50 protein-coding genes, 1 tRNA gene and 2 pseudogenes (2 of these 53 cut by a window edge) are annotated in these 57,671 nt (G+C 59.1%); 31 read left to right on the forward strand and 22 right to left on the reverse strand.

Translation table 11 applies throughout. From position 1 onward, the window contains the following. The 13 genes from AC07UI_RS00255 to AC07UI_RS00315 all read left to right on the forward strand — a co-directional run. On the forward strand, positions 1-1,606 hold the end of the coding sequence (locus AC07UI_RS00255; protein WP_494990572.1) for an EAL domain-containing protein. The gene continues 2,138 nt to the left of window position 1, outside the view; the window shows 1,606 of its 3,744 coding nt (coding positions 2,139-3,744); its start codon lies off the left edge, out of view; the stop codon is at positions 1,604-1,606. A 14-nt stretch (positions 1,607-1,620) separates the two neighbouring features. After that, positions 1,621-1,697, forward strand: a tRNA-Ile gene (locus AC07UI_RS00260). A 281-nt stretch (positions 1,698-1,978) separates the two neighbouring features. Then, complete coding sequence (locus AC07UI_RS00265; protein WP_494990573.1) at positions 1,979-2,890, forward strand: sugar ABC transporter substrate-binding protein; 912 nt, start codon at positions 1,979-1,981, stop codon at positions 2,888-2,890. A gap of 78 nt (positions 2,891-2,968) precedes the next feature. Next, entirely contained in the window at positions 2,969-3,430 is a 462-nt protein-coding gene (locus tag AC07UI_RS00270) for an Lrp/AsnC family transcriptional regulator (protein WP_008067391.1), read from the forward strand. Between the two features lie 208 nt (positions 3,431-3,638). Further along, on the forward strand, positions 3,639-5,321 hold the full coding sequence (locus AC07UI_RS00275; protein WP_494990574.1) for a flavin monoamine oxidase family protein: 1,683 nt from the start codon (positions 3,639-3,641) through the stop codon (positions 5,319-5,321). A 12-nt stretch (positions 5,322-5,333) separates the two neighbouring features. After that, positions 5,334-6,128, forward strand: a complete 795-nt coding sequence (locus tag AC07UI_RS00280) for a carbon-nitrogen hydrolase family protein (RefSeq protein ID WP_494990575.1) — start codon at positions 5,334-5,336, stop codon at positions 6,126-6,128. Positions 6,129-6,176: 48 nt separating this feature from the next. Beyond that, complete coding sequence (gene pqqF, locus AC07UI_RS00285) at positions 6,177-8,651, forward strand: pyrroloquinoline quinone biosynthesis protein PqqF (RefSeq protein ID WP_494990576.1); 2,475 nt, start codon at positions 6,177-6,179, stop codon at positions 8,649-8,651. A gap of 154 nt (positions 8,652-8,805) precedes the next feature. Next, positions 8,806-8,880 carry a pyrroloquinoline quinone precursor peptide PqqA gene (gene pqqA / locus AC07UI_RS00290; protein ID WP_020295432.1) on the forward strand — a complete coding sequence of 25 codons (75 nt, stop codon included), beginning with the start codon at positions 8,806-8,808 and terminating at the stop codon, positions 8,878-8,880. A gap of 71 nt (positions 8,881-8,951) precedes the next feature. Further along, positions 8,952-9,863, forward strand: a complete 912-nt coding sequence (gene pqqB / locus AC07UI_RS00295) for a pyrroloquinoline quinone biosynthesis protein PqqB (protein WP_494990577.1) — start codon at positions 8,952-8,954, stop codon at positions 9,861-9,863. 137 nt (positions 9,864-10,000) lie between these two features. Beyond that, positions 10,001-10,753, forward strand: coding sequence for a pyrroloquinoline-quinone synthase PqqC (pqqC, locus tag AC07UI_RS00300; protein ID WP_494990578.1), 753 nt, complete (start codon positions 10,001-10,003; stop codon positions 10,751-10,753). Then, on the forward strand, positions 10,750-11,025 hold the full coding sequence (gene pqqD, locus AC07UI_RS00305; RefSeq protein WP_494990579.1) for a pyrroloquinoline quinone biosynthesis peptide chaperone PqqD: 276 nt from the start codon (positions 10,750-10,752) through the stop codon (positions 11,023-11,025). The genes pqqC and pqqD overlap by 4 nt, the downstream gene beginning before the upstream one ends. Beyond that, positions 10,997-12,169: a pyrroloquinoline quinone biosynthesis protein PqqE gene (gene pqqE, locus AC07UI_RS00310; protein ID WP_494990580.1), complete on the forward strand. Its 1,173-nt coding sequence runs from the start codon at positions 10,997-10,999 to the stop codon at positions 12,167-12,169. The genes pqqD and pqqE overlap by 29 nt, the downstream gene beginning before the upstream one ends. Further along, complete coding sequence (locus tag AC07UI_RS00315; protein WP_494990581.1) at positions 12,135-13,970, forward strand: S9 family peptidase; 1,836 nt, start codon at positions 12,135-12,137, stop codon at positions 13,968-13,970. The genes pqqE and AC07UI_RS00315 overlap by 35 nt, the downstream gene beginning before the upstream one ends. Positions 13,971-14,020: 50 nt before the next feature. On the opposite strand, the gene AC07UI_RS00320 is transcribed toward AC07UI_RS00315, so the two are convergent. From AC07UI_RS00320 to AC07UI_RS00335, 4 genes and pseudogenes are all read right to left on the reverse strand, one after another. Continuing rightward, positions 14,021-14,341: a helix-turn-helix domain-containing protein gene (locus AC07UI_RS00320; RefSeq protein ID WP_494990582.1), complete on the reverse strand. Its 321-nt coding sequence runs from the start codon at positions 14,339-14,341 to the stop codon at positions 14,021-14,023. Beyond that, positions 14,334-14,710, reverse strand: a pseudogene (locus AC07UI_RS00325) (type II toxin-antitoxin system RelE/ParE family toxin). The gene AC07UI_RS00320 and the pseudogene AC07UI_RS00325 overlap by 8 nt, the downstream one beginning before the upstream one ends. A gap of 220 nt (positions 14,711-14,930) precedes the next feature. Then, a pseudogene (locus AC07UI_RS00330) lies at positions 14,931-15,251 on the reverse strand (aspartate aminotransferase family protein); the annotation flags it as partial. Further along, a complete protein-coding gene (locus AC07UI_RS00335; protein ID WP_494990583.1) occupies positions 15,248-15,946 on the reverse strand; it encodes an MOSC domain-containing protein in 699 nt (232 codons plus the stop codon). The gene AC07UI_RS00335 and the pseudogene AC07UI_RS00330, both read right to left, overlap by 4 nt. Before the next feature lie 101 nt (positions 15,947-16,047). Between AC07UI_RS00335 and AC07UI_RS00340 the strand changes: the two genes are divergently transcribed. Next, positions 16,048-16,977, forward strand: a complete 930-nt coding sequence (locus AC07UI_RS00340) for a LysR family transcriptional regulator (protein ID WP_494990584.1) — start codon at positions 16,048-16,050, stop codon at positions 16,975-16,977. 249 nt (positions 16,978-17,226) lie between these two features. Here the strand turns inward: AC07UI_RS00340 and AC07UI_RS00345 are convergent, their stop codons facing one another. From AC07UI_RS00345 to AC07UI_RS00355, 3 genes are all read right to left on the reverse strand, one after another. Then, the gene (locus AC07UI_RS00345; protein WP_494990585.1) at positions 17,227-19,005 is read right to left on the reverse strand and encodes an acyl-CoA dehydrogenase C-terminal domain-containing protein; all 1,779 of its coding nucleotides are present in this window, start codon (positions 19,003-19,005) and stop codon (positions 17,227-17,229) included. A gap of 193 nt (positions 19,006-19,198) precedes the next feature. Then, positions 19,199-20,488, reverse strand: coding sequence for a GGDEF domain-containing protein (locus AC07UI_RS00350; protein WP_494990586.1), 1,290 nt, complete (start codon positions 20,486-20,488; stop codon positions 19,199-19,201). 386 nt (positions 20,489-20,874) lie between these two features. Further along, positions 20,875-23,019 carry a cytochrome-c peroxidase gene (locus tag AC07UI_RS00355; protein ID WP_494990587.1) on the reverse strand — a complete coding sequence of 715 codons (2,145 nt, stop codon included), beginning with the start codon at positions 23,017-23,019 and terminating at the stop codon, positions 20,875-20,877. Positions 23,020-24,409: 1,390 nt separating this feature from the next. On the opposite strand from AC07UI_RS00355, the gene AC07UI_RS00360 reads away from it, so the two are divergent. Then, entirely contained in the window at positions 24,410-26,161 is a 1,752-nt protein-coding gene (locus AC07UI_RS00360; protein ID WP_494990588.1) for a hypothetical protein, read from the forward strand. Between the two features lie 123 nt (positions 26,162-26,284). On the opposite strand, the gene AC07UI_RS00365 is transcribed toward AC07UI_RS00360, so the two are convergent. From AC07UI_RS00365 to bioB, 7 genes are all read right to left on the reverse strand, one after another. Then, on the reverse strand, positions 26,285-28,090 hold the full coding sequence (locus tag AC07UI_RS00365; protein WP_494990589.1) for a phenylacyl-CoA dehydrogenase: 1,806 nt from the start codon (positions 28,088-28,090) through the stop codon (positions 26,285-26,287). Between the two features lie 275 nt (positions 28,091-28,365). After that, positions 28,366-28,662: a pyrroloquinoline quinone biosynthesis protein PqqE gene (locus AC07UI_RS00370; protein ID WP_494990590.1), complete on the reverse strand. Its 297-nt coding sequence runs from the start codon at positions 28,660-28,662 to the stop codon at positions 28,366-28,368. 107 nt (positions 28,663-28,769) lie between these two features. Further along, on the reverse strand, positions 28,770-29,450 hold the full coding sequence (gene bioD / locus AC07UI_RS00375) for a dethiobiotin synthase (RefSeq protein ID WP_494990591.1): 681 nt from the start codon (positions 29,448-29,450) through the stop codon (positions 28,770-28,772). Continuing rightward, the gene (bioC, locus tag AC07UI_RS00380; protein WP_494990592.1) at positions 29,447-30,259 is read right to left on the reverse strand and encodes a malonyl-ACP O-methyltransferase BioC; all 813 of its coding nucleotides are present in this window, start codon (positions 30,257-30,259) and stop codon (positions 29,447-29,449) included. The genes bioD and bioC overlap by 4 nt, the downstream gene beginning before the upstream one ends. Beyond that, entirely contained in the window at positions 30,252-30,983 is a 732-nt protein-coding gene (locus AC07UI_RS00385; protein WP_494990593.1) for an alpha/beta fold hydrolase, read from the reverse strand. Before AC07UI_RS00385 ends, bioC begins: the two co-directional genes overlap by 8 nt. Next, the gene (bioF, locus tag AC07UI_RS00390) at positions 30,976-32,154 is read right to left on the reverse strand and encodes an 8-amino-7-oxononanoate synthase (protein WP_494990594.1); all 1,179 of its coding nucleotides are present in this window, start codon (positions 32,152-32,154) and stop codon (positions 30,976-30,978) included. Before bioF ends, AC07UI_RS00385 begins: the two co-directional genes overlap by 8 nt. 151 nt (positions 32,155-32,305) lie before the next feature. Further along, positions 32,306-33,361 (reverse strand): biotin synthase BioB, encoded by a 1,056-nt coding sequence (gene bioB / locus AC07UI_RS00395; protein ID WP_494990595.1) that lies wholly within the window; start codon positions 33,359-33,361, stop codon positions 32,306-32,308. A 90-nt stretch (positions 33,362-33,451) separates the two neighbouring features. Here bioB and AC07UI_RS00400 point away from each other — a divergent pair, with 90 nt between their 5' ends. The 5 genes from AC07UI_RS00400 (at position 33,452) to rarD (ending at position 39,433) form a co-directional block, all read left to right on the forward strand. After that, positions 33,452-34,192, forward strand: coding sequence for a ComFC family protein (locus AC07UI_RS00400; protein ID WP_494990596.1), 741 nt, complete (start codon positions 33,452-33,454; stop codon positions 34,190-34,192). 64 nt (positions 34,193-34,256) lie between these two features. Continuing rightward, positions 34,257-35,021: a TOBE domain-containing protein gene (locus tag AC07UI_RS00405; RefSeq protein WP_494990597.1), complete on the forward strand. Its 765-nt coding sequence runs from the start codon at positions 34,257-34,259 to the stop codon at positions 35,019-35,021. A 280-nt stretch (positions 35,022-35,301) separates the two neighbouring features. Next, entirely contained in the window at positions 35,302-37,203 is a 1,902-nt protein-coding gene (locus AC07UI_RS00410) for a PhoX family protein (protein WP_494990598.1), read from the forward strand. Between the two features lie 184 nt (positions 37,204-37,387). Beyond that, positions 37,388-38,362: a serine/threonine protein kinase gene (locus tag AC07UI_RS00415; RefSeq protein ID WP_494990599.1), complete on the forward strand. Its 975-nt coding sequence runs from the start codon at positions 37,388-37,390 to the stop codon at positions 38,360-38,362. 183 nt (positions 38,363-38,545) lie between these two features. Then, positions 38,546-39,433, forward strand: a complete 888-nt coding sequence (gene rarD, locus AC07UI_RS00420) for an EamA family transporter RarD (RefSeq protein ID WP_494990600.1) — start codon at positions 38,546-38,548, stop codon at positions 39,431-39,433. Positions 39,434-39,657: 224 nt separating this feature from the next. On the opposite strand, the gene AC07UI_RS00425 is transcribed toward rarD, so the two are convergent. Next, on the reverse strand, positions 39,658-40,176 hold the full coding sequence (locus AC07UI_RS00425) for a glycine cleavage system transcriptional repressor (protein WP_494990601.1): 519 nt from the start codon (positions 40,174-40,176) through the stop codon (positions 39,658-39,660). A gap of 491 nt (positions 40,177-40,667) precedes the next feature. Here AC07UI_RS00425 and AC07UI_RS00430 point away from each other — a divergent pair, with 491 nt between their 5' ends. Continuing rightward, positions 40,668-42,845, forward strand: a complete 2,178-nt coding sequence (locus AC07UI_RS00430) for a malate synthase G (protein ID WP_494990602.1) — start codon at positions 40,668-40,670, stop codon at positions 42,843-42,845. Between the two features lie 190 nt (positions 42,846-43,035). On the opposite strand, the gene AC07UI_RS00435 is transcribed toward AC07UI_RS00430, so the two are convergent. After that, a complete protein-coding gene (locus AC07UI_RS00435; RefSeq protein WP_494990603.1) occupies positions 43,036-43,482 on the reverse strand; it encodes a response regulator in 447 nt (148 codons plus the stop codon). A 245-nt stretch (positions 43,483-43,727) separates the two neighbouring features. Here AC07UI_RS00435 and AC07UI_RS00440 point away from each other — a divergent pair, with 245 nt between their 5' ends. The 3 genes from AC07UI_RS00440 to AC07UI_RS00450 all read left to right on the forward strand — a co-directional run bounded on the left by AC07UI_RS00440 (position 43,728) and on the right by AC07UI_RS00450 (position 47,172). After that, positions 43,728-45,668, forward strand: coding sequence for a putative nucleotidyltransferase substrate binding domain-containing protein (locus AC07UI_RS00440; protein ID WP_494990604.1), 1,941 nt, complete (start codon positions 43,728-43,730; stop codon positions 45,666-45,668). Continuing rightward, positions 45,665-46,372, forward strand: a complete 708-nt coding sequence (locus AC07UI_RS00445) for a 3'-5' exonuclease (RefSeq protein ID WP_494990605.1) — start codon at positions 45,665-45,667, stop codon at positions 46,370-46,372. Before AC07UI_RS00440 ends, AC07UI_RS00445 begins: the two co-directional genes overlap by 4 nt. 170 nt (positions 46,373-46,542) lie before the next feature. After that, positions 46,543-47,172 (forward strand): glutathione S-transferase, encoded by a 630-nt coding sequence (locus AC07UI_RS00450; protein WP_494990606.1) that lies wholly within the window; start codon positions 46,543-46,545, stop codon positions 47,170-47,172. Positions 47,173-47,253: 81 nt separating this feature from the next. Here the strand turns inward: AC07UI_RS00450 and rloA2 are convergent, their stop codons facing one another. Next, entirely contained in the window at positions 47,254-47,751 is a 498-nt protein-coding gene (rloA2, locus tag AC07UI_RS00455; protein ID WP_494990607.1) for a retropepsin-like aspartic peptidase RloA2, read from the reverse strand. Positions 47,752-48,063: 312 nt separating this feature from the next. Between rloA2 and yihG the strand changes: the two genes are divergently transcribed. Continuing rightward, entirely contained in the window at positions 48,064-48,951 is an 888-nt protein-coding gene (gene yihG / locus AC07UI_RS00460) for a 1-acylglycerol-3-phosphate O-acyltransferase, YihG family (RefSeq protein WP_494990608.1), read from the forward strand. 1 nt (position 48,952) lies between these two features. Here the strand turns inward: yihG and AC07UI_RS00465 are convergent, their stop codons facing one another. Then, complete coding sequence (locus AC07UI_RS00465) at positions 48,953-49,519, reverse strand: DUF2780 domain-containing protein (RefSeq protein WP_494990609.1); 567 nt, start codon at positions 49,517-49,519, stop codon at positions 48,953-48,955. Between the two features lie 235 nt (positions 49,520-49,754). On the opposite strand from AC07UI_RS00465, the gene AC07UI_RS00470 reads away from it, so the two are divergent. The 6 genes from AC07UI_RS00470 (at position 49,755) to AC07UI_RS00495 (ending at position 54,062) form a co-directional block, all read left to right on the forward strand. Further along, positions 49,755-50,348, forward strand: coding sequence for a fasciclin domain-containing protein (locus AC07UI_RS00470; protein WP_494990610.1), 594 nt, complete (start codon positions 49,755-49,757; stop codon positions 50,346-50,348). A gap of 55 nt (positions 50,349-50,403) precedes the next feature. Further along, positions 50,404-51,048 (forward strand): sigma-70 family RNA polymerase sigma factor, encoded by a 645-nt coding sequence (locus AC07UI_RS00475; RefSeq protein ID WP_494990611.1) that lies wholly within the window; start codon positions 50,404-50,406, stop codon positions 51,046-51,048. Further along, the gene (locus AC07UI_RS00480; RefSeq protein WP_494990612.1) at positions 51,045-51,719 is read left to right on the forward strand and encodes an anti-sigma factor; all 675 of its coding nucleotides are present in this window, start codon (positions 51,045-51,047) and stop codon (positions 51,717-51,719) included. The genes AC07UI_RS00475 and AC07UI_RS00480 overlap by 4 nt, the downstream gene beginning before the upstream one ends. A gap of 465 nt (positions 51,720-52,184) precedes the next feature. Continuing rightward, on the forward strand, positions 52,185-52,457 hold the full coding sequence (locus AC07UI_RS00485; protein ID WP_494990613.1) for a hypothetical protein: 273 nt from the start codon (positions 52,185-52,187) through the stop codon (positions 52,455-52,457). A gap of 298 nt (positions 52,458-52,755) precedes the next feature. Beyond that, complete coding sequence (locus AC07UI_RS00490) at positions 52,756-52,935, forward strand: hypothetical protein (protein ID WP_494990614.1); 180 nt, start codon at positions 52,756-52,758, stop codon at positions 52,933-52,935. Between the two features lie 164 nt (positions 52,936-53,099). After that, positions 53,100-54,062 (forward strand): RHS repeat-associated core domain-containing protein, encoded by a 963-nt coding sequence (locus tag AC07UI_RS00495; protein ID WP_494990615.1) that lies wholly within the window; start codon positions 53,100-53,102, stop codon positions 54,060-54,062. 96 nt (positions 54,063-54,158) lie between these two features. Here the strand turns inward: AC07UI_RS00495 and fdhA are convergent, their stop codons facing one another. The 4 genes from fdhA to AC07UI_RS00515 form a co-directional block, all read right to left on the reverse strand. Further along, positions 54,159-55,358 carry a formaldehyde dehydrogenase, glutathione-independent gene (fdhA, locus tag AC07UI_RS00500; RefSeq protein WP_123581242.1) on the reverse strand — a complete coding sequence of 400 codons (1,200 nt, stop codon included), beginning with the start codon at positions 55,356-55,358 and terminating at the stop codon, positions 54,159-54,161. 199 nt (positions 55,359-55,557) lie between these two features. Next, complete coding sequence (gene purU, locus AC07UI_RS00505; protein ID WP_494990616.1) at positions 55,558-56,415, reverse strand: formyltetrahydrofolate deformylase; 858 nt, start codon at positions 56,413-56,415, stop codon at positions 55,558-55,560. 139 nt (positions 56,416-56,554) lie between these two features. Then, positions 56,555-57,187 (reverse strand): sarcosine oxidase subunit gamma, encoded by a 633-nt coding sequence (locus AC07UI_RS00510; RefSeq protein ID WP_494990617.1) that lies wholly within the window; start codon positions 57,185-57,187, stop codon positions 56,555-56,557. 139 nt (positions 57,188-57,326) lie between these two features. Beyond that, a protein-coding gene (locus AC07UI_RS00515; RefSeq protein WP_494990618.1) for a sarcosine oxidase subunit alpha crosses the window boundary here: on the reverse strand, positions 57,327-57,671 show its end. Its footprint extends 2,673 nt past the window's final position; the window shows 345 of its 3,018 coding nt (coding positions 2,674-3,018); the start codon falls outside the window, past its right edge; the stop codon is at positions 57,327-57,329.

The following is a 57,671-nucleotide window of genomic DNA, read 5'->3' on the forward strand; positions in this document are numbered from 1 at the left end:
AATCACCGGCTACAGCGAAACCGAAGCCCTGGGCCATACCCCCAGGCTACTTGCCTCAGGCTTGCACGACAGCGCCTTCTACGCGGCCATGTGGCATCAACTGACCGCTGAAGGTCATTGGCAGGGGGAGATTTCCAACCGACGCAAAAATGGTGAGCTGTATCCAAGCTGGCTGACCATCAGCGCCGTGCGCAACCGGGACAGACTCATCACCCATTTCGTTGCGGTGTTCGCGGACATATCCAGTTTGAAGCACGCCCAGGCGCGTCTCGACTACCAGGCCCACCATGACCCGCTGACCGGTCTACCCAACCGCACCTTGTTCGAAAGTCGCTTGCTGACGGCGCTGAACGGCCAGCAAGAGCACGGCGGCCAGGGCGCCGTGCTGTTCCTCGACCTGGACCGTTTCAAGCATATCAATGACAGCCTTGGTCACCCGGTCGGCGACCTGCTGCTCAAAGGCATTGCCGTGCGCTTGAAAGAGCAATTGCGCGACATTGACACCGTGGCCCGACTAGGGGGCGATGAATTCATCATCCTGCTTCCCGGCCTGCAGCAAGCCAGTGACGCTGAACACATCGCCACCAAGCTGCTCAATTGCTTTGCTGCGCCCTTCCAGGCCGGCGAGCACGAGTTTTTCATCAGTGCCAGCATTGGTACCAGCCTCTACCCCAAGGACGGCTGTGACGTCGCCACACTGGTCAAGAATGCCGACGCAGCCATGTACCGATCCAAAGCCAAGGGCCGCAACCGGGTTGAAAGCTACACTCGTGACCTCACCGCCCAGGCCAGTGAACGCATAGCGCTGGAACATGAACTGCGCCGCGCCATCGAGCGCAATGAGCTATGTCTCTATTACCAGCCAAAAATCAGCCTGAAGGACCGGCGTGTAGTGGGTGCCGAAGCCTTGATTCGCTGGCGTCACCCAAACTTCGGCGACGTACCGCCCGAGCACTTCATCCCTTTGGCCGAAGAAAACGGCATGATCCTGCAAATTGGCGATTGGGTACTGGAGCAGGCCTGTCAGCAGATGTTCGCGTGGAATAGGGACTACGACGGCTTCGGCCCGCTATCGGTCAACCTGGCCGGCGCTCAACTGCGTCAACCGAACCTGCTCAGCCGGATCGAACAGCTGCTTAAAGATAACCGCCTTAAACCCGGTTTCCTGCAGCTGGAAATCACCGAAAGCTTCATCATGAGCCAGGCCGAAGAAGCGCTTGAAGTCCTGCATCAACTCAAACGACTGGGCGTGCAACTGGCTATCGACGACTTTGGAACTGGCTACTCCTCCCTGAGCTACCTCAAGCGCCTGCCGCTGGACTTCCTGAAAATTGACCAATCCTTCGTCCGCGGCCTGCCTGACGACCCCCATGATGCGGCCATCGTCCGCGCCATCATCGCGTTGGGTCGCAGCATGCAATTCACCATCATCGCCGAGGGTGTCGAGTCTCTGGCGCAGCAGGAATTCCTCGCCGCCGAGGGCTGCGAACAGATCCAGGGCTACATCGTCAGCGTTCCCCTCCCTGCCGACGAATTCGCCACAAGCTTTCTTCATATAAACGTTTCGGATTTTTCGGATAGCACAGCCGAGAAACCATCGCTATAATCCGCGGCCTACCAGGGCCTATAGCTCAGTTGGTTAGAGCAGGGGACTCATAATCCCTTGGTCGCAGGTTCGAGTCCTGCTGGGCCCACCAAACAAAAAAGCCGCGCACTGCGCGGCTTTTGCGTTTCTGCGATTCAGCGTTTACTCAGGCAACGCATAAGCAATCACATCATGCCGACCGGGACTTGCCGCAGTCCAATTGCTGCAAGAAATCTCATGGACGGTTCCGAGATCAGCCGCAGGCACGCGCCTCACTAAAAACATAAAATTCCAGCCCGTATTGATCTGGAATATTTATTTCAATAGTGTGAGACCCATAACTCCTGAGCGCAGCTTTTCTGCACCACCCGACAATAAAAAGGATCAAACGACATGATGCGTTTTCTCGGCTGTGTATGCGCACTGCTGCTGTCCGTTTCTGCCCAGGCCGAGTTACGCATCGGAGTCACTGTGGGTCAGTACGACAATTACATTTCCTATCTGGTGCAGGCCATGCAGGACCGCGCCAAACAGGTGCCGGGCGGTGCCAGGTTGCAAATTGAAGATTCCGGCAGCGATGTGGTGCGCCAGCTGAGTCAGGTCGAGAGCTTTATCAGCCAGAAGGTCGACGCGATCATCGTCAACCCCGCCGATACCTCGGCCACCAGGAAGATCAGCGAGAAAGTCATCGCTGCCGGCATCCCGCTGGTATACATGAATAGCCGCCCTGAAGTGGAAACCTTGCCGGCCGGCGTAGTTTTCGTCGGCACCGACGAGCACGCCATCGGTCGCATGCAAATGCAATACCTCGCCGAGAAGATGGGCGGCAAAGGCAACCTCGCGGTGATACTCGGGCGCCTCGCCCACAGCGATACCGGCAAGCGCACCAGCGGGGTCAAGGAGGTACTGGCCAAGTACCCGCAGATCAACATCGTCGAAGAACAATCCGGCGATTGGCAGCGCGAGAAAGGCATGGACCTGATGAACGAATGGCTGACCAAAGGCCAGACCATCAATGCCGTGGCCGCCAACAATGACGAGATGGGCATCGGCGCGGCCATGGCCCTGCGTCAGGCCGGGCGCGATGACATTCTGGTGGGTGGCATCGACGGTACGCCTGATGGTTTGCAGGCGCTGAAAAAAGGCCAACTCGCTGTCAGTGTGTTCCGCGACCCGGTGGCGATTGGCGCAGGCTCCCTCGACGCGGCCGTGAAGCTGATCAACCACGACGCCCTGCAAGGTGATGTGTGGATCGCTACGCAACTGGTCACACCACAAAACTACGCACAATTGCAGCGCAAGTAAGCGATTCGCTCCTGTGAGCATCGGTGCGTGCGAGTCTGTAACATGCTCGTCCACTGATGCATGCTGCCGGAGAAGACCTTGCCTGACACCCGCCCTCCCGTTCTCGACGAGATCGACCGCCAATTGATCGCGGCGCTGCAGATCAACGCCCGTGAAAGCGTCGCCATGCTTGCCCGGCAGCTGGGCATTGCCCGCACCACCGTAACCTCACGCCTGGCGCGGTTGGAAAAGGCTCGGGTGATTACCGGCTACGGCGTACGTCTCGGTCAGCGGGTGGTCGATGGCGGGTTGCAGGCGTACGTCGGGATCACCGTGCAACCGCGCTCCGGCAAGGAAGTGCTGCGACGGCTCAGCGCCATGGCTCAGGTCCAGCAACTGTGTGCGGTCAGCGGTGAGTTCGATTACGTGGCGTGGCTGCGCACCGACTCGCCGGAACAGCTCGACCAGTTGCTCGACCAGATCGGCAGCGTCGATGGCGTAGAGAAAACCACGACCTCGATCATCCTCAGCAGCAAGATTGATCGTGGGCAGCCGGTTTAAGGGTTTAACCGAGCCTTTGGGGACGGCGATTATCCCCTGCGCACATTGAGCCAAACATTCATTTAGCTCAACATTCTCGTCATATTGCTCAATAAGCATCCAGATTGACGACACATTGCGTCTTATTAACGTGCTCCAGGCTCCCTAGAATGGCTGTCATCTTTTCCTATACTCAGCGCTCAACGCCGAGTCGACAGCAAGGTCAGCCATGAACAAGAATAATCGCCATCCTGCAGACGGTAAAAAACCGGTCACTATTTTCGGCCCGGACTTCCCCTTCGCTTTCGATGACTGGATCGAGCACCCGGCAGGCCTGGGTAGCATTCCGGTGCAAAACCACGGCGCCGAAGTGGCGATCGTCGGTGCCGGGATCGCCGGGCTGGTGGCGGCTTACGAGCTGATGAAGCTGGGCCTGAAACCCGTGGTGTATGAAGCCTCGAAAATGGGTGGCCGTTTGCGCTCTCAGGCCTTTGAAGGCGCTGAAGGAATCATCGCCGAACTGGGCGGCATGCGCTTCCCGGTGTCGTCCACCGCGTTTTACCACTATGTCGACAAACTCGGCCTGGAAACCAAACCCTTCCCCAACCCACTGACGCCCGCCTCGGGCAGTACAGTGATCGACCTCGAAGGCCAGACCCACTACGCACAAAAACTCGCCGACCTGCCGGCGCTGTTCCAGGAAGTCGCCGACGCCTGGGCTGATGCACTGGAGGAAGGTTCGCGCTTCGGCGAGATCCAGCAAGCGATCCGCGACCGCGATGTGCCACGTCTCAAAGAGTTGTGGAACACGTTGGTCCCACTGTGGGATGACCGCACGTTCTACGACTTCGTCGCCACCTCCAAAGCCTTCGCCAGGTTGTCGTTCCATCACCGCGAAGTGTTCGGCCAGGTGGGCTTCGGCACCGGTGGCTGGGATTCGGACTTCCCCAACTCGATGCTGGAAATCTTCCGCGTGGTCATGACCAACTGCGATGACCACCAGCACCTGGTGGTCGGTGGTGTCGAGCAAGTGCCGCTGGGCATCTGGCGCCATGCACCCGAGCGTTGTGCTCATTGGCCGGAAGGCACCAGCCTGAGCTCGCTGCACAGCGGCGCACCGCGTACCGGGGTGAAACGCATTGCCCGCGCCGCCGATGGCCGCTTCAGCGTCACCGATAACTGGGGCGACACCCGCGAATATGCTGCGGTGCTGACCACCTGCCAGAGCTGGTTGCTGACCACCCAGATCGAGTGCGAAGAGTCGCTGTTCTCACAGAAAATGTGGATGGCACTGGACCGCACGCGCTACATGCAGTCGTCGAAAACCTTCGTGATGGTCGACCGGCCATTCTGGAAGGACAAGGACCCGCAAACCGGTCGCGACCTGATGAGCATGACCCTCACCGATCGCCTGACCCGTGGCACCTACCTGTTCGACAACGGCGACGATAAGCCGGGGGTTATTTGCCTGTCGTACTCGTGGATGAGCGACGCACTGAAAATGCTTCCGCAACCGATCGAAAAACGCGTGAAGCTGGCGCTTGACGCGTTGAAGAAGATCTACCCCAAAGTCGACATCGCGGCGCGCATCATCGGCGATCCGATCACTGTGTCCTGGGAAGCCGATCCGCATTTCCTCGGCGCCTTCAAGGGTGCACTGCCGGGTCACTATCGCTACAACCAGCGTATGTACGCGCACTTCATGCAGCAAGACATGCCCGTTGAGCAGCGCGGGATCTTTATCGCGGGCGACGATGTTTCATGGACGCCGGCGTGGGTTGAAGGCGCGGTACAGACGTCGTTGAATGCAGTGTGGGGCATCATGAAACACTTCGGTGGCGAAACTCATGCGCAAAACCCGGGCCCGGGCGACGTGTTCCATGAAATCGGCCCGATCGCACTGGCCGAGTAACGGGAGTCCGATATGCGCGTAGCTCTCTACCAATGCCCGCCGCTACCGCTGGATGTAGCGGGTAATCTGCAACGTCTGCAAAAACTGGCGATGAAAGCCAAGGACGCTGATTTGCTGGTGCTGCCGGAGATGTTCCTGACCGGCTACAACATCGGCGTCGAGGCGGTCGGCGCTCTGGCCGAGGCGCGAGACGGGGCCTCGGCGCAACACATTGCGGGCATCGCCAAGGCTTCGGGTATCGCCATTCTCTATGGCTACCCGGAGCGGGCCGATGACGGTCAGATCTACAACGCCGTGCAAGTGATCGATGCCAAGGGCCAAAGCCTGTGCAACTACCGCAAGACGCACTTGTTCGGCGAACTCGATCACTCGATGTTCAGTGCCGGCCCGGATGAATTTCCATTGGTGGAATTGAACGGCTGGAAACTCGGCTTTTTGATCTGCTATGACCTGGAGTTCCCGGAAAACGCCCGCCGTCTGGCCTTGGCCGGTGCCGAGCTGATTCTGGTGCCGACTGCGAATATGGTGCCGTATGACTTTATTGCCGACGTCACCGTCCGCGCTCGCGCCTTCGAAAACCAGTGTTATGTGGCCTACGCCAATTACTGCGGCGATGAAGGTGACATCCACTACTGCGGCCAAAGCAGCATTGCCGCACCAGATGGCACTCGCATCGCCCAGGCCGGTCTCGATGAAATGCTGATCGCCGGAACGCTGGATCGTCAGTTGATGCTCGACTCCCGCGCTGCCAATCGCTATTTCCTTGACCGCCGCCCCGAGCTTTATGGCGACCTGAACAAGCGCTGATCGGACATTATCCGCTAGCATGAGTGCTTCTCTGTTCTGGAAGTGCTCATGCCCGCGCTGAACCACCCCCATCATCACACTGAAACACTGGCCAACGGGCTGCAGGTTTCACTGCGTCACGCACCACATTTGAAGCGCTGCGCAGCCGCGTTGCGAGTTGCCGCCGGCAGCCACGACGTGCCGCTCGCCTGGCCCGGGCTCGCGCACTTCCTCGAACATCTGTTATTTCTTGGTACCGCGCGTTTTCCCGCAGACCAAGGATTGATGGCCTACGTGCAAGGTCACGGCGGACAAGTGAATGCGCGTACCAGCGAGCGCACCACGGATTTTTTCTTCGAATTGCCTGCACAGGCGTTTGAAGGTGGAGTCGAGCGTTTGAGCGACATGCTTGCCCACCCACGCCTGCACCAGGCCGATCAACTGCGCGAACGGGAAGTGCTGCACGCCGAGTTTATCGCCTGGTCTCGGAATGCATCGGCGCAACAACAGTTCAGCCTGTTCAATGGCCTCTCTGCGGCCCATCCGCTGCGGGCCTTTCATGCCGGGAATCGCTATAGCCTGCCGGTACCGCACCCGGCTTTCCAGCAGGCATTGAGCGAGTTTTATCAACGCTTCTATCAGACCGGTCAAATGACCCTGAGCCTGGCTGGGCCACAGTCTGTTAGCGAGTTGAAGGCCCTGGCGGAGGCGTTCAGCGCAACCCTCGCCACCGGCCAGAAGGTGATGCAGAGTGCGCCACCCGCATTGATGGCGACCGCCGACACCCGTTATCAACAGGCTGGCGAGCACTGTCTGAACCTGCTGTTTGCCTTTGAGCAGCTGCCCGACTCATCACCCGAGGCGCTGGACTTTCTGTGTACGTGGCTAAACGCCTCAAAACCCGGCGGGTTGCTCGCCGGGTTACAAGGTCGCCAACTGATCGATACCCTGAAAACCGCGCCGCTGTACCAGTTCGCCGGGCAAGCGTTGTTGAACATTGAATTCACACTCACCGCCAGCGGATCGAAACAACATCCGTTGATTCATGAGCTGTTTTTCGACTGGCTCAGCTTCTTCAACGAGAACGCTGACTGGCCTCAATTGCGCGAGGAATATGCCTTGCTGCAACAGCGCAGGCAGCAGGTCAGCGGCGCACTGGAGCTGGCCCGTCTGGACAAAGAGCAATGGGAGCCGGGCTTGAGTGAACAAGGTGTCGCCGCGCTCAAAGCACTCTTGAAGCAGATGCAGCCAACCTCTGTAGATAAACCAGCAGGCGCCTGGCAGCTGCCACCGCCCAACCCCTTTCTACGCCAAGTCACTGCACCCGCCCGGGCCGGGCTGATTCGTGGGCAAACCAGCGCTCACCGCGGCCTGCGGACCTTTGCCCAGGATCGCTCGCGCGGGCGGCGTGATAATTCGAGCATGCTTTTCAGCCAGCAACTGCCAGACAATACCGGCGAAGCCGCTGTTTACCTGCGCTGGCGCCTGGACTCTGCGATGCAGGCCAGCCTTCAGCCGAAGCTCGAAAGCAGCCTGTCGGACTTGCGAGAAGACGCCCGTCAGGCCGGTGTCGATTTTTCCTTCAGCGCGCAGGGCAATGAATGGCTGCTGAAACTGTCCGGCGTTCATGGGCCGATGCCGGCGATTCTCGAACAGGCGTTGCAGCGTCTGACAAAACCCGACGCCGACTTCTGGCAAGAACATGGCGAGCCAACCAGGACTCCCCCGCTGATCCCCATTCGGCAGTTGCTAAAAGCACTGCCCGAGCATTGCCAGGGATATTTCCAGCAACCAGCGCAGCAGGCAGTCACTGTGACCGAACTGCAACAACTCTGGTCAAGCGCTCACTGGGATGGGTTGGCACTAGGTTTGCCTGCCCACACACAGACCGCGATCAGTGGCGCACTGAACCGAATGCCGGGCATCCCCGACAACCAGGTATCACCTGCGCGATCGATTCGCTCACAGCGTCTATGGAGTGAGGTGCCAACCGAGTCCAGCGAACACGCGCTGTTGCTGTTCTGCCCGACACCCACCCAGGACATTGCCGACGAAGCCGCCTGGCGTTTACTCGCGCAGGTTTGCCAGTCACCTTTCTACCAGCGCCTGCGGGTGGAGTTGCAACTGGGTTATGCGGTCTTCAACGCGGTGCGGCAGATCAATGGGCAAACCGGGCTAGTGTTCGGCGTGCAGTCGCCAGGCACTTCATTGCGCGACATCCTCGAACACATCGAAATCTTCCTTCAGCGGATTCCTGAACTAATCTTGGCTATTGATGATTCGTCTTTCATTCACCAGCGTCAGACACTCGCGGCACAATTGGACAGCAGCGCCCTGCCCGTCGCCCAAGCCGCTGAACTGCTGTGGCAAGGCAGATTGGCCGGCCATCCGCTGGATTACCTGGAGCCATTGCACAAGGCTGTTTTGACGCTGGACCGACGCACAGTGCTGGACGCCGCTCACCGACTGAATCAGGCCGAAGGCGGCTGGAGGTGTCTAGCCAACGGGCCGTCCCCGGATGACTCCTGGCAAGTGGCAAAATGATCATTACCGGGCTGCAATAAGCTTGCTTCAAGAGCGGAGGCTAATCACCAGCTGGAACTTGCCAAGATAGCCACCTGAGCATCTGAAATCTCCCACTGGAGGTGGACTCTATGTGTAGGTGTCAACTGTCCCACCCACCTGAAGGAGCAACACCATGTCCTGGTCCAAACCCGCTTACACCGACCTGCGTATCGGCTTTGAAGTCACCATGTACTTCGCAAACCGTTAATTTGTAGCGCAGTGCAACGCCTCGGCCAGCCGGGGCGTTTTTATGTTCAGCTTCTGTGTGAAGGAGCGGTCATGTTTGTCCGGATTCTGGGTTCCGCTGCCGGCGGCGGTTTCCCGCAGTGGAACTGCAACTGCGTGAACTGTGCAGGCTTTCGCGACGGCAGCCTGAGGGCCGAGGCGCGTACTCAATCATCCATCGCGATCTCCGATGATGGCGTGAACTGGGTGCTGTGCAACGCCTCGCCGGACATCCGCGCACAGTTGCAGAGTTTCGATCCGATGCAACCGGGCCGCGCCCTGCGCGATACCGGGATCAGCGCGATCATCCTGATGGACAGCCAGATCGATCACACCACCGGCCTGCTCAGCCTGCGCGAAGGCTGCCCGCATCAGGTCTGGTGCACCGACATGGTCCATGAAGACCTGAGCACCGGCTTCCCGCTGTTCACCATGCTCACTCACTGGAACGGCGGGCTGAGCTGGAATCGTATCGGGCTCGACGGCACATTCACCATCCCGGCCTGCCCGAACCTGCGCTTCACCCCCCTGCCGCTACGCAGCGCCGCGCCGCCCTATTCGCCGCATCGCTTCGACCCGCACCCCGGCGACAACATCGGACTGATCGTCGAAGACCTGCGCACCGGCGGCAAGCTGTTCTACGCCCCTGGCCTGGGCAAGGTCGACGCACCGCTGCTGGAAATCATGGCTGGCAGCGACTGCCTGCTGGTGGACGGCACGATGTGGGATGACGACGAAATGCAGCGTCGTGGCGTCGGCACCCGAACCGGTCGGGAAATGGGACATCTGGCACAGAACGGCCCCGGCGGCATGCTGGACGTGCTGGAGCGGTTGCCCAAGCAGCGCAAAGTGCTTATCCACATCAACAACACCAACCCGATACTCGATGAAGACTCGGCCGAACGTGCCGAACTTGTACGACGAAATGTCGAGGTGGCTTACGACGGAATGAGTATTGAGCTGTAACAGGGATCGTCTCACGATCAATCGCGGGCAAGCCTCGCACCTCCTGAGACCGCAATTCCCTGTGGGAGCGAGCTTGCTCGCGATGGCGCCCGACCAGACGACATAAAAATTCACGGTTGTTCCGCTGGAGAACCGAAATGCCTGACACACCGCTGTCCCCCGCCGAATTCGAACAGGCGCTACGCGCCAAGGGCACCTACTACCACATTTATCACCCCTACCATGTGGCGATGTATGAAGGCCGGGCGACCCGCGAGCAGATCCAGGGTTGGGTCGCCAATCGCTTTTACTATCAGGTGAACATCCCGCTCAAGGACGCCGCGATCCTGGCCAACTGCCCGGATCGGGAAGTGCGCCGCGAATGGATTCAGCGTCTGCTCGACCACGACGGCGCGCCCGGTGAAGAAGGCGGCATCGAAGCCTGGCTACGTCTCGGCCAAGCCGTCGGTCTGGACCCGGATCAGCTACGCTCCCAGGAACTGGTCTTGCCCGGCGTGCGCTTTGCCGTGGACGCCTACGTCAACTTCGCCCGCCGGGCCCGTTGGCAGGAAGCTGCCAGCAGCTCGCTGACTGAACTGTTCGCCCCGCAAATCCACCAGTCGCGACTCGACAGTTGGCCACAGCATTACCCGTGGATCGACCCGGCCGGTTATGAGTATTTCCGCACTCGCCTGGGCCAGGCTCGACGTGATGTAGAACATGGTATGGCGATCACTCTGCAGCACTACACTACTCGGGAAGGCCAGGAGCGCATGCTGGAAATTCTCCAGTTCAAACTGGACATCCTTTGGAGCATGCTCGATGCCATGAGCATGGCCTACGAACTGAACCGCCCGCCTTATCACAGCGTAACCGGGCAACGGGTCTGGCATAAGGGAATCACCCTATGAGCTTCGATCGCGGCAAGATCCCGAGCTGGCGGACCGGCTACCGTTACCAGTACGAACCAGCGCAAAAGGGCCACGTGCTGCTGTACCCCGAAGGCATGATCAAACTCAACGAGAGTGCCGCGCTGATAGGCGGCCTGATCGACGGTGGGCGCGATGTCGCGGCAATTATTGCCGAACTGGACGCCCGGTTCCCCGGCGTACCCGAGCTCGGTGACGACATCGAACAATTCATGGAGGTCGCCCGTGCCAAGCACTGGATCGAACTCGCCTGAGCAGGCTCAGCCGCTACCGCCCAGGCCTGAGATCGGCCTGCCATTGTGGCTGCTGGCCGAGCTGACGTACCGCTGCCCGCTGCAATGCCCCTACTGCTCAAACCCGCTGGATTTCGCTGAGCAAGGCAAGGAGCTGAGTACCGAACAGTGGATCAAGGTGTTCCGCGAAGCACGGGATATGGGCGCCGCGCAGTTGGGCTTTTCCGGTGGCGAACCGCTGGTGCGTCAGGACCTGGCCGAGCTGATCGGTGAAGCCCGTAAACTCGGTTTCTACACCAACCTGATCACCTCGGGCATCGGCCTCACCGAGCAGAAAATCAGCGACTTCAAGAAAGCCGGGCTGGACCATATCCAGATCAGTTTCCAGGCCAGCGACGAGCAGGTGAACAACCTGCTGGCCGGCTCGAAAAAAGCCTTCGCGCAAAAACTCGAAATGGCCCGTGCGGTGAAAGCCCACGGCTATCCGATGGTGCTGAACTTCGTCACCCATCGGCACAACATCGACAAAATCGACCGCATCATTGAACTGTGCATCGCGCTGGAAGCGGACTTTGTCGAGCTTGCCACCTGCCAGTTCTACGGCTGGGCGCAGCTCAACCGCGTCGGACTGTTACCGACCAAAGAGCAACTGGTTCGTGCCGAGCGCATCACCAATGAGTACCGCGCCAGACTGGAAGCCGAAGGGCATCCCTGCAAGCTGATTTTCGTCACCCCGGACTACTACGAAGAACGCCCCAAAGCCTGCATGAACGGCTGGGGCAGCCTCTTTCTCACCGTGACCCCGGACGGCACCGCCCTGCCGTGCCACGGCGCGCGGCAGATGCCGGTGCAGTTCCCGAATGTGCGCGACCACAGCATGCAGCACATCTGGTACGACTCGTTCGGCTTCAACCGCTTTCGCGGCTACGACTGGATGCCCGAGCCGTGCCGCTCCTGCGATGAAAAGGAAAAGGACTTCGGCGGCTGCCGCTGCCAGGCATTCATGCTCACGGGTGACGCCAGCAACGCTGACCCGGTGTGCAGCAAGTCAGAACATCACGGCGTGATCCTTCAGGCCCGCGAAGAAGCCGAACACGCTACCCAGACCATCGAACAACTGGCCTTTCGCAATGAACGAAACTCACACCTCATCATTAAAGGTTGAACCCATCAGCGCCGCCGAAGCCGTTGCTGCCGGTATCGACTTCGCTGAATTGCGCGTCGGCCCGCACGGCCTGTTCTGGAATGAATACCGTCCCGAAGACGCTACCTGCCGAATCTGGTACCGGCACGACGGCCAGGCCAGCTGCCTGACGCCGTCGGGGTTCAGCGTACGCAGTCGAGTCTATGAATATGGCGGCAGTTCGTTCTGCCTGAGCGTTGACGGGCTGGTGTTCGTCAACGAAGCGGATCAACAGCTTTATCGGCAATCGCTGCAAGGTGAGACGCCCCAGGCGTTGACCCAGGGCGAGTGCCGCTATGGCGATTTGCAGTTCGCTGACGGCCAGGTTCTGGCCGTCGAGGAAAACCACAATCAACACCGACTGATCGCTATCGATGTCGCCAGTGGACAACGCCGGTTACTGGTTGAAGGCGCCGACTTCTATGCCGCGCCGACCCTGAGCCCAAACGGTCAGCGACTGGCGTGGATCGAATGGAGTCGCCCGCACCAGCCGTGGACCTCTACGCGATTGATGGTCGCCGAGCGTCAGGCCGACAGCAGTTGGAGCGCGCCGCGCTGTGTAGCCGGTGATGCCACTGAAGAATCCCTGCAACAACCTCGCTTTGATGAGGCCAATCGCCTGTATTGCCTGACCGATCGCGGCGGTTTCTGGCAGCCATGGATCGAATCCGAATCAGGCTTGAACCCGCTCTCCAGCGCTGAAGCGGATCACGCACCCGCGCCTTGGCAACTGGGTAGCAGCACATGGCTGCCGCTGGGTGAAGGTGCCTATCTGGCGAGCTGGACCGAGAATGGTTTTGGCCGACTCGGACTGTGCCAAGGCGATGGTTCGCTACAGGATTTCACCGGCGACTACAGCCGCTTTCGCAATCTGGCGCTGGATGAACAGTTTATTTACTGCATCGCTGCGTCACCAATCAGCCCATCAGCGGTGGTCGCCATCAACCGCGACACTCATCGAGTCGAGGTGTTGGCTGGCGGCGTTGCGCCGTTGCCCGCCGACCAGATCAGCTGTCCGCGAACCTTGCGCTACCCAAGTGGCAAGGGTGAAGCTCATGGTTTTTTCTACCCCGCCATGAACGGCGCCACTAAACCGCCTCTGGTGGTGTTTATCCATGGGGGCCCAACCTCCGCCTGCTATCCGATGCTCGATCCACGCATCCAGTATTGGGTGCAACGGGGCTTTGCCATCGCCGACCTCAACTATCGCGGCAGCACCGGCTACGGTCGCGCCTATCGACAGGCGTTGCATTTGAGTTGGGGCGCAGTGGATGTCGAGGACGCTTGTTCGGTCGTCGCCTACCTCGCTGGACAAGGATTGATCGACGGCGAAAAAGCCTTCATTCGCGGTGGCAGTGCTGGCGGTTACACCACCCTGTGTGCACTGGCGTTTCAGAATGTATTTCGTGCCGGCGCCAGTCTGTACGGCGTCAGCGATCCGACCGCCCTGGTCCGCACCACCCACAAATTCGAGGGTGATTACCTCGACTGGCTGATCGGCGACCCCGAACAGGACGCCGAACGTTACAACGCCCGGAGTCCACTCCTGCACGCAGGCAATATCCGCGTGCCGGTGATTTTCTTCCAGGGTGAGCTCGACGCAGTGGTCGTGCCGCAACAGACCCGCGACATGATCAAGGCCTTGCAGGACAACGGCCTCCCGGCCGAAGCGCATTACTACCCCGATGAACGTCATGGCTTTCGCAAGGCCAGCAATCTGGCCCATGCGCTAGAGCAGGAGTGGTTGTTTTATCAGCGGGTGATGGAGCTGATGGATTTGTAATCAGTCGATGCCACCCAGGCGTCCCGAAAAGATCGTTCGAACGCGCCGCTTCAAGCGAGTATTTCGATACCGTACTTCTGCACGATACTCAGTAGCTTGAGCGCCATGCCACTGGGGTGCTTGTCACCCGACTCCCACTGTTTGACGGTGGAGGCGCTGGTATTCAGATAGCGCGCGAACACTGGCTGGCTGACATTGCTGCGCTCGCGCAATTGTTTGATTTGCTCCGCTGGAATTTCAGCAGGCACCGTCGCCAGGCATGATTCATCGAATTGGCGCATGGTGGTCTTGCTGATAGCCCCGACCGAAAGCAGAGCACTGGCCGAATCATGGATCGACTCAAGTGCTTCACTCTTGAATTTCCTACTCATGGTTTATCTCCACAAACTCTTTCATGTCCAACAACTGCTGGACTTGCCTGTCACTCAGGCCCTCATAGGCCTTGGCCAACTCCCGGAAAGCAACCAGCTCCGACCTGCTGATGTTGCTTTGGTTCTGCTTGGCAAACAAAAACTGAAAATCCAGTAACGACCACCCTTAGCCAAGACAATCGAGCGTTGGCGATATGCGTCCAAGCGTTTCTTCCACACTCCGCCGCCGAGATTGTCAGCCTGTCCGCTGAGCATTTCGCTGAATGCAGCAATCAGGGCTGCGTCGCAAATCAACGCTTTGCTGGCTTGAATCGCAAAGCGTTTGGTCTTGAATAACCTGAACATCATAGACATCCCTTTCACAAACATACCACTAAGTGGTATATATCTCCAATGTCAGCCACCGTGGAAACTTTTCGCAGCGGCAGCAGCCGTCCATGCCGATTCCGTTAAAAAGCCATTGTTCTAACAATCGCTCAAGCACGAGCTGGTGTTTCGCAAAGCGCGGAGACAAAAAAACGCCCCATGCAAAAAGAATCAGGCATGAGGCGACGCGTTATACCGCGAGACGGTTCGGGAGTCAGAGAGGGGCCAAATTGAGCTGAGCGCGATGGTGCAGACCGGCACCCGGATTGATCAGCGCCTGGGCCTGAGAGGCAATGGCATTCACCAACACCGAAGGGCTGTGACCAAGACTGTTGGCCGCACCAGCTTGAGTGAAATCCAGATACGCGCGGTCTGCGCTGTCCCACAGCCAGGAACCCTGGCCACGAACAAAAATCTGCCGGGGTCGTTCGACACTGGGCATCAGGCACTCGCTGGAAAGGTTATCGCCCCGGGATGACCAACACCGATCCGCCGTTAAATCATCAAGGCTTGGGGAATTGCGACGCAGGTTGAACAGACTCATGCACGCAGCCCCTCAAGCGGTAGGCCGAGCAAACGTGAAGACCAGTCTTCGACCCGGCCGGTGCGCATGCGCTTGATCGCAATATCGCGCCAGCGTGAGGACAGCGTCGGGCAATCCACCAGTTTCTTCAAACCTGCATGCTCCAGAGGCTCCTGATAAAAACAGCGTAAGGCCCAAGCCACGGTCAGCCCGGGGTAGCTGCGCTGGATCAGCTCGAATGGCTGATCGGAACTGACGAAACCAGGCTTGAGCACTCGATAGAACCATCCGCAACGACCTGTGTCCTGCGCCTGTTGCGGCAGAGACTGCAACCCCCAGCGATGGCTCAGGCGATAACACGGCGAACGCGGCTGGCTGATCTGCAGCAAAGAGCCGCCCCAGCGGAACATGTCGCCCAGACACACCTGCTCCTCCGTCAAACCATGGGTCGAGAGGTTTTCGCCGAACGCCGGTGCACACCAACCGATCTGTGGATAACGTTTGCGCCAATAGACATAGTGCTCGGCCGGGTAATGATGCAGAGCGCGTTCCGGGCCGGTGTGAAAACGCGGATCGCCATGCTCATCGCTGCCCAGGCCTTGCGGCCACAGCCAGAGTCGATTTTCAACCCGGTGCTTATCCGTATCGCTGATCAAACCTTGCCCGAGGTTTTTTGCCTTGCCTATGTAAACACCATCAACGTAAACGGTATTCATCGCGCTCTATGGCCCTGTAAGCCTTGTGAAGGCGGTTAGACTAGGCTTCTGAACGGCCATGGGCCATTTCGATTTTCCAGCTTCTTCGATAAGAATTACTTATGGATTTCAAACAACTGCGTTATTTCGTCGCGGTGTATGAAGAAGGCCATGTGGGACGGGCCGCAGAGCGCTTGTCAATCTCCCAGCCGGCGCTCTCGCAACAGATTCGCCAACTGGAACAGAACCTCGACGTCAGCCTGTTCGAGCGCAGCAGCAAACGCCTGTTGCCTACCCTGGCCGCCCACACCTTGTATAACCACGCCCTGCCCTTACTCGATGGCATGCAGCGGGCCCGTGAGGCGCTGCGCAACTTCAAGGGGCAGGCGCTGCGAACGCTGGCCATCGGCGTACTGCAGACCGTACACACCAGCCTGGTGCCACAAATGCTGGAGCGGGTGCGCAAAGCGCAACCGCACCTGGTGGTGCAGATCTATGAGCTGACGGGACTTGAAATCGAAAAACGGCTGCTTAACGGTTCACTGGACATTGGCATCAGCTATCTACCGCCGCGCCAACCGGGGCTGCAGGGTGTGCTGTTGTATGAGGATGAGTTGACCCTTGTCATCCCGGCCGAGCATCCGCTGCGCGAATTCAAGAAAGTCTCAATGAGCCAGGCTGCAGAATTACCAATGTTATTGCTGGGAGAGGAGTTCCAGGTGCGGCAGATCTGGCAGGCGCAATTGGCCAATCTCGGACGACGCCCGCAGGTGCAGGCAGAACTGAACAACATGGCCGGGATTCTCGACAGCCTGCCCCACACAAAACTGGCCACCGTATTGCCCGGCCGCTCCCGGCAGGAACACAGCAACAAGGCGTTGCTATGGAAACCGTTGAGTGAGCCGCGGGTACCGCTGAAAGTCGGTCTGGTGTGTCGCGATGTACAACGTCAGCAAGCCACGCTCGAACTTCTGCGCACTTTGCTGGAAGAGGTGATGAATGGCCCGGACGGACGGATGGCGAGCCCGGCAACACTGGATGTGCTGGGCTGAGAGCAGGTTCCTTGCCACAACAACTTTTCTCGCCACAAAAAGAAAACCCCGCCGAAGCGGGGCTTTGCAGACTGTTTCCCTGACATCCATTTCACTCCGCCATCCTGGCAGAATCCTACGTGTCCGTGTTGTTGCTTTGCGCTTCCTGCGCGACGTCCATGTGAAGTAGATTAGCTGTGGATCCAATCCTAGGCTATGGGAGAACGACAGTACGTAATGTAAGAGAATGCTTACATTAAGTAACATTCTTCAGAACTGCGCCGCATCCAGCAGAAACAGCGATTCACTGCCCGCCTTGACCGAAGCGCTCAGCGAGTGAATCCGCGGCAACAGGCGGGCGAAGTAGAAACGTGCCGTGCCCAGTTTGCTGGCGTAGAAGTCATCCTGCGCTTCCTTTCCGAATGCCGCCTTGGCCATCAATGCCCACATGTAGGCGTAGGCCATGTAGCCGAATGCCTGCAGATACTCGACCGACGCGGCGCCAATCTCGTTTGGATTGTTCTTCGCGCGGTCCAGCAGCCAGGCCGTCAGCTCGTCGAGGGTATCGACGGCATCATTCAACGGTTTGCTGAACTCGGCCAGGTCGGCACTGGCGGTCGCAGTGAAATGACGAATCTCGTCGGCGAACAGTCTATAGAACGCCCCGCCACTACCGACGATCTTGCGACCCACCAGGTCCAGCGCCTGAATACCGTTGGTACCTTCGTAAATCTGGGTAATGCGCACGTCACGAACCAATTGCTCCTGGCCCCACTCGCGGATATAGCCATGGCCGCCGAAGATCTGCTGGCCATGAACGGTGGTTTCCAGCCCCAGGTCCGTGAGGAATGCCTTGGCGACCGGCGTCAGCAAGGCCACCAGATCATCAGCGCGCTTACGGGTAGCGGCGTCTTCGCTGAACTTGGCGGTGTCCAGTTGCATCGCCACGTAAGTGGAGAACGCACGGCCGCCTTCATTCGAGGCTTTCATGGTCAGCAACATGCGACGCACGTCAGGGTGGACAATGATCGGATCAGCGACTTTGTCCTTGGCTTGTGGACCGGTTGGCGAACGGCTTTGCAGCCGATCACGGGCGTACTCGACCGCGTTCTGGTAAGAGCGCTCGCCAGACGCCAGGCCTTGAATGCCGACGCCCAGACGTTCGTAGTTCATCATGGTGAACATCGCCGCGAGGCCTTTGTTCGGCTCGCCGACGATGTAACCCACCGCCTCATCGAAGTTCATCACGCAGGTGGCGGAAGCCTGGATGCCCATCTTGTGTTCGATCGAACCGCAGGTCACCGGGTTACGCTTACCCAGGCTGCCATCGGCATTGACCATGAATTTCGGCACCAGGAACAGCGAGATACCTTTAGGCCCGGCCGGTGCGTCCGGCAGCTTGGCCAGCACCAGATGAATGATGTTTTCGGTCAGGTCGTGCTCACCGCCGGTAATGAAGATCTTGGTTCCGCTGACCTTGTAGGAACCGTCGGTCTGCGGCTCAGCCTTGGTGCGGATGATCCCCAGATCGGTCCCGGCATGAGGTTCGGTCAGGCACATGGAGCCCGCCCAGACGCCGGCGTACATGTTTGGCAGGTACGTAGCTTTGAGCTCTTCGCTGGCATGGGTGTTGATCGACACACAGGCGCCAGAGGTCAGCATCGGATACAAACCGAAGGCCAGGCTGGACGAGTTAATCATCTCTTCGACCTGGGCCGAGACCGCCTTAGGCATGCCCATGCCGCCGAAAGCAGGATCGCCACCGACACCCACCCAGCCACCTTCAGCGTAGGTCTGATATGCCTGTGGGAAACCTTGCGGCGTGGTGACCACACCGTCGCTCCAACGGCAGCCTTCTTCGTCAGCGTTACGGCTCAGCGGCGCGATGCTTTTGCTGGTGACTTTGCCGGCTTCTTCGAGAATCGCCTCGACGGTTTCAGCATCGACTGTGTCAGCCAGAGCAGGCAGTTCGGCCCAGAGTTTGGCGACCTCGAAAACTTCATTGAGGACGAAGCGCATATCGCGCAGGGGCGCTTTGTAGTCAGCCATGGCAAACCTCGTGAGAACTTGACAAGTGATTCGTAGGATCGGTTTTACGCTAGATCCCGAGTGTAACCGAACAACTTTTAAGACACATAGGGTCAGCTAGTGACTATTTTGTAAAGTTTAGTCATCAAGGCCAGGCTATAGATTTTCAGTGTAGGTGCGTATGTTTCGCGGGCAAGCCTCGCGGCGCCAACACTCAACCCGCAGCGGCGTCCATACGCACTGCGCCACGGCGGTTTTGACCGAATGCCATGACGCAGTTACGCCCCGCACCCTTGGCACCGTACAGCGCCTGATCCGCCGATTTGAGCACTTCTTCCGGGGTTCGTTGCTCGATCCGCTCGGCCACCCCGATGCTGACCGTTACCGAAACGCTGGAGGCCGAGGCGCCGGCCCGGCGCTGTCGCCCCTGCTGATCGTCCTGAGGGCGGCTGTCCTGGTTGCGCAAATGGATGTCGTAGGTAGCAATCGATTCGCGGATGACCTCAAGGTGCGGCATGCACTCTTCCAGGGTCTTGCCGGCGAATACCAGAGCGAATTCTTCACCACCGTAGCGATAGGCGCGTCCACCGCCGCTGATTTTCGACAGTTTGCTGGCCACCAGACGCAGCACCTGGTCGCCGACGTCGTGGCCGTGGGTGTCATTGAATTTCTTGAAATGATCGACGTCACCCATCGCCAACACATAGTTGCGGCCCAGGCGCTGCAAGCGTTCGTTCAGGGCGCGGCGTCCGGGCAGGCCGGTCAGCTCGTCGCGGAAGGCCATTTGATAGGCTTCGTGAGCGACCGCCGCAGCGATCATCAACATCACCTGGCTGCACATGATGTTCAGGGTGAACGGCAAAATGAAGGTCTTTGGCAACATCCAGAACAGCCCGAGCAAACCCACCAATTGCGCCGCATGCAACGGCCTTGGGTTGTTCCAGTACTGCACGGCCAGCAGCAGGAACGAGGCAAAGAACACCAGGTAAGACAACTGGATCAGACTCATCCAGCTGCCATACAACGCTGGCCAGCGGATCTCCGCCAACCAGGCCAGCAGCGCTTGCGGAAAACTTTGCTCCAGGCTCAGCGCGACACTGCCAGACACCAGCAACACGGCGAAGCGCGCCACCATGTCCTGAAACAAATGAGTGCGCTCCTGCCAGGCGGCGAACAATCCATACAGCAAAGGCAGCAGCAGGCAGCACAGATGGAACACTACCGCAGCGTCTTCACGGACTTTTCCGTTGTCGCGGTAATAGTCGGTCTGGGTGTCGAGCAGAAAATAGGCGGTGTACACCGTGACCATCAGAAACAGTTCACGCTGACGTCGATAAACCGCGCAGTAAGAACCGCCAAGCAACAGTACCAAGGTCGGCAGCACGTTGAACAACGAGGTGAAGAAGACGTTGAGATCCTTGACGTAGGCAGCCGCAAGCCCCGCGAGCAACAACAGTAATGAGGGCAAAAAATGACTGAAACGTACAGCGCTGGAACGCGGCAAGGGTAAAACTCCGACCCGGCAAATCAATAGATGGCATTGTGCCTGCATTTCTCGCAATTAAGCACACACAGAGTGACGCGCATCACACTGCACACCCTTTAACGGCAGCAAAAGCGTTCTACTTAGCGTTTTAGTCGGGATTTTTTTGCGATTAAGTCGGTGCTGCTGAGTCCTGCAGGAGCGAGCGGTGCGGCGATCCGACTTGCCCGCGAAACAGACGCTGCGGTCCTGCAGATGGACCGCATGATCTTTCATCGCGGGCAAGTCTCCCTGAAGCGCCGGTTTCCCGAGGTACCACCTGACCCGATTTCAGCTCGTCCTTGAGCCGGTAGCTCTGCCCGCAGACCTGCACGACGTGAGATCCAGCAGCACGGAGGTCATCCAGATCAAAGGTCGTTGTTGAACGGCTGCAAAGGCCCCTCTTTGATGGTGCGACCTTTTGCACCGACGGCTTTGAGCGACAACCGCGCATCTACCGCCTGCGAGCTCGTAATCTTGGGATTAATCGGCCGTCCCACCACGGAGTTTTCGTCACCCAACTCGCCTTGCGGAATCACAAGCGACGGATGATCGAATGGCGCTTGCTCCCAGGCGACCCGCGGATCGGTCAACCCGACCTCCAGGAACTTGACCAGTGCGTCCATTTCCGCGGGGGTGAAGTTTATAGGGGCAATATCCGGATCGAGGTTCGAGGTGTTGTGCTGATTCGCGCCGGGATTATCGAATCCACTGGTGTTGTTCGCATCCTGGCCACGCCGATCACCGCCGCGGTTGTAGAACTCAACGACCTGTTGGAGGGTCGCCCGGCTGCCATTGTGGAAATACGGCCCGGTCAAAGCGATGTTGCGCAGCGTCGGCACCTTGAAGGCGCCATCGACGGCATCGCGGAAGCCGATTTTGGGCGTGAGCGTCGGGTCACAGGGTATCGCCGAGCTCAATGGCACTGCGAACAAGCACACGTCGACAGTAAAAGGATCAGGCACCTGGCCGCCTTGCAGCATGGTGTTGTATTCGCGGGTGAATGACAGCGGGTTACCCCATGGATCCTTATCGCCGACCCCTATGTCCTCCGAGGTCGGGCGCACACCGATGTTGTAGAAGGAGTTGTCATAGAGCGTAGTCAGGCCGTCAGCCATCACCATACGTTCGACGAGCGCAAGGGGCGTGAGGTGCAAACGGGTGGCTGCGCCGGTCAATTCCGGCCCGCCGTGGCAATTGATGCACCTGCCCTTGCCAGTGAAAAGATTCATACCCTCGACTTGCTGGGCATTCAATGCCTGACTTTCACCCAGCAAATAGGCATCCAGCGGCGTATGATCCGAGACCAGGGTGGCTTCGTACATCTGGATCGCGAGCCCGAAGAAGAGCGGGAAATTGGCCTCCATCTGGCTATACGGCGCGCCACCCAGCGAAACCTGCTGCGTCGCGTTCCACAGCCGTGGCTGGAAGGCCTTCTGGACCAGTTCACGATAGGAAGGTCGGTGGCCGACAATGGGGGCCAATACCGAATCGGTTAATGAGATCTGCTGCTGCTTGAGTATCAGATTGTCGAGCATGCGTCGGCCGATGTCCGCGAAGGTGCGCCCGCCGCAGGACATTTCGACTGGGCTGCCGGGAGGTCCCACGGCCTGCGAGGCGGCAGAGGCATCCTTGAGTGCTAGCCGCACCTTGGCCGCAACCCCGCTGCTATCTCTGGTAACGAAGATGGCGGCATCGGGATCGCGATTGCCGAACGGCGAGAAGCCATTGAAGACGTTATTGGCCCGGCCATCCCAGAAATTGCGCACGTTGAAGACGGCGTTGATTACCGTAGGTGCGTTGCGCCCGGTACTACGACGGACATTGATGCCATTGACCTGGAAGATACCGTCCGGCTGCCGCTTGCAATCGTCGAAACGCGATTGACGCGGCTTGACGAAGTTGGCGTCGAACACGCCTTGTGAGCCGATCACATCGTCGGTCGAATAGAGGATCGGTGAATTGCGATCGAGCGGATCGGCCAGCACATGGGTCGGAAAGTCGGTTTTCTTGAGCGTGTAGTTCGGGCCGCCCTTGCCACCTGATCTGGTCGTGTATGAGGCCACGTCGCCAGGGATGTCGGACGCTGCGAACGGCTTGTTGAAGATCGACGCGACGTTCGCATTGGTGTTTCTCTGGCCGGGGTTGATCTGGTTGGTGATCCGGTGATCGGCCCCGGCGTGAAAGTGACAAGTCGCGCAAGCGGTGGAGCCATCGCTGCCGACCTCCATGTCCCAGAAAAGGGCCTTGCCCAATTGGATCGCCGCTGTGCGATTTTTCACGTAGTCGCCCATCAGAGTGACTTCGAATCCGTCTTCGGTTCCCGAGGGGTCGGGCGGTGTGATACCGCTCAGCGGCTGCAGGGTGGGTAGTACATCCACAAGCGGTGGAGCAGCGATCACTGGTGCTGTAGCGGCGAGGGCATTCTTGAAGGGCAGACTCACTACAACCAGGCCGCCTGCGATCGCGCAGGTCAAGCGGATAGTTCGATGGATGCTCAAGTGTTTCATCATGATGACACTCTCGTTCAATATGGGGTTGTCCCGTTGCGAGATAAACTCCTGGCCAGGAATCTTGCTGCTCGCGCGAGTTATAACTCCGATTGGAAGTTGGCTGACGTGAGGCGTAGTCGAACTGGCAAAGTGCTCTCTTGTTTTAGGCCTAATTGAAATGTTCTTTTGTCGCACCACGATAGGCGTCCAAGTGGACTCTAGCTGCAATGGAAAATTTTAGTAGTCGAATTTCAAATATTTTTTTATCGAACGGACCAAACGGACCATTTGTCAGCTTAAAAAAACTACCGAGCGCAGATGAGCAGCAACAATCAGAAAGAGCGGTTAAACCCCCTCAACTTCGGTGTGAAATTCCCCACTATTGGGTGCAATCCCCCAGCAGCATCCGCGTCTTGATTCACCCAGAATTTCAGCCAACAGCCAATGTTTACGGGGCACTCATGGCAAATTAAATATTTTTCATACGGCTGGCAGAGTAAATGCAGAGTGGGTTCACCCCATCCATAAAAGTTGGAGAGTCGGGAAATAACAAGTGCCCAATTTGCGTGATGATATGGACCGTTGGTTTGCGCCATGAAGCACCCTGAACATACGAGCGCGCAGGTCGCACTACATTGGTTATCGGCATTGATTATTCCATGATCATTGAGTGCCGATTCTTACGCTGCCTTATTCAATGTATCGGTAGACGTCAAACTAACCAATACCACGTTGAATAGTTCGATAACGACATTGCTCATACTGTTTTTTATGGCGCGTGTATGTTTGCGCTTTAACCATTTACGCAAACACTCGTCCAGGCCGGGTGAATTACCGGCCGCCTTTGTCCTGTTCTCGATCCCGCGAGAAAGGCTTAATCGACAACTCACGGCCTGTGCGGCCTTTGTCTTATCGTCGGCGGTCGTGATGCTGGGCCAGCGCCATCAGACGGGCTATCCAAGCCAATCCCTGTACTCCCCTCCCCACACAAAATCACAAAAAACACTGCGAGAAAAAATCACTGCATTGCCCGGTACCGGTACGAGCGATCTGCGGATGACGGTTGAGGCGGTGCGCCTGGGTTGTAGCCTCGCGCAGCAGGCCTGCCCCCATCCTCAACTTCGCGCCACACTCCCCGTGTCTGGGGACATCTCCCCCCACATCTGCGCTTCGAACAGGCCTGTGCGGAGTGCAAAAAAAAAACGCCGCAGCCAGCATTTCCGCGCATTAGCGACTGATTGTGCAATTAGGCACGACAACTGCTTTACACGCTCCAGGCTCAGAGAAATGTCTCTCGCGAGCCCCAATTCGACGCTGCTCTGCTCCGTATTTTTTGCGCAGGCCTTAGTGCATCACCGGGTAGGCGAGTCGATTGACCGGCAACTGGCCCAGCAAGATATTGGAGAGGACCATGAGCATACGTGAAAAAGCAAAAACGCTAGCCACACCACCGTTTCACAAACGATTCAACGGCGTCATCGCTCGTCCCACACTGATCGCCGGTGCGGTCGCCTTCGCTCTGGTCCTTGGGGGGGGAGGTTATGCATTTGCCAAGGGTGGGACCGCCAGGCCCCCCGCCCCGGGCGCAACAACGCAGTTCCCAACGGCCACGCTCCCTGATCCGCTATTCGCGAACCAGAATGCGATTCACCAATTCGACGTCGTTGGCTTTATCCAGAACATGACCCTGGACACCAGCAATGCCGGCTGCCCTAACACCAGCAACCCTGGCCGCTTTGGTGGTACGGTCCAACTGAATGGCGTTACGTATACAGTCCCTTGCAACACTGTTATCCAGATGCCGGCCAATACCCTGACGTGGGCCCAATTCGTCAACGGTGGATCGCTGGCCCTCAGTAAAGTCCCGCCTGCTTACCCATCGTTCGAGATCCATGTGGTTGGCAATACCGTCGGCACCAAGCAAATCGCCGGGCTGATCACTGTCTCCCAGCAATCAGTCAACGCCGGCAGCGGCGTCATCACCAACATCGACTACGCCACTGGTAACATCCAGGTTGACAGCGGCAACCCGCTGCAGCCGGCGATCATCCAGATCAACGATCCGAATGGGCGCTTTGGCCGTCCCCAGAGCCCCGACCCTCGCTTCTCCGTCGATGACGCCAACCCGACTATCCACGCCGCCACCGGCTACCCGATGTGCGTGCCACGCACGGCAGCTGGGAGCGACGCACTCTGCCCAGAGAAAAACCGGCCAAAGGTCGTTTCCGCGACCAGCTCTAACAACTGCCGAAACTTCAGCCAGGCTGGCGTAGCTCCCCCTGCAAGCGGAGAGCTCACCCCGCCGAGCCTGGGCCAGCTCTATTGCAGCCAGTACGTCATGAAGAGCTTCAGCGATGCTACACGCACGGCGACGGACCCCGACCCGACCCAGCAAGCACCGTTCGAAGTCGGCGACTTCATCACCTACGCTGGCACGCTGTTCAAGTCGACTACAGTGGGTGCCCCGGACTTCATCTCGGCGCACACGATAGAGGCCAGCGTCGGGATCTACACTCAGCCTGGTACGCAGCCCAGCTACCTGTCTATCGGAGACTTTGGCATCGGCAGCGCCGACCCCTCGGCGACGGCTGTCAACGGTGCGGCGCAGGAGACGGCGAATCGGATTTTCCTCGAAGCGTCGACTACCGACGTCAAGACTCCGGTCGACATTTACCTGATAGACGTCGATCCTTCGACCGGCGCGCAAACCAACCGCTGGGTGACACCTTTTGAGATGACAGGTGAGTGCAACCCTCTGGCCCTTACAACGAACTGTTTCGGCGCCTCGGGTGGCATCACGACCCAGAACGTTGGCCCTCAGCCGCAACGTGCCAGGATACGGGCGACCAAGGCGCCGATTGGGCTCCTCAGCCAGCCAACTCGTACCCTGCGCGTCATGGTGCGCTCACTCTGCGTTCCGACGGCGACCGCCAGCCAGACTGTAGTGGACAGTTGCTTGCAAAATGCCAGTAAGGTAACAGTGGCCAACGGTCTGATTGCGGGACAGTATGTGGCGCCGGTGTTTGAGTTCATCTTTCCGGAAAACATCAGACCGGGCGACCCCATCGTCCCGAACGACTTCTGGCACCTGCCGTTCGTGCGCAATGGGGAAGGTGCAAGCACCCCGACTGGCGTCGGCCCGCTGGAGCCCACCCCGTGGTGAGCATGGTCTGACGACTCAGGAGCAAAGCCTTACAAGCCCGGATGCAAGGTCCGGGCTTTTTTCATTCAAAAAAAAACCGCGGCTCCCGGAGGAGCAGCGGCTTTTGAAGGACTGCGTCAGGGCTTAGTAACCCAGACCGAAGTCTTCTTCTTTCATGCCCATCAGGTTGTTGGCGCCCGACAGCATGGTTGCTACGTGCGTGCGGGTACGCGGCAGGATGCGCTGGAAGTAAAAGCGCGCAGTCTGCAGCTTGGCGGTGTAGAACGCCTCTTCGGTGGTGCCGGCAGCCAGTTTTTCCGCCGCCAGACGCGCCATGTCAGCCCAGAAGTAAGCCAGGCAGGCATAACCGGAGTACATCAGGTAATCCACCGAAGCGGCACCGACTTCTTCGCGATCTTTCATGGCAGCCATACCGACCTTCATGGTCAGCTCGCCCCACTCTTTGTTCAGCGCAGCCAGAGGTTCGACGAACTCTTTGAGCGCTTCGTTGCCTTCGTTGGTCTGGCAGAACTTGTGGACGATCCTGGTGAAGCCCTTCAGAGCCTCGCCTTGAGTCATCAACACTTTACGGCCCAGCAGGTCCAGCGCCTGAATACCGGTGGTGCCTTCGTACAGCATGGAAATGCGGCTGTCGCGAACGTTCTGCTCCATGCCCCACTCGGCGATGAAGCCGTGGCCGCCGTAGATTTGCACGCCATGGTTGGCGGATTCGAAGCCCACTTCAGTCATGAAGGCTTTGGCGATCGGCGTCATGAAGGCTAGCAAAGCGTCGGCTTTCTTCTTCTCTTCCTCGTCCACACCGTACTTGACGATGTCGACCTGTTTGGCAGTGAAGTACACCATTGCACGGTTGCCTTCGGCGAAGGCCTTCATGGTCAACAGCATGCGGCGTACGTCAGGGTGCACGATGATCGGGTCAGCGGCTTTGTCCGGCGCTTTCGGGCCAGTCAGGGAACGCATTTGCAGGCGATCGCGAGCGTATTTCAGGCCGCCCTGGAAACCGATCTCGGCGTGAGCCAGACCTTGCAGAGCAGTGCCCAGACGCGCGGTGTTCATAAAGGTGAACATGCAGTTCAGGCCTTTGTTCGCCGGGCCGATCAGGAAACCGGTGGCCGCATCGAAGTTCATCACGCACGTTGCGTTACCGTGGATACCCATCTTGTGTTCCAGGGAACCGCAGGTCACAGCGTTGCGCGAACCGACCGAACCGTCAGCGTTTGGCAGGAACTTGGGAACGATGAACAGGGAAATGCCTTTGGTGCCGGCCGGTGCATCCGGCAGACGTGCCAGAACGATGTGGACGATATTGTCGGCCATATCGTGCTCACCGGCCGAGATGAAGATCTTGGTGCCGGTGACTTTGTAGGAACCGTCAGCCTGAGGTTCGGCCTTGGTGCGCAACATGCCCAGGTCGGTGCCGCAGTGCGGTTCGGTCAGGCACATGGTGCCGGTCCATTCGCCGGAGACCAGCTTGGTCAGGTAAGCCTCTTGTTGCTCAGGTGTACCGTGTTCGGAAATGGTGTTCATCGCGCCATGGGACAGGCCTGGGTACATGCCCCACGACCAGTTGGCTTCGCCAACCATTTCGCTGACTGCCAGCCCCAGCGACTCCGGCAAGCCTTGGCCGCCATGCTCTACGTCATGGGCCAGACTCGGCCAGCCACCTTCGACGAATTGCTTGTAGGCTTCTTTGAAGCCCGTCGGGGTCTTAACGCCGGTTTCGCTCCAGGTGCAGCCTTCGGTGTCACCCACACGGTTCAGCGGAGCCAACACCTGCTCACAAAACTTGGCGCCTTCCTCGAGAATGGCGTCAACCATATCCTTCGTTGCGTCCTGGCAAGCCGGCAGGCTCTGATAGTGCGCTTCGTAACCGAGCAGTTCGTCACGAACGAAGCGAATATCACGCAAGGGGGCCTTGTAGTCAGGCATAGCGATAAACCTCTGCTGATGAAACCGGGAATGAACGACCGCGTTGGTTTGTCGTGGCGGTCAAACAGTTGTTTGAAACATACGTTTACGACCAAACCTTGTCAAGCGTCGATCATTTGCCGTTCGTCATCGCCTGCCGCAACGCCACGCACGCAAAGGCCCACAGCCATTACCTGCGCAAAGACGGTGTAGGAAATATTAGTTGAAAGAGAAGGACATACCCGACAGAACGCCATGCAACGCACGGCGCAGGAGCAAAGAAAATCAGCGAGCGATCACGCGTAGGTATTGATCAGCGTACCGAGCATTTCATCGGACGCCTTGGCGACTTTGACGCCCAGTTCCGCCTGAATCTTGCCCATGGACATATCGACCATGCTGCTCGCCAGATCCGATTGCTGGCTGCGGTCTACCGAGCGCAGGCGATCGACCTGGGCTTCGGAAGACTGGCTGGTGAGCGCGCGTTCGACAGTTGTGTTGGCGATCTGGCCGGCGGCCTGATCGACACGATTCTGCCCTGTCTGGAGAGTGCTCAGACCAGCGTAGAAAGCGGTATTCCCTGAGATTTCCATGGAAGAACTCGATCCTGCAGAGGATAAACAGCGTCCATTGAAGCAGACCCACCCGGAAAAGGCCCGACAAAAACACTAATGGCATAGTGCCTTATCATAGGCAAAATCTAGTCTAGAAGGTCCAGCTGCAAATACTCGGCCACCGCTTCTGCTGTGACAACCTTAAGCTTGGGCACTCGACCGAGACATGGCGCCGGCAACCGTTCGGCCAGAGTCGCGAGATTCTCCTCCAGACGCGAAGTCTTGGGGTCGATGATGTTGGCCACCCAACCCACCAACTGCAGACCGTCCCGGGCAATCGCCTCGGCCGTCAGCAACGCATGACTGATGCAACCCAGGCGCACACCCACTACCAGAATCACCGGCAAAGCCAGGGCCATCGCCAGGTCCGACAGGTTGTCCTGATCGGCCAATGGCACCCGCCAGCCGCCAGCGCCTTCGATCAACGTGAAGTCGGCCTGCTGGCCCAGAATATGCCGCATCGGCGCCAACAACGACTGAACAGTGAGCGCCACACCCGCCTCGCGGGCCGCCAGATGGGGTGCGATCGCCGGCTCGAACGCCACCGGGTTGACCTCGGCGTAACTCAGCGGCAATGAGCATTCAGCCAGCAACGCCAGTGCATCGGCGTTGCGCAGCCCCTTGGGCGTCACCTCACAGCCGGAGGCCACCGGTTTACCCGCCGCCGTGCTCAATCCCGCCGAGCGTGCAGCATGCAACAGACCTGCGGCGATGGTGGTCTTGCCGACATCGGTATCAGTGCCGGTGATGAAATAGGCTGCACTCATAAAGGTTTCTCCAATACGGCGTAGACCACCTGGTAAGTCGCAGGCAGCCCTTGTGCCTGACGAAACTGTTCATAGGCCTGGATCAAACCGAGTATCCGCGCCCGGCCCGTCAAACCACCCGGCCGACCGGGGTTCAGATTGTGCGCGCCCAAGGCTTTGAGCTCGTGAGTCAGGCTGCGCACGTCCGGGTAATGCAACACATGCGGGCGAGTTTCCAGGCTGACTACACGCAAACCGCTGGCAGCACACAGCTGCTGATAAGCGCTGAACTGGCGGAAGCGATTGACGTGAACCATGCCATCCACCTGGCTCCAGCTATCGCGCAACTCATACAACGTACCGACGCACAGACTGGCAAACGCCAACACGCCGCCAGGCTTCAGTACGCGATACGCCTCACTCAGCACTGAGGTGAAGTCCGCACACCACTGCACCGCCAGGCTGGAAAAAACAAGCTCGCAACTCTGCGCCTGCAACGGTAAACGCTCGGCATCGCCGGCGATGAAATGTACTGCACCACCTAACGGCCGAGCGTGGTTGAGCATGCCTTCGGCAATGTCCAGCGCCAGCCCTTCGCTCTCGGGGAATGTCTGACCCAGAACGCGACTGAAATAACCCGTGCCGCAGCCCATATCCAGCCAGCGACCGGGGGAGAAGTCACCCGGCAAGCGGCTCAGCAATTCACCGCCAACCGCCCGCTGCAACTCGGCCACGCTGTCATAACTGGCCGCCGCGCGGGAAAAGGACGCCGCTACCTGACGCTTGTCGGGCAGGCCGCCGGGAAGATTGGGAAAGGACAAATCAGTCATCACCGGACTCATGCAAAAAGGCCTGGATCGCCCCCGCCACACCGTGGGGGTCTTCCAGAAGAAACGCGTGGCTGGCCTGTTCAATCAGACCGATTTCGACATCCGGCAACAACGCCAGCAACGCCCCCGCCGCTTCGGCCGGGACCAGGCCGTCGAGCCCGGCAAACAGATGCAACTGCGGGCCACGGAAGGATTGCAAGGCCTGGCGGGTATCCAGTTGCGCGAGCAACTCCAACCCGCTCAACAGGGCTGAAGGCGGTGTATTCGGCGCACCACCGAGCAACAGACGCGCTATGCCGCGCGGGTCATTGGCGCCTTGGGCGCAGAGCAGGCCGAAGCGCTTAAGCGTCCCCCGCGGGTCGGCACCGCACCCGGCAAGAAACGCATCAAAGGTTTCCCCCTGCATCGCGCTCGGCCATTCGTCATGGGCAACAAAACAAGGATTACTGGCCATCGTCAGCAAACCGCAGCAACGATCGCCACGTCGGGCGGCCAGTTCCGAGGCGAGCATGCCACCCAGTGACCAACCACCCAGCCAGGCATTGTCCGGCAGGATTGCGTCGAGTTCGTCGAGCCACTCATCCAGGTCACCCGATTCAAGCTCCGGCAACGGTTCGATATCGACCCGCAGGTGTTCGTCCAGCCCCTGCAAAGCAGCCGCCAGCGGTTCCAGCGGCGAAATGCCGAGGCCCCAACCGGGCAGCAGAATCAGTCGATCACGCATGGCTTGGCTCCGGTCCCAATTCGCTAAAGCAGTCTGCCAGTCCATTTAACAATAGCTGGACCTGAGCCTCGCTGTGGGCCGCGGACAAAGTCACGCGCAAACGTGCGCTGCCGGCCGGCACGGTCGGCGGACGGATCGCAGTGACCATCAAGCCGCGCTCGCGCAACATCTGCGAAAAGCGAACGGCGCGCCCGCTATCGCCGATCATGATCGGCTGGATCGGCGTAAAACTGTCCATCAGTTCCAGACCAATCTGCTCGGCGCCTTGGCGGAACTGGCGGATCAGCGCATTCAGGTGCTCACGTCGCCAATGCTCGCTGCGCAGCAGTTCGAGGCTTTTGAGCGTGGCACAAGCCAGTGCCGGCGGTTGGCTGGTGGTGTAGATGTACGGCCGGGCGAACTGGATCAGGCTTTCGATCAGCTCTTCGCTACCGGCGACGAACGCCCCCGCCGTGCCGAAGGCCTTACCCAGCGTGCCGACTAATACCGGCACATCCTCCTGACTCAAACCAAAGTGCTCGACGATCCCGCCACCGTTGGCACCCAACGGACCAAAGCCGTGGGCGTCATCGACCATCAACCAGGCGCCTTTGGCTTTGGCTACCCGGGCCAGTGCGGGCAAATCGGCGAGGTCGCCGTCCATGCTGAACACGCCATCGGTCACCACCAGCGTGTTGCCGGTGGCTTTTTCCAGACGCTTGGCCAGGCTGATCGCATCGTTATGCAGATAGCGGTTGAAGCGAGCGCCGGACAACAGCCCGGCATCCAGCAACGATGCATGATTGAGCCGGTCTTCCAGCACCGTATCGCCCTGCCCGACCAGCGCCGTGACCGCGCCGAGGTTGGCCATGTAACCGGTGGTGAACAGCAGCGCCCGCGGGCGGCCGGTCAAATCGGCCAAGGCTTCTTCCAGCGCATGGTGCGGGGCGCTGTGGCCGATCACCAGATGCGAAGCGCCACCGCCCACGCCCCAACGAACCGCCCCGGCGCGCCACGCTTCAATCACTTGCGGGTGATTGGCCAGGCCCAGGTAATCGTTGTTGCAGAACGCCAGCAACGGCTGACCGTCGACCACCACTTCCGGACCTTGGGGGCTTTCAAGCAGAGGACGATGGCGATAAAGGTTTTCGGCACGACGAGCAGCAAGGCGTGCGGCGAGATCGAAAGACATGCAGGCCTCGGGGGTAAGATCGGAGAAAAGCTGGCAACAACTACACCCCTGTAGGAGCGAGGCTTGCCCGCGATAGCATCACCGCAATCATTCAGCTAACCCGAGGTGTCTGCATCGCGGGCGAGCCTCGCTCCTACAGGTCAGTGTCCGATTAAACAGCGGCGTTATAAAACTGCTCGCTGCTCTTCTGTTCCACCAGCGCCTGCTCGATGGCCGCCTGATGCACTTCGTCAGCGTGCTCTTCGCGAGCTTCCGGCAGGATGCCCAGGCGCGAGAACAGTTGCATGTCCTTGTCAGCCTGCGGGTTGGCGGTGGTCAGCAATTTATCGCCGTAGAAAATCGAGTTGGCACCGGCAAAGAAGGCCAAAGCCTGCATCTGCTCGTTCATCGCCTCACGGCCAGCGGACAGACGCACGTGGGACTGCGGCATCAGGATTCGCGCAACCGCCAGCATGCGGATGAAGTCGAACGGATCGACGTCATCGGCGTTTTCCAGCGGCGTACCGGCGACTTTTACCAGCATGTTGATCGGCACCGACTCCGGATGCTCTGGCAAGTTGGCCAGCTGGATCAGCAGATTGGCGCGGTCATCGAGGGACTCACCCATGCCGAGGATGCCGCCGGAGCAGATTTTCATTCCGGAATCACGCACGTACGCCAGCGTTTGCAGGCGCTCGCCGTAAGTACGAGTCGTGATGATGCTGGCGTAGAACTCGGGCGAGGTATCCAGGTTGTGGTTGTAGTAGTCCAGACCGGCCTGGGCCAGGGCTGCGGTCTGGTCCTGATCGAGACGGCCAAGAGTCATGCAGGTTTCCAGGCCCATGGCCTTCACGCCTTTGACCATTTCCAGCACGTAGGGCATGTCTTTGGCCGACGGATGTTTCCAGGCCGCGCCCATGCAGAAACGGGTCGAACCAATGGCCTTGGCGCGAGCGGCCTCTTCGAGGACCTTCTGCACTTCCAGCAGTTTTTCTTTTTCCAGACCGGTGTTGTAGTGACCGGACTGCGGACAATATTTGCAATCTTCCGGGCAAGCACCGGTTTTGATCGACAGCAGCGTCGAGACTTGCACGCGATTGGCGTCGAAATGCGCGCGGTGCACCGTCTGGGCCTGGAACAGCAGGTCATTGAAGGGCTGAACGAACAGCGCTTTGACTTCGGCTAAAGACCAGTCATGACGCAGGTTGGCAGTGGTGCTGGCGCTCATTGGCGATTCCTTGTTTATGCTTGGCAAGCGGCTGTGGCATGTAATACCCACAGACGCGACACGGATGTTCGGCATATTTAAGGAAGAGACATGCACTGTCAACCACAATACAAAGGACCGGTTTACATCTGGTTAAAAAACAAACAGACCTGTTTGCTCTGTGACGAACTCACCGACACCCCTCATCCCATCTGCACACCTTGTGAAAGTGAGCTGCCCTGGCTCGGTGATCACTGCCAGGTTTGCGCCCTGCCCTTGCCCATGGCCGGTTTGACTTGCGGCCAATGTCTGAAAAAGCCCCCGGCCTTTCAACAGGTCGTAACACCCTTTACTTACAGCTTTCCGATCGACAGCTTGATTACCCGTTTCAAGCACAACGCAAAGTGGCCGTTTGGGCGCTTGCTGGCCGAACTACTCAGCCAATCGCTGCAACATCGCTTTGATGAGGACCTCGCACGGCCCGAGGCCCTGGTCCCTGTGCCCTTGGCCAACAAGCGCCTGCGCGAGCGCGGCTACAACCAGGCGGCGATGCTCGCTCACTGGCTCGGCGACAGCCTGAACCTCCCCTGCGAAGAACGCCTGCTGCTGCGGACTCAGGACACTGCCGCGCAACAGGACCTGGATGCCAAGGCGCGCAAACTCAACCTGCGAAGGGCATTCACCCTGCTGCCCGATGCGCAGATCAAAGGCCGGCACCTGGCTTTGATCGACGATGTACTGACCACCGGCGCCACCGCCGAAAGCCTCGCCCGCTTGTTAATGAACGCGGGAGCCCGACGGGTCGACGTCTATTGCCTGGCCAGAACCCCCAAACCCGGCGAGTTGACCTGACTTGACTCTCACGCGCCAAGGCGCCAACGTCCAACCCCATCAATACAGCTCGTAGCGCGCCGCCATGTCCTTGCCCACGCTTTTGACTCAACACATCGTCCGTCGTCCACAGCGCATCGCCTTGCTGCAACACATTGCCGAGCAAGGCTCGATCACACGCGCCGCAAAAAGCGCGGGATTGAGTTACAAGGCGGCCTGGGATGCCATCGATGAGTTGAACAACCTCGCACAGAAGCCTTTGGTCGAACGCAGCGTCGGTGGCAAGGGCGGCGGTGGCGCGAAGTTATCCACAGAGGGTGAGCGGGTATTGCGGCTCTATCAACGTCTGCAAGCCTTGCAAGCTCAGGTGCTGGAGGCCGCGGAAGATGCCAGCGACCTGGACCTGCTCGGCCGTTTGATGCTCAGGACCAGCGCGCGTAATCAACTGCACGGCAAGGTCGTGGCCATCGACAGTCAGGGGCGCAATGATCTGGTCCGCCTGGAGCTGGCCGAAGGACTGACGATCCAGGCGCAGATCACCCACGACAGCACCCTGCGATTAGAGCTGGAAATGAGCACTGAAGTGGTCGCATTGATCAAGGCTGGCTGGCTCGATTTGCTGGCCATCGATCAATCTGCAACACCTGGACACAATTGCCTGAGCGGGATTATCGAAGAAATTCTCGACGCCGAAGACGGCCCCAGCGAGGTACGGATCGCCCTGCCTAACGGGCAAACCTTGTGTGCGTTGGCCGAGCCGTTACACCTTAGAACCTTGGTGCTGACGACTGGAAAACCCGTCCTGGTGCAGTTCGCACCGTCCAACGTATTGCTCGGCACACCGCTATAACCAAGGGCGGACGCATATCCCGTAGCAGCTGCCGAAGGCTGCGTCCGGCTGCGTGTAGCAGCTGTCGAGCCTGCGAGGCTGCGTTCGGCTGCGCAGCAGTCGTAAATTCAGGCACTGCAATTCTGACCTTTTATTGAGTTAACCGGATTGCGAGTGCTTCGCCCTCGGACGCAGCCTTCGGCAGCTGCTACGGGGGCTCGGCGCAGCTTGAAAAATTATTGAAACATTTCCTTCATCGGCGCTCGTTAAGGTGCCTGCAAAAACCTGCAGGGAGCTTGATGTGAATCTATTGGAAGAAAACCAGCCCACCGACCTCGAAAAAATTGTCGGCCTCAGCCGCCGCGGCTTTATCAGTGCCGGCGCCTTGTGTGGCGCGGCAATGTTTCTGGGCGGCAACCTGCTGAGCCGCAGCGTTCTGGCAGCCAGCGTCAGCACCGGCTCAAGCGAACTGCTGGGTTTCAACAGCATTGCCACCGCCACCAGCGACACCATCACCCTGCCGCCGGGCTACACATCGTCGGTACTGATCAGTTGGGGCCAGGCGCTGCAAAAGAACGGCCCGGCCTTCGACCCGACCGGCAATGGCACAGCCCAGGCCCAGGAAGTCCAGTTTGGCGACAACAATGACGGCATGAGCCTGTTTGCCTTCCCCGGCGACCACGACCGCGCGCTGATGGCGATTAACAACGAATACACCAACTACCGCTACCTCTACCCCCATGGCGGCATGCCGCAGTCGGCGGAAGATGTGCGCAAGGCTCTGGCCAGCGAAGGCGTCTCGGTGATCGAAGTGCAACGCAAAAACGGCCAGTGGCAATTCGTCCAGGGCTCGCGCTACAACCGCCGCATCCACGGCAACTCGCCGCTGCGCCTGAGCGGCCCGGCCGCCGGGCATGACCTGTTGAAAACCAGCAATGACAAGCACGGCAAAAAAGTCCTCGGCACATTCCAGAACTGCGCCAACGGCAAAACGCCGTGGGGGACCTATCTGACCTGTGAAGAGAACTTCACCGACTGCTTCGGCAGCAGCAATCCCGAGCAGAAATTCGACACCGCGCAAAAACGCTATGGCGCGGTAGCGACCAGCAAAGAAATCAACTGGCATCAACACGACCCGCGTTTCGACCTGGCGAAAAACCCCAACGAACTCAACCGTCACGGCTGGGTCGTGGAGATTGACCCGTTCGACCCACAGTCAACCCCGGTCAAACGCACCGCCCTTGGCCGCTTCAAACATGAAAACGCTGCACTGGCCGAAACCAGCGACGGTCGCGCCGTGGTGTACATGGGCGACGATGAGCGCGGTGAGTTCATTTACAAGTTCATCAGCCGCGACAAAATCAATCACCGCGACCCGAAAGCCAACCGCGACCTGCTGGATCACGGCACGCTGTATGTTGCGCGTTTCGATGCCGGCGACGGCAACCCGGATCATCCAAAAGGCCAGGGCCAGTGGCTTGAGTTGACCCACGGTAAAAACGGTATCAATGCCAGCAATGGTTTTGCCGACCAGGCGCAAGTGTTGATCCACGCGCGCCTTGCCGCCAGCGTGGTCAACGCCACACGCATGGACCGTCCGGAATGGATCGTCGTCAGCCCCAAAGACGGCCAGGTCTATTGCACCCTGACCAACAACGCCAAGCGCGGCGAAGACGGCCAACCGGTCGGCGGCCCGAACCCGCGGGAGAAGAACGTCTACGGGCAGATTCTGCGCTGGCAGGAAAACCGCGACGACCACGCAGCCATGAGCTTTTCCTGGGATCTGTTTGTAGTGGCGGGAAATCCTGCCGTACATGCCGGTAAACCCAAAGGCGGCTCGTCGAACATCACCCCGCAGAATATGTTCAACAGCCCGGACGGCCTGGGTTTCGACATTGCTGGCCGACTGTGGATTCTCACCGACGGCGACGTCAGCAACAGCGGAGACTTCGCTGGCATGGGCAACAATCAGATGCTCTGCGCCGATCCGGCCAGCGGTGAGATCCGTCGGTTCATGGTCGGCCCGGTGGGTTGTGAAGTAACCGGTATCAGCTTCTCGCCGGATCACAAAACGCTGTTCGTCGGTATTCAGCACCCGGGCGAGAACGGCGGTTCGACCTTCCCGGAGCACTTGCCCAACGGCAAGCCGAGGTCGTCGGTAATGGCGATCACCCGTGAAGATGGCGGAATCATCGGCGCGTAACGATCGTTCCCTACGCTCTGCGCGGGAATGCAGCCAGTGAGCTTTGCGTCACTGCCCAAGCGATTGCTGCGCGTCCAGTGAGACATTCCCACGCAGAGCGTGGGAACGATCAACCACTAAAGACGCTCCGTCTGCGCTACCATGTCTGGCCGGACGCGGCAGCCTGCTGCGCGCAGGAGTCAGCATGGCCCATCCGTTTGAAACCCTTACACCCGACCTGGTGCTCGATGCTGTTGAAAGCATCGGCTTTCACAGTGACGCCCGTATTCTGGCGCTCAACAGCTACGAAAACCGCGTTTACCAGGTCGGCATCGAAGACTCCGAGCCGCTGATCGCCAAGTTCTACCGCCCACAGCGCTGGACCAACGAGGCGATCCTCGAAGAACACCGCTTTACCTATGAACTCGCCGAATGCGATGTTCCAGTGGTAGCCCCCATTGTGCACAACGGCGAAAGCCTGTTCGAACACGCGGGTTTTCGTTTCACCCTGTTCCCACGCCGTGGCGGCCGTGCGCCAGAGCCGGGCAACCTGGATCAGCTGTATCGCCTCGGGCAATTGCTCGGCCGTTTGCATGCGGTCGGTGCCACCCGTCCATTCGAACACCGCGAAGCCCTCGGGGTGAAAAACTTTGGCCAAGATTCACTGACGACCTTGCTCGAAGGCAATTTCATTCCTCGCAGCTTGCTTCCTGCCTACGAGTCGGTCGCCCGCGATCTGCTCAAGCGGGTGCAAGAGGTCTACCAGGCCACGCCCCATCAGAACATCCGCATGCACGGTGACTGCCACCCCGGCAACATGATGTGCCGCGATGAAATGTTCCACATCGTCGACCTCGACGACTGCCGCATGGGCCCGGCGGTGCAGGATGTGTGGATGATGCTCGCCGGCAACCGTCAGGAATGTCTCGGTCAGCTGTCCGAATTGATGGACGGCTACAGCGAGTTCCATGACTTCGACTCGCGTGAGCTGGCGCTTATCGAACCGTTGCGTGCTCTGCGTCTGATGCACTACAGCGCCTGGCTGGCCCGACGTTGGGATGATCCGGCATTCCCCCGCAGCTTCCCGTGGTTCGGTACGGAGCGTTATTGGGGCGATCAGGTATTGGCATTGCGCGAGCAGCTTGCCGCACTCAATGAAGAACCTTTGAAGTTGTTCTGATCCCTTGTAGGAGCGAGCTTGCTCGCAATATGGACGTTAACGATAACGCGTGTTTTCTGAATAAACGCGTCGCCCTTGAGTCCATCGCGAGCGAGCTCGCTCCTACAAAAAAAGCGAACACGACACATCTATACAACCACCCTACAATCACTGCTTTGTTAGCTGCCTAAGCAAGGATTCTGCATGCAAGCCGCCAACCCGCGTCGCGGGTACACTCTGGGTCTGACCGCCTACATCATTTGGGGACTGTTCCCGCTCTACTTCAAAGCCATCGCCAGCGTTCCCGCTGTGGAAATCATCGTCCACCGGGTGCTCTGGTCTGCGCTGTTTGGCTCACTGCTGCTATTGGTCTGGAAGCACCCTGGCTGGTGGCGCGAACTGCGCGAAAACCCGCGGCGACTGGCGATTCTGGCCTTGAGCGGCATGCTGATCGCGGCCAACTGGCTGACCTATGTGTGGTCGGTGAATAACGGCCGCATGCTCGAAGCCAGTCTCGGCTATTACATCAATCCGCTGGTGAACGTGCTGCTGGGCATGCTGTTGCTGGGCGAGCGTCTGCGGCGCATGCAGTGGTTGGCAGTGAGCCTGGCGACCATTGGTGTGGCGCAGCAAGTCTGGCAAGTCGGCAGCCTGCCGTGGGTATCGCTGATACTGGCGCTGACCTTTGGTTTCTATGGACTGATCCGCAAGCAGGCACCGGTCAAGGCGTTACCCGGGCTGGTGGTGGAAACCTGGATGCTGGTACCGATTGCCCTTGCGTGGTTGCTGCTCAACCCGGTAGCGACCAGCGCTCAGCTTGAGTTCTGGGGGACTTCCCAAGCTTGGTGGCTGGTGGCCGCAGGGCCAATCACCCTGGTGCCGCTGGTGTGTTTCAACGCGGCGGCACGACACTTGCCCTACACCACCCTGGGCTTCCTGCAATACATAGCGCCGACCCTGGTGCTATCGCAGGCAGTGCTGTTGTTTGGCGAGCATTTGTCTTCAAGCACCTTGATCGCATTCGTGTTTATTTGGGCAGGTCTGGCAATTTACAGCGTGGATGCCTGGATCAGCCTGCGCCGGCGCGCCTGATCAAAAAACACACAAAGCTCTGCAGGCCAGGATTGACGTGGCCTGCAAGCATCTTTCCCAAGGTTATCCACAGCGTGATCCCCGCCGTTTGTGCACAAGCCCTTGAAACTGTTCGTTTTTTGCTCAGTTCCTGAAGAACCCCGGCCGGCCCGGGCTTGCGGTGCATCTCTACAGGTTATCCACAGGCAGGTGCACGTTTTACTTGGATAACCTTTGCCTCTGGCTTACACCTCGCTACGCAGCACCAATTCGACCATCAAGTCATCCGCCAGGGTTTCCAGGCGCGCCTGCAATACATCCAGGGACAAGGTCAACGGCACCGCCAGAATGGCTTCGGCATGGAACAGCGGTTCGCTACTCATGGGTGCCGGCCGCACATCAGTGACCAGCCGCTCCAGGTTCACACCCTGTTCGGTCAACAGCCGCGTGATATCGCGCACAATCCCCGGCCGGTCATTGCCCACCAGCTCCATAGCGATCGGCTTCCAGGTGCAGGATTGCTCGATACTGCTTTCGGCAATCATCACGCGGATACCTTGCTCTGACAGCCCTTGCAGCGCATCCACCAATTCATCATAGGCTTCGGCCGGCACGCCGACCCGCAGGATCCCGGCGAATTGCCCAGCCATGCGCGACATACGACTTTCCAGCCAGTTGCCGCCGTGCTCGGCAATGCACTGGGCGATGCGCTCGACCTGACCGGCTTTATCCGGGGCGAATACGGTAAGTACGAGGTGGTCCATGGCGCAGCCCTCTTGTCATGACTTTTATTATAGAAGGGCAAGTATAGGCAAGCCTTGCATCCATGCGGTCAAACTGCCTTGCTCCTTACCCTGTAGGAGCGAGCAAGCTCGCTCCAGCAGAAAACTAATCGTGTACTGTTTTTATATTTATCTGGAACAATCCAATAGTTTTTTGAGAACATCCTGTCCCCCAGCGTGACCGGATAGCTGGCTTAAGTCGCTAAACGACGTATTTAGTCTAATTTTCACAACCGCAATTCATCATGTAGTATGCCGTAGCGCGCACTACATAACGTTGGATCGATGTCTGCCAAGGCGCCATCGCAACCCCGAAAAGCCCTATCAGCAAGGCTTGGAGCCGTTGATTGGACCCACCCAGCCGCCAGCAATGGCATGTACTGGTGCGGGGGTTTGTGGTTTAAATGGCCAGAGGCTTCATTGTTAAATTGAAGAGCTGAAAAGCGAAATAGCTGAGCAGAGTGAGGCAAGCAATGACTGAACACGTTCAAGTCGGTGGCCTGCAGGTCGCCAAAGTCCTGTTCGACTTCGTGAACAACGAAGCCATTCCCGGTACCGGCCTCACCGCCGATAAGTTCTGGGCCGGTGCTGACAAGGTCATTCATGACCTGGCACCGAAGAACAAAGCCCTACTCGCCAAACGCGACGACCTCCAGGCGCGAATCGATGCCTGGCACCAGTCCCGAGCAGGCCAGGCCCATGACGCCGTGGCCTACAAAGCCTTTCTGCAAGACATCGGTTATCTGCTGCCAGAAGCGGCCGATTTCCAGGCAACGACGCAAAACGTCGACGACGAAATCGCTCGCATGGCCGGTCCACAACTGGTCGTACCGGTGATGAACGCCCGCTTCGCCCTCAACGCCTCGAACGCTCGCTGGGGCTCGCTGTACGACGCGTTGTATGGCACTGACGCCATCAGCGAGGCCGACGGCGCAGAGAAAGGCAAAGGCTACAACAAGGTCCGTGGCGACAAGGTCATTGCCTTCGCCCGCGTCTTCCTCGACGAAGCCGTGCCATTGGCGGCCGGCTCCCACGTCGACTCCACCGGCTACAAGATCGTCGACGGCAAACTGGTGGTCAGCCTTAAAGGTGGCAGTAACAGCGGCCTGCGCAACGACGCACAGCTGATCGCCTTCCAGGGCGACGCCGCGGCGCCGTCCGCGATCCTGCTGAAAAACAATGGTCTGCACTTCGAAATCCAGATCGACGCCAGCTCCCCCGTCGGCCAGACCGACCCTGCCGGCGTCAAAGACCTGCTGATGGAAGCTGCGTTGACCACCATCATGGACTGCGAAGACTCGGTCGCCGCTGTCGATGCCGATGACAAAGTGGTGATCTACCGCAACTGGCTCGGCCTGATGAAGGGCGACCTGTGTGAAGAAGTGTCCAAGGGCGGCAAGACTTTTACTCGCACCATGAATGCCGACCGCCGCTACACCGCGCTCGACGGTAGCGAACTGAGCCTGCACGGCCGTTCCCTACTGTTCGTGCGTAACGTTGGCCATTTGATGACCATCGACGCGATTCTCGACAAAGACGGCAACGAAGTGCCGGAAGGAATTCTCGACGGTCTGGTCACCAGCCTCGCAGCGATTCACAGCCTCAACGGCAATAGCTCGCGCAAAAACAGCCGCACCGGCTCGGTCTACATCGTTAAACCGAAAATGCACGGCCCGGAAGAAGCGGCGTTCACCAACGAGCTGTTCGGTCGCATCGAAGAGGTTCTCGACCTGCCACGCAACACCCTCAAAGTCGGCATCATGGACGAAGAGCGGCGTACCACGGTCAACCTCAAGGCCTGCATCAAAGCGGCCAGCGAGCGTGTGGTGTTCATCAACACCGGTTTCCTCGACCGCACCGGCGATGAAATCCACACCTCCATGGAAGCGGGCGCGATGGTGCGCAAAGCGGCCATGAAGTCAGAGAAGTGGATCGGCGCCTACGAGGACTGGAACGTCGATATCGGTTTGAGCACCGGCCTGCAAGGTCGCGCCCAGATCGGTAAAGGCATGTGGGCCATGCCCGACCTGATGGCCGCGATGCTCGAGCAGAAAATCGCTCATCCGCTGGCCGGCGCCAACACCGCTTGGGTGCCATCGCCGACCGCAGCGGCACTGCACGCGCTGCACTACCACAAGGTCGACGTGTTCGCCCGTCAGGCCGAGCTGGCCAAGCGTGGTCGCGCGTCGATCGACGATATCCTGACCATCCCGTTGGCGAGCAACACCCACTGGTCGGCCGAAGAAGTCCAGAACGAGCTGGATAACAATGCCCAGGGCATCCTCGGTTACGTAGTGCGCTGGATCGACCAAGGCGTGGGTTGCTCGAAAGTACCGGACATCAACGACGTCGGCCTGATGGAAGACCGTGCCACGCTGCGTATTTCCAGCCAGCACATCGCCAACTGGTTACGTCACGGCATCGTCAATGAGGCCCAGGTACTGGAAAGCCTCAAGCGCATGGCGCCGGTGGTTGATCGCCAGAACGCCAACGACGCGCTGTACCGTCCGCTGGCACCGGACTTCGACAGCAACATCGCCTTCCAGGCGGCCGTCGAACTGGTAATCGAAGGCACCCAACAGCCGAACGGTTACACCGAGCCGGTCCTGCACCGTCGTCGCCGCGAGTTCAAGGCCAAGAATGGTCTGTGAATAAGCGTTAGCGGTAGATAACAAAAAGCCCTGATCGCAAGATCAGGGCTTTTTTGTGTTCGCTTGGATTGTGCAGTGAGTCCATCGCGGGCAAGAACTAGGCGTCCCCCCTGCTCCTACGGATTGCATGTACCTGTAGGAGCGAGGCTTGCCCGCGATGGCGATATGACAGGCAACCTAAATTCGCCCCCTACGGCACCACTCCCAGCTCATGCTTCACCAGTGCCAATAACTGGCCAGCATCGATCGGCTTGAGCAGGAAATCCACCACACTCAAGTGCATCGCATCAATGGCATCGCGGACATCGGCGTCCCCGGAAATGATGATTATTGGCAGCTCCGCCCGCTCCGACTCGCGCACCTTGCGTATCAAATCCAGACCATTGCACGGTGCCATCCGCAGATCGGTGATGAGCAGCCCAATCGATTTATTCGAGTCCAATAGTTCCAGCGCCGCTTTGCCGCTGGCTGCGGTCATGCAGCGAATGCCATCCAGACCAAGAATTTCCGCCAACAGCTCGCGCGCGTCCTTATCGTCATCGGCGATCAACACGCGCTGCGGCGGCAGATCCGGTTCCAGCATGACGGCGCTCAGCGCCTCGCGCTCGGCATCACTCAAAATATCGTGGTCAGACATACGTTTCTCTACGTTTTCTAATCAATCCCCTAGCACAGTGGTCTGACATCGCTAAGCCAGACTCCAATGTGCACTTCGTCGGATAATTTTCCAAGAGGGCTTATGAAAGGTTTTTCGCACTTATTGCGTAAGACAACTCCCACTAGTACAGCGGCTACATAGACTTACGTCCAATGGGCACCCTGCGCAGAGGGGCCGACCATGGCTAATGATCTGACAACGACAATTCAAAAAAGACTGCGGTAATGGTTATGAGTAAAGCGGATGCCTTCACCCAGGCAGGGAAAACCGCCGTGTTGCAGAACATCCACGGCACCATGCAATTCCTTCAGCGGTTCCCGCCGTTCAATCAAATGGAAAACGCTCACCTGGCTTACCTGGTCGAGCAATGCCGGCTGCGCTTCTATGCGCCGGGCGACAGCATCATCAAACCCGCCGACGGGCCGGTTGAGCACTTCTATATCGTCAAGCAAGGGCGAGTGATCGGAGAACGCCCGCACACCGCCAAGGGCGGTACCGAAACCACCTTCGAAATCACCACTGGCGAGTGTTTCCCGCTTGCCGCACTGCTCGGCGAACGTGCTACCCGCACCGAACACCTGGCGGGGGAAGACACCTTTTGCCTGCAACTGAACAAGTTGGCCTTTATCAAGTTGTTCGCGCTATCGAGCCCGTTCCGCGACTTCGCTCTGCGCGGGGTCAGCAGCCTGCTTGATCAGGTCAACCAGCAAGTTCAGCAAAAAGCCGTGGAAACCCTCGGCACCCAGTATTCGCTCAACACCCGCCTGGGCGAGTTGGCCATGCGCCACCCGGTGTCCTGCAGTCCGATGACGCCATTGCGCGAAGCGGTGACGCTGATGCACGAGCAGCAGGTCGGCAGCATCGTCGTGGTCGATGAACAAAAAGCCCCAATCGGCATTTTCACCCTGCGCGACCTGCGCCAGGTGGTCGCCGACGGCACCAGCGATTTCAACCAGGCCATCGAACAGCACATGACCCAGGCGCCGTTTTTCCTGACGCCGGATCACAGTGCCTTCGATGCTGCAATTGCCATGACCGAACGGCATATCGCGCATGTCTGCCTGGTCAAGGATCAACGCCTGTGCGGCGTGGTCTCGGAGCGTGATCTGTTTTCCCTGCAACGGGTCGATCTGGTGCACCTGGCGCGGACCATCCGCAACGCGCCTCGGGTGGAAAACCTGGTGGCGATTCGCGGCGAAATCGGCCAACTGGTGGAGCGCATGCTCGCCCACGGCGCATCCTCGACCCAGATCACCCACATCATCACCTTGCTCAACGACCATACGGTGTGCCGCGTTATCGAGTTGACGCTTGCGGACAAGGGCGACCCCGGTGTGCCGTTCAGTTGGCTGTGTTTTGGTAGCGAAGGTCGTCGCGAGCAGACGCTGCATACCGATCAGGACAACGGCATTCTCTTCGAAGCGAAAGACGCCGCACACGCCGCCGAGATCCGTAGCAAGTTGCTGCCACTGGCGCAGCAGATCAATCAGAGCCTGGCGCTGTGCGGTTTCACGCGGTGCAAGGGCAACATCATGGCCGGCAACCCCGAGCTGTGTTTGTCCCGTGCCGAGTGGGCCCGGCGTTTTGCGGCGTTCATCCGTGAAGCGACTCCGGAGAACCTGCTGGGTTCGAGCATCTATTTCGACTTGCGGGTGGTCTGGGGTGATGAGCAGGGCTGTGAGCAATTGCGCCGTAACATTCTCCTGCAGGTTGCCGACAACCCTCTGTTCCAGCGCATGATGGCGCAAAACGCCTTGCGCCATCGCCCGCCCGTGGGGCGTTTGCGCGAGTTCGTCCTGGCCCGCAAAGGCAACGAAAAAGCCACACTGGATCTGAAAGTTCAGGGGCTGACCCCCTTCGTCGACGGCGCACGACTGTTGGCTCTGGCCAACGGCATTGAAGCCAACAACACCCTGGAACGCTTGCGCCAACTGGTGGCCAAGGAGGTTATCGAACGGCTGGACGGTGCTGCCTATGAGGAGGCCTACCACTTCATCCAGCAAACCCGTATGCAGCAACATCAGCTGCAATCGCGCGAAAACCTGCCCTACTCCAACCGGGTCGATCCCGACAGCCTCAATCACCTGGATCGGCGAATCCTGCGTGAGTCATTGCGCCAGGCCCAACGCCTGCAAAGCAGTCTGATGCATAGGTATCAGCTATGAACCTGTTCTCCTGGCTACGTCTCAACAGCCCGACACTGACCGCCGAACAGAAACTGCGACTGGAACGCTTGGCGGTCCCCCCGGAGCCGGGCGAATGCAGCCTGCGCGAGCAGCGTTGGGTGGTGCTCGATCTGGAAACCACCGGGCTGAACCTGAACAAGGATCTGGTGCTGTCCATCGGCGCGGTGGTGATTGAGGACGGCGCTATCGATTTCAGCCAGCAATTCGAGCGAACCCTGCAGCGCCCTGAGCACAAACTCAGCCCCAGTGTGCTGATCCACGGTCTGGGTCCCAGCGCCATCGCCGCCGGGAGCGATCCGGTCGAAGCCTTGCTGGACTTCATGGAGTTCGTCGGCGACAGCCCGTTGCTGGCCTTCCATGCGCCGTTCGATCAGCACATGCTCGGGCGAGCCTTGAAGGACAGCCTGGGTTATCGCTTGCAGCATCCATTTCTGGACATCGCGGACATGGCGCCGCTGCTCTGTCCCCAGGTGCACATCCGCGAAGCCGGACTGGATGACTGGCTCAAGCATTTCAAATTGCAGGTCGGCGAACGCCACCACGCCAGCGCCGACGCCCTGGCCACCGCCGAACTGGCGCTGATCCTGTTCAGCCGTGCCCGGCAGCAGCAGATTCATAGCCCGCTGAATCTGCATCAGCGCCTGAGTCAGTGGAAACGCCGGCAACAAGCGCATTCGTTTTAACAAATAATCGCCGGCCCCTACGGGGAGGTGGTCACCCCAGGATGAAGGTGCAGGAGCGAGGCTTGCCCGCGAAGCGATTCCACCAGCGACACAGAACCCTCGCCAGCAGCCCCGGAACTTACTAGGCTAAACCCCTGTTCCCTGTTCCCTGATCACCGCCGAGGAAAGCCATGTTCACCCCCAGCATGACCTTGTTCCACAACCCTGCCTCGCCCTACGTTCGCAAAGTAATGGTGCTGCTCCACGAAACCGGTCAACTGAACCGTGTGGCGCTGCAAAACAGCCAACTCAGCCCGGTCAGCCCGGACGCTGCCCTCAATCAGGACAACCCGCTGGGCAAAATTCCGGCCCTGCGCCTGGCCGACGGCAACGTGCTGCACGACAGCCGGGTGATTCTCGATTACCTCGACCATCAACACGTCGGCAATCCACTGATCCCCCGTGATGGCTCGGCCCGTTGGCGGCGCCTGACCCTGGCCTCGATGGCCGATGGAATCATGGATGCCTCGGTGCTGGTGCGCTATGAAGTCGCCCTGCGCGCCCCGGAAAAACACTGGGACGAGTGGCTCGAAGCCCAACGCGACAAAATCCGCCGCGCCCTGACCGTTCTTGAGCAAGACGCCATCGCCGAACTCACCTGCCATTTCGACGTCGCCGCCATCAGCGTCGCCTGCGCCCTCGGCTACCTGGACTTCCGCCACCCGGACCTGAACTGGCGTGAAGCCAATCCAAAACTTGGCGCCTGGTATGCCGAAGTCAGTCAGCGACCGTCGATGATCGAAACTCAGCCGCCGGTTTGAAATCAGTACTGATCGTCCCCACGCACCAACGTGGGTGCGATCAAAAACAACTCATGAATCAGGCCCAGCGGTAAAGCCGAATCAGCAATCGGGCTTATCCGCCGTAAAGCGCCGCGCCGGGTTCACTGCCGCGCCGAACCCACGCAACGCCTTGGCGCCGATCAGTAGCGGGTAGTTGAAGCTGCTGCGATCGGTCAGGTTGACCTCGACGGTGCGTTTGACGTTGCCCAGGCACAGTTCCAGATCGACGACCGGGCGCCTGCTGACTTCGCTCACGCCGTCGTCTTCTTCATCGGCGCGGTTTTTGATTTTGCTGATCCGCGCGATCTTGTGCTCATAGACCTTGCTGCTTGCGCCCTTGGTCGCCAGGCGGAAACGCACCCAGTTTTCGCCATCACGGGTAAAGGTCTCGATGTCCTTGGCCGACAGCGATGCGGTCAGGGCCCCGGTGTCCATTTTGGCTTGAAGGGTCTCACCGAGCTCCGGCAGCTTGATGTATTCGTAGCGCCCGTAAAGGGTCGGCTCGGCGGCCATGACCGGCAGGGCCAGGAGGGACAACAGAACAAGAACGGATTTCACGGTGGGAGGGTTCCTTGGGGGAATGGGGCGATGACGTCGAATTCTAGACCGCAAAAAGCACAGTAAGTTAGATCGTTCCCACGCTCTGCGTGGTAACGCAGCCCGTGACGCTCTGCGTCACAAGAGCGGACGCAGAGCGTCCAGCGAGGCATTCCCACGCAGAGCGTGGGAACGATCATCTAAGGGATCTGCGTTGCGATTCGAAAACCACCCTACCCAACCAAAGGTGAAACATTCGTCAGTGCGTCAGCATTTGGCCTCTGACCCCAAGCTGCTTATCATGGCGCGCCCTGATGATCTCAAGAGTTATTTATGCGCCGCCTGCTCACCGGCAGTTTCGTTACCCTGCTGCTGTTGCTCAACACCCTGGCCCTGTTCGGACCGCTGATGGTGTTTGCCCTGTTCAAACTGATCCTGCCCGGCCGCTTGCGCGATTACGCCTCCTGGGCGGTGATGTGGATCGCCGAAACCTGGGCCGAAATCGACAAGCTGATCTTCGCCCGGTGCATCCCCACCCAATGGGACATTCGCGGCGGTGAAGGTCTGCGGCAGGACACCTCCTATCTGGTGATCAGCAACCACCAGTCCTGGGTCGACATCCCGGCGCTGATCCAGACCCTGAACCGACGCACGCCGTTCTTCAAATTCTTCCTCAAGAAAGAATTGATCTGGGTGCCGTTTCTCGGACTCGCCTGGTGGGCGCTCGACTACCCGTTCATGAAGCGCTACTCCAAGGCGTTTCTGGCCAGACACCCGGAGCTGCACGGCAAGGATCTGGAGATCACCAAAGTCGCCTGCGAGCTGTTCAAGCGTCAGCCGGTGACCGTGGTCAACTACCTGGAAGGGACCCGTTTCACCCCGACCAAACGGGCGCAGCAACATTCACCGTTCACCCATTTGCTCAACCCAAAGGCTGGCGGCGTGGCCTTCGTGCTGGCGGCCATGGGCGAACAGCTGGATGCGGTTTTGGATGTTACTGTGGTTTACCCGCAGGAAAAGATCCCGGGGTTCTGGAGTTTGATCAGCGGTGATGTGCCCAAGGTGATCATCGACATCCAGACCCGAGAGCTGACTCCTGCGTTATGGCAGGGTGATTACGAAAACGATCCGGTGTTTCGCCAGACCGTCCAGAACTGGGTCAACCAGCTCTGGACCGAGAAGGACCAGCGCATCGACGCCTTGCGCGCCGAGCGTCGTTGAATCAGCTACCGGCGCCCCAGATCCCGCCCAGGCTTTGCAGCAGCGAACCACCAACGCCCTGCTGACCGAGGAATTGCAAAATCACCGGGGCAAACAGGCCGACCATTCCGCTGTCCATGCCCAAGGCGCCGAAGGCGTTGTTCAGGTCGTTGGTGTCTTTGACATTGCCCAGCAGGCCGTCCAGCAATGGAGATTGGCCAGACTGGCCGCCGAGCATTGTGCTCAAACCACCCAAGCCGCCCAATGCACCGTTACCCGTGAGCTGATCCAGGCCCGGCACGCTTTTGCCCAGCAGCGAATAATCACCGCTGCTCAGCTGATTTCTCGCCAGCCCGAGCATTGCGCCGGTACCGCCGATCGCCTGTTCCGGAGTGATGTTGAGCTGCGAACCGAGCGTGTCGAGCAAACCGGCCGCTTGCGGTATTGCCGCGACCACTGCGTCGCCGCTCTGATTGCCTTGCGCACCGGAGACTGCGTTGGCCACATCGCTCAGGTTGAAAGCGGCGAAAACCGGGCTTGCCGCCAGGGTCATGAGCAAAGCCAGTGCAATACCGCGTGAAATCTTCATCGAGACAACCTCTTGGGCCATGAATGCCACCCAACGGGTGGCGCAAAACAGTCCGTTGGACTGGCAAGGACTAGGATTGTTCCCCGCGTCCGCTGCGTTGCGGCAGCCGTTCGGCAAGCCTTGTGGAATCCAGCCGAAATAAATTTTCCGCGCACCGCATCCAGTGTTCGCCCGCCTGCGTATATCAAGCACGGACAGACATTCCTGGCCGATTCTCCTAATAAGGATCATCACCATGAAACGCACTTCGATTAAAACCCCGCTGATCGCCAGCCTGCTGACCCTGGCCCTTTCCAGCAGTTTGGCCCTGAGCACCGCACAAGCAGCCGACATGAGCCACGACAGCGTGATGGTCGGTGGCCAAAGCATGATGCCGAGCAAAGACATCATCGATAACGCCGTCAATTCAGCCGACCACACCACCCTGGTCACCGCCGTGAAAGCCGCCGGGCTGGTCGACACGCTCAAAGGCAAAGGTCCGTTTACCGTGTTCGCGCCGGTCAACTCGGCGTTCGCCGCCCTGCCCGCCGGCACCGTCGACACCCTGCTCAAACCGGAAAACAAAGCCACCCTCACCCATATCCTTACCTACCACGTGGTCGCCGGTAAGCTCGACATGACGGAGCTGACCAAACGCATCAAGGCCGGTGGCGGCAAGGCCGAACTGACCACTGTCAGCGGCGGCAAGCTGTGGATCATGATGAACGGCCCGCACAACATCGTGCTCAAGGATGAGAAAGGCGTCACTGCCGACATCACCACCTACGACGTTAACCAGTCCAACGGCGTGATCCAGGTCATCGACAAAGTGCTGCTGCCTAAAAGCTGAGCATTGATGCCGGCCCTGCGCATCAGGGCCGGCGTTTGCTTTGAGGGACCTGCCCGTGAATGGAACAACGGCGCGCCGTGAACTAACCTCTGCCTGCAACCGGCACAGCGCGCAGCCAACCGTCTCTATATCGTCCACCTGGAGAACCGTCATTTCCACCGACGACGCCGATCAGCTCAAACAGCTTCTGGCTCAGTGTTCACTGGGCGATCGAGGCGCGTTTGAAACCCTCTACCGCCGCGTTGCCCCGCGTTTGCACGGCGTGGCGTTGCGCTTCATGGGACATCGCGATCTGGCTGAAGATGTGCTGCAAGAGAGCTTCGTGCGGATCTGGAACAACGCGTCACGCTACCAGGCGCACCTGTCGGCGCCACTGACCTGGATGATCAACATCACCCGCAATCAGGCCATCGACCAGTTGCGCAGGCATCGTGACCGGGCCCTGAGCAAATTCGCGGAGCAATCGCTGGTCGACGACGCCCCTTCTGCCCAGGAACTGCTGAGCAATGCGCGCGACGTCAGAGCCTTGAACCGCTGCCTGGAGAACCTCGAAGGCATGCAGCGTCAATCGATCACTGTCGCCTACTTTCAGGGTTTGTCGTGCTCTGAGCTGGCCGAACAGTTGGCCGCGCCATTGGGCTCGGTCAAATCCTGGATTCGCCGCGGTATGGAGCGCCTGCGCAGGTGCCTTGAAGCATGAACGACCTGACCCCCCGCCTGCGCCGCGCGCTGGCCGCCGATTACGCCATTGGCCTGATGCCCGCTGCGGCCCGCCGGCGTTTCGAACAACTGCTGCGCGAGGATGCCGCGCTGCGCGCTGAACTGGCCCGGTGGCAGGAAACCCTCGTCAGCCTGAACGAGCCGCTGGTCGAAGAGCCGGTGCCGGATCGTGTGTGGCGGGCCATCACCGCGCGCATCGAACCGCAGCGATTACATGTGCCCGAGAAACGCCCGTTCTGGAATTGGCTACGCGTCACGGCTGCGGTGTGCTCGCTGCTGGTGGCCGTGACCCTGGGCATTCTCTACACCCGCGACGACGCCCGTTACAGCGCGACACTGCTCAGTGCTACCGAACAACCTGCGCTGCGGATCAAGGCCCATGACGACTACCTGCAAGTCGAGCCGCTGACCCTCGCCGCCGTTACGCCTGGGCGCAGTCTGGAATTGTGGGCCATTCCGGCTGATGGCAAACCCATCTCCCTTGGCCTGCTGCCGGCTGACGGCAAAGGCCGGATCAACCTGAGCGAAGAGCAGCAAATCCTGCTCGGCACACCGATTGCGTTGGCCGTCAGCCTTGAACCCCAAGGCGGCTCGCCGACCGGACAACCGACCGGGCCAGTGTTGTATCAGGGGCCGTTGGCGGCGTTGTAAGATTGATCGTTCACTCCGTGTTGATCGCGCTTGATCGTTCCCACGCTCCGCGTGGGAATGCAGCCCGTGACGCTCTGCGTCACATCCAAGAGCGGACGCAGAGCGTCCAGTGAGGCATTCCCACGCGGAGCGTGGGAACGATCAGGCAGCTCAGGTCTTACACCTTTCTCGGAAATCCCCTCACGCGCGCGCCTTGCACCGCCCGAAGCATGAAGCTTATAGTCCGCCCGTCGCCCACATGGCGACCGGGTTTGGCGACCCGAGGAATAAACGGTCAAAAGCTTACTGCTTCTTTGGCAGGATCTTTTGCACCCGCAAGGCTGCGTTATGGCAGCTGTGCGTGGGAGACCTTCGGGTCTGCCGGTTTTTCCGTATGTTCCCGGTTCGCCAACCCGCGTACAGCTGCCACCCTTTCGTTTGGCGACGATTGAGTGGTGGCCCTAACCGAACTGCGGAGTTTTACCCATGAACCGATACATGCCCATCACCGGCATCGACAACGACTTCCACTCCCTGCTCATCGACACTCAGGCACCCCTCGACGTGCTCCACGACACGGCCGCCTACCGCATCCGCGCCGTGACCCAGCTGCTGGAAAACCTTGCCCTGCGCGAAGAAATCAGCAGCGACGCGCTGGTCCTCCACGACTTCGCCCGAGTCCTCGCCATCCCCCTGCGCGACGGCTGCGACTTGATGGACGTGATCGGACGGCGATTGCAGGCGCAAGCTTCGGCATAAAAAACTCACGCCGATCGTTCCCACGCTCCCGCGTGGGAATGCAGCCCGTGACGCTCTGCGTCACATCCAAGAGCGGACGCAGAGCGTCCAGTGAGGCATTCCTTTGCGGCGCGTGGGAACGATCAACCCGCTTTTGAGACAGTCAACCGCCCGTCCGAAACACCAGACTCGTCGATGCAACCTGTAATTTCTGACAGTAGACGAAACATCATCCAGGACTTACAAATTTATCAACAGGGTTTCACCCCTACAGACGGACACCTTGCACATCACTGTCTAACTAATAAAAGGAACTTAAATGATTACTTACATCTACACCGCCCGCGCGGTTAATGGCACTCACAGTAACCAATATGGATCAGTGGACGCAGACACCGCCAAAGAAGCAAAAAAGAAAGTCAAAGGCAAATTCACTTATCCAGTGAAGGTCGAAGTTATAGTGTCCCCAGAAGCGGCGACAAAAAACAGACTTATTTAAAGCACTCACCTCAAACCTCGATTTAACCTCGCGGCCCATCGTCGATGGTTGATGATTTCGGCCTCTTGCGTCCCCCAACCCTAGCAGTTCTGCTAGTAGGCAGCCTTGGCCAATTCAGGGAGAGTAATAACCTGAATCGACGCACCTCTCAGGGAACTCATCCCATGCCGATGAACCGCGAAACCCTGCTCTGCCGCTACCACTACGATCCGCTGGATCGTCTGGCCACTTGCACACCATCGGCGCAGGTCAGCACCCAGCGCTTCTACCTGAAAAACCGTCTGGCCACCGAGATTCAGGGCTCGATGCAGCGCTCGATTTTTCAGCAGGAAGATCAGCTGCTGGCGCAACAACAGCGCCAGGGCGGCACCGTTCAAACCACCCTGCTCGCCACCGATCAACAGCGCTCGGTATTGCGCGCGCTCGACGCGAAACAGCCCCATCCCATCGCCTACACACCTTACGGCCATCGCCCCCCGGAAAACGGCTTGCTCAGCCTGCTCGGCTTCAACGGCGAACACCCGGACCCGGTGACCGGGCATTATGTGTTGGGCAATGGCTATCGAGCGTTTAACCCGGTGTTGATGCGATTCAACAGCCCGGACAGTTGGAGTCCGTTTGGGGAGGGTGGGTTGAATGCGTATGCGTATTGTGTGGGGGATCCGGTGAACCTGGGGGATCCGACGGGGCATGTCAGTTGGCTGGTTTTAATGGCAAAACACTTTCCAAAAGCAATGAAAACGGCCAGGAAACTAAATACCGCCACTCCGCTGGGTTACTTTGAAAAAATCAAAGGAGCACCCCATATAACAGAACAGATTTTAAAATCTTTGCCATCCAAAGACCTGGGCTCTCTTGCCTCTACGTCTACAACCATGAAGAAAACAGTTGATGCAGTATCTGATCGGTCATTGGCACAGATTATCCCTGCCCAAGGAGAGCTGAACTTGGAGATATTGACACCCGCAATGCAAGGAGAAGCTAACGGCATCCTCCCCTACAGAGCAGTTGTTATGCACAACGAGATCCAAAACAATATGAACAACTACAACAGCGTCATGTGGCAGCTTGCAGTTAAAGAATTCAACAGAACGTTACGTCTTGTACTAAAAAGCATACGGAGCTAATCGCCCACTCAGACTAAACAGGTTCTTTTCCAGCCATAAAAACGCATTAAAAATGGAAGCTCCAAAGAGCTTCCATTTTTCATTGCAACTCCGTTATCACGCCGCACTAAACAACTTATGCGGATCGATCACAAACTTCTTCGGCACGCCGGCATCGAACTCGCCGTAACCACGTGGCGCGTCATCAAGGCTGATAACTTCAACACCCACGATGTCGGCGATTTTGATGCGGTCCCACATGATGGCTTGCATCAGTTGGCGGTTGTACTTCATGACCGGGGTCTGGCCGGTGTGGAAGCTGTGGGATTTGGCCCAGCCCAGACCGAAGCGAATGCTCAGGCTGCCCATTTTCGCGGCGGCGTCGACTGCACCCGGATCTTCGGTGACGTAGAGGCCAGGGATGCCGATTTTGCCAGCAACACGAACCACGCCCATCAACGAGTTGAGCACGGTGGCCGGTGCTTCGTGTTTCACGCCGGCATGGCCGTGACCACGGGCTTCGAAACCGACCGCATCGACGGCGCAGTCCACTTCCGGTTCGCCCAACAGTGCAGCGATCTGCTCGTGCAACGGGGTGTCCTGGGACAGGTCGGCGATTTCAAAACCCTGGGCCTTGGCGTGAGCCAGGCGGATCGGATTGACGTCACCGATGATCACCACTGCCGCGCCTAACAGGCGAGCGGAAGCGGCAGCGGCCAGACCGACCGGACCAGCACCGGCGATGTACACCGTGCTACCCGGGCCAACACCAGCGGTCACTGCACCGTGGTAACCGGTGGGCAGAATGTCGGAGAGGCAGGTCAGGTCACGGATTTTTTCCATGGCCCGGTCGCGATCTGGCAGTTTCAGCAGGTTGAAGTCGGCATACGGCACCATCGCGTATTCGGCCTGGCCGCCGGTCCAGTCACCCATGTCGACATAGCCATAGGCACCGCCGGGACGCGCCGGGTTAACGCTCAGGCAAACACCAGTGTGCATCTCTTTGCAGGAACGGCAACGGCCACAGGCGACGTTGAACGGCACCGACACCAGGTCGCCGATCTTCAGGTTCTCGACATCACTGCCTTTCTCGATCACTTCACCAGTGATCTCGTGGCCCAGAACCAGACCGGTCTGGGCCGTGGTACGGCCACGCACCATGTGCTGGTCCGAACCACAGATATTGGTAGACACCACACGCAGGATGACACCGTGTTCGATCTTCCTGCCGCGCGGGTCCTGCATTTTGGGATAGTCGATTTTTTGTACTTCGACCTTGCCATTGCCCAGATACACCACACCACGATTACCAGACATGCTTTCACCTCGCTGTTGTTTTTATGTAGCGCTCGCGTCGCCAATGGGAGGCAGCGCGTTGATTGCTCGGGTTTATTGCCTGTGTGTTTCTGTATTGTTTGAGAGGACGCCTCGCGGGCAAGCCTCGCTCCTACAGGGGTACGCGCTCGTCGTAGGAGCGAGGCTTGCCCGCGATGGGTCGCGAAGCGGCCCCCAAAATCTAAAGAACGACGGTTCTATTGGCGTTTAGAAATACGCGTCGTTCTATGTGATACCCAACCGCCCGCGCCAACGTCAGCCCTTCGATGTCACGCCCCTTGGCGATCAGGTCTTCGGGATAGTGGCTGTGGTCCACCGCTTCCACACCCTGGGCGATGATCGGGCCTTCGTCCAGGTCGTTGTTGATGTAGTGCGCAGTCGCGCCGACCAGTTTCACGCCTTTGTTGTACGCCTGGTGATACGGCTTGGCGCCTTTGAAACCCGGCAGCAAGGAGTGATGAATATTGATCGCCTTGCCATCGAGTTTGCGGCACAGCTCCGGCGACAGCACTTGCATGTAGCGGGCAAGGATCACCAGTTCGGCACCAGACTCTTCGATGACTTGCCACACCTGACGCTCTTGCGCCGGCTTGTCGTTCGGGTCCAGCGGGAAGTGGTAGTAGGGAATTCCATGCCAGTCGGCCAGGGGCTTGAGGTCCGGGTGATTGGAAACCACCGCGGCCACGTCCATGGACAACTGGCCGATGCGTTGGCGGTAGAGCAAGTCGTTGAGGCAGTGATCGGCCTTGGAAACCATGATCACTACTTTTGGCCGGTGGTGCGGCGGTGTCAGTTCGAAAATCATCCCGAAAGCGTCGGTCCGCTCGGCCAGACCTGCGCGGAACGCCTGTTCGTCGAAGTCGTCGGGCTGACGGAATTCCACACGAATGAAGAAGCGGCCGGAAAGCCGATCATCGAAGGAGTGGTGCTCGGTGACGTAGCAACCCTGTTCGAACAGAAAACGGGTCACCGCATCCACCGTGCCCAGGACGCTGGGGCAATCGGCGGTCAAAATCCATGTGTCTGGGGCGCGGCTCATAGTGCGGTGACTCCTGTAGCGAACTGATCGTTCCCACGCTCCGCGTGGGAACGCCGCCATGGACGCTCTGCGTCCGTTTTTGTGACGCAGAGCGTCACGGGATGCATTCCCACGTGGAGCGTGGGAACGATCATCCGTATCAGGCCTGAACGCTAAGGCCGTATTCCGCAGCTGCATCCTGCAACCACAGCCACCAGTAATCGGAGAAGCTGCGGCGGATCAGCAGTTCCCAGGTGTCTTCGGCGGTGTGGCGGATCACCAGTTGCGACTTGGCGAACACGGTGCCGACAGCTTTGCCCACCGGGAAGTTGTTGGGGTGCACGTCGTAGCTGGTGGACTTCATCAGCACTTCGCGGACTTTCGGGCCACTGAGTTCGAGAATCTGTTGGCCGCCGCTGACGTTGACGATGGAGATGTGCAGAGCACCCAGCGCTTCACGCAGTTTTTTCTCGGCAGCAAATTCTTCACCACCCGGCACGATCAGCAGCCATTCGTCCGGCCCCATCCATTGCAGACTGGTTTCGCCTTTGGCGATGACGGTCAGGGCCACTGGCAATTCCAGGCCCAGGGCCTTGTGCACGCCAGCGGCGAACGCTGGGTCATGGCCGTCGCCACGAATGGTCAGATGGCCGAGGAGTTTCTTTTCACGCACGGTGACACCGGCGTTTTTACGGCCCTTGCCCACCAGGCTTTGCAGGGCTGCGTGATGCAGCGACGACTCGGCCTTTGCCCCGGTGGTTGGGCGCTGTTGGTAAACGTTGGCTGTGGTCATGTGGGACACCTGTCTGAATTCTGTATGTTGATCGTTCCCACGCTCTGCGTGGGAATGCCGCCATGGACGCTCTGCGTCCGCTCTTGTGACGCGGAGCGTCACGGGATGCATTCCCACGCGGAGCGTGGGAACGATCGACTTACACGTTCTGGCGATCGCCTTTCGGATCGAAGAACACCGAAGAAACGATTTCCGCTTCGATCACGCTGCCGTCGGCCAGAGGTGCGAAGACTCGCTCGCCCAGACGCTTGAGGCCGCCTTTGACCACAGCCAGGGCAAACGAGTAGCCCAGGGAGTTGTGGGCATAGCTGGAGGTCACGTGACCGACCATGCTCATCGGAATCGCTTGCTTGGTGTTGAACACCAGTTGCGCACCTTCCGGCAGCCATTTGGTCGGGTCGATCGGCTTCAGACCAACCAACTGTTTGCGTTGATCACGCACGCAGTCTTCCCGGTTCATGCCGCGCCAGCCGATCCAGGAGAA

The sequence above is a fragment of the Pseudomonas sp. GW821-FHT04C07 genome (genome assembly GCF_059420325.1).

Bases quoted from the DNA above. Each gene is read 5' to 3' on its own strand.
- AC07UI_RS00320 (WP_494990582.1), bottom strand. From the start codon at position 14,341: ATGAGTAGGAAATTCAAGAGTGAAGCACTTGAGTCGATCCATGATTCG.
- AC07UI_RS00265 (WP_494990573.1), top strand. From the start codon at position 1,979: ATGATGCGTTTTCTCGGCTGTGTATGCGCACTGCTGCTGTCCGTTTCT.
- AC07UI_RS00345 (WP_494990585.1), bottom strand. From the start codon at position 19,005: ATGGCTGACTACAAAGCGCCCCTGCGCGATATGCGCTTCGTCCTCAAT.
- purU (WP_494990616.1), bottom strand. From the start codon at position 56,415: ATGAGCCGCGCCCCAGACACATGGATTTTGACCGCCGATTGCCCCAGC.
- bioD (WP_494990591.1), bottom strand. From the start codon at position 29,450: ATGAGTGCAGCCTATTTCATCACCGGCACTGATACCGATGTCGGCAAG.
- AC07UI_RS00280 (WP_494990575.1), top strand. From the start codon at position 5,334: ATGCGCGTAGCTCTCTACCAATGCCCGCCGCTACCGCTGGATGTAGCG.
- AC07UI_RS00415 (WP_494990599.1), top strand. From the start codon at position 37,388: ATGGCCCATCCGTTTGAAACCCTTACACCCGACCTGGTGCTCGATGCT.
- AC07UI_RS00435 (WP_494990603.1), bottom strand. From the start codon at position 43,482: ATGTCTGACCACGATATTTTGAGTGATGCCGAGCGCGAGGCGCTGAGC.
- AC07UI_RS00400 (WP_494990596.1), top strand. From the start codon at position 33,452: ATGCACTGTCAACCACAATACAAAGGACCGGTTTACATCTGGTTAAAA.
- AC07UI_RS00385 (WP_494990593.1), bottom strand. From the start codon at position 30,983: ATGCGTGATCGACTGATTCTGCTGCCCGGTTGGGGCCTCGGCATTTCG.
- yihG (WP_494990608.1), top strand. From the start codon at position 48,064: ATGCGCCGCCTGCTCACCGGCAGTTTCGTTACCCTGCTGCTGTTGCTC.
- AC07UI_RS00470 (WP_494990610.1), top strand. From the start codon at position 49,755: ATGAAACGCACTTCGATTAAAACCCCGCTGATCGCCAGCCTGCTGACC.
- bioC (WP_494990592.1), bottom strand. From the start codon at position 30,259: ATGACTGATTTGTCCTTTCCCAATCTTCCCGGCGGCCTGCCCGACAAG.
- AC07UI_RS00405 (WP_494990597.1), top strand. From the start codon at position 34,257: ATGTCCTTGCCCACGCTTTTGACTCAACACATCGTCCGTCGTCCACAG.
- AC07UI_RS00340 (WP_494990584.1), top strand. From the start codon at position 16,048: ATGGATTTCAAACAACTGCGTTATTTCGTCGCGGTGTATGAAGAAGGC.
- pqqC (WP_494990578.1), top strand. From the start codon at position 10,001: ATGCCTGACACACCGCTGTCCCCCGCCGAATTCGAACAGGCGCTACGC.
- AC07UI_RS00425 (WP_494990601.1), bottom strand. From the start codon at position 40,176: ATGGACCACCTCGTACTTACCGTATTCGCCCCGGATAAAGCCGGTCAG.
- pqqF (WP_494990576.1), top strand. From the start codon at position 6,177: ATGCCCGCGCTGAACCACCCCCATCATCACACTGAAACACTGGCCAAC.
- AC07UI_RS00440 (WP_494990604.1), top strand. From the start codon at position 43,728: ATGGTTATGAGTAAAGCGGATGCCTTCACCCAGGCAGGGAAAACCGCC.
- fdhA (WP_123581242.1), bottom strand. From the start codon at position 55,358: ATGTCTGGTAATCGTGGTGTGGTGTATCTGGGCAATGGCAAGGTCGAA.
- AC07UI_RS00450 (WP_494990606.1), top strand. From the start codon at position 46,543: ATGTTCACCCCCAGCATGACCTTGTTCCACAACCCTGCCTCGCCCTAC.
- AC07UI_RS00355 (WP_494990587.1), bottom strand. From the start codon at position 23,019: ATGATGAAACACTTGAGCATCCATCGAACTATCCGCTTGACCTGCGCG.
- AC07UI_RS00315 (WP_494990581.1), top strand. From the start codon at position 12,135: ATGAACGAAACTCACACCTCATCATTAAAGGTTGAACCCATCAGCGCC.
- pqqD (WP_494990579.1), top strand. From the start codon at position 10,750: ATGAGCTTCGATCGCGGCAAGATCCCGAGCTGGCGGACCGGCTACCGT.
- AC07UI_RS00335 (WP_494990583.1), bottom strand. From the start codon at position 15,946: ATGAATACCGTTTACGTTGATGGTGTTTACATAGGCAAGGCAAAAAAC.
- AC07UI_RS00510 (WP_494990617.1), bottom strand. From the start codon at position 57,187: ATGACCACAGCCAACGTTTACCAACAGCGCCCAACCACCGGGGCAAAG.
- AC07UI_RS00480 (WP_494990612.1), top strand. From the start codon at position 51,045: ATGAACGACCTGACCCCCCGCCTGCGCCGCGCGCTGGCCGCCGATTAC.
- AC07UI_RS00490 (WP_494990614.1), top strand. From the start codon at position 52,756: ATGATTACTTACATCTACACCGCCCGCGCGGTTAATGGCACTCACAGT.
- bioB (WP_494990595.1), bottom strand. From the start codon at position 33,361: ATGAGCGCCAGCACCACTGCCAACCTGCGTCATGACTGGTCTTTAGCC.
- AC07UI_RS00495 (WP_494990615.1), top strand. From the start codon at position 53,100: ATGCCGATGAACCGCGAAACCCTGCTCTGCCGCTACCACTACGATCCG.
- AC07UI_RS00445 (WP_494990605.1), top strand. From the start codon at position 45,665: ATGAACCTGTTCTCCTGGCTACGTCTCAACAGCCCGACACTGACCGCC.
- pqqB (WP_494990577.1), top strand. From the start codon at position 8,952: ATGTTTGTCCGGATTCTGGGTTCCGCTGCCGGCGGCGGTTTCCCGCAG.
- AC07UI_RS00275 (WP_494990574.1), top strand. From the start codon at position 3,639: ATGAACAAGAATAATCGCCATCCTGCAGACGGTAAAAAACCGGTCACT.
- AC07UI_RS00360 (WP_494990588.1), top strand. From the start codon at position 24,410: ATGAGCATACGTGAAAAAGCAAAAACGCTAGCCACACCACCGTTTCAC.
- AC07UI_RS00465 (WP_494990609.1), bottom strand. From the start codon at position 49,519: ATGAAGATTTCACGCGGTATTGCACTGGCTTTGCTCATGACCCTGGCG.
- AC07UI_RS00365 (WP_494990589.1), bottom strand. From the start codon at position 28,090: ATGCCTGACTACAAGGCCCCCTTGCGTGATATTCGCTTCGTTCGTGAC.
- rarD (WP_494990600.1), top strand. From the start codon at position 38,546: ATGCAAGCCGCCAACCCGCGTCGCGGGTACACTCTGGGTCTGACCGCC.
- bioF (WP_494990594.1), bottom strand. From the start codon at position 32,154: ATGTCTTTCGATCTCGCCGCACGCCTTGCTGCTCGTCGTGCCGAAAAC.
- AC07UI_RS00430 (WP_494990602.1), top strand. From the start codon at position 40,668: ATGACTGAACACGTTCAAGTCGGTGGCCTGCAGGTCGCCAAAGTCCTG.
- AC07UI_RS00485 (WP_494990613.1), top strand. From the start codon at position 52,185: ATGAACCGATACATGCCCATCACCGGCATCGACAACGACTTCCACTCC.
- AC07UI_RS00370 (WP_494990590.1), bottom strand. From the start codon at position 28,662: ATGGAAATCTCAGGGAATACCGCTTTCTACGCTGGTCTGAGCACTCTC.